The 54,812-nt window shown below is 68.5% G+C and carries 56 protein-coding genes and 1 pseudogene (2 of these 57 only partly in view); 33 read left to right on the top strand and 24 right to left on the bottom strand.

Features of this window, described 5'->3' with window-relative positions:
* The 4 genes in view from WKR98_RS16635 to WKR98_RS16620 are tightly spaced (at most 4 nt apart) and all read left to right on the top strand, a layout consistent with a single transcriptional unit that may run on beyond the window.
* On the top strand, positions 1-1,738 hold the 3' portion of the coding sequence (locus WKR98_RS16635) for an FUSC family protein (RefSeq protein WP_341434159.1). It extends 314 nt beyond the left edge of the window; the window shows 1,738 of its 2,052 coding nt (coding positions 315-2,052); the start codon falls outside the window, past its left edge; its stop codon occupies positions 1,736-1,738.
* Positions 1,728-1,934, top strand: coding sequence for a DUF1656 domain-containing protein (locus WKR98_RS16630; protein WP_124689583.1), 207 nt, complete (start codon positions 1,728-1,730; stop codon positions 1,932-1,934). Before WKR98_RS16635 ends, WKR98_RS16630 begins: the two co-directional genes overlap by 11 nt.
* Positions 1,935-1,938: 4 nt before the next feature.
* The gene (locus WKR98_RS16625; RefSeq protein ID WP_341434483.1) at positions 1,939-2,841 is read left to right on the top strand and encodes an HlyD family secretion protein; all 903 of its coding nucleotides are present in this window, start codon (positions 1,939-1,941) and stop codon (positions 2,839-2,841) included.
* A complete protein-coding gene (locus WKR98_RS16620) occupies positions 2,838-4,259 on the top strand; it encodes an efflux transporter outer membrane subunit (protein ID WP_341434158.1) in 1,422 nt (473 codons plus the stop codon). The genes WKR98_RS16625 and WKR98_RS16620 overlap by 4 nt, the downstream gene beginning before the upstream one ends.
* Positions 4,260-4,266: 7 nt before the next feature.
* On the opposite strand, the gene WKR98_RS16615 is transcribed toward WKR98_RS16620, so the two are convergent.
* From WKR98_RS16615 to WKR98_RS16605, 3 genes are all read right to left on the bottom strand, one after another.
* Positions 4,267-5,919, bottom strand: a complete 1,653-nt coding sequence (locus WKR98_RS16615; RefSeq protein ID WP_341434157.1) for a bifunctional aspartate transaminase/aspartate 4-decarboxylase — start codon at positions 5,917-5,919, stop codon at positions 4,267-4,269.
* Between the two features lie 36 nt (positions 5,920-5,955).
* Positions 5,956-7,647 carry an aspartate-alanine antiporter gene (aspT, locus tag WKR98_RS16610; RefSeq protein WP_341434156.1) on the bottom strand — a complete coding sequence of 564 codons (1,692 nt, stop codon included), beginning with the start codon at positions 7,645-7,647 and terminating at the stop codon, positions 5,956-5,958.
* Between the two features lie 175 nt (positions 7,648-7,822).
* The gene (locus tag WKR98_RS16605; protein ID WP_341434155.1) at positions 7,823-8,446 is read right to left on the bottom strand and encodes a DNA-3-methyladenine glycosylase I; all 624 of its coding nucleotides are present in this window, start codon (positions 8,444-8,446) and stop codon (positions 7,823-7,825) included.
* 84 nt (positions 8,447-8,530) lie between these two features.
* Between WKR98_RS16605 and WKR98_RS16600 the strand changes: the two genes are divergently transcribed.
* Positions 8,531-8,866 carry a thioredoxin family protein gene (locus WKR98_RS16600; RefSeq protein ID WP_087840277.1) on the top strand — a complete coding sequence of 112 codons (336 nt, stop codon included), beginning with the start codon at positions 8,531-8,533 and terminating at the stop codon, positions 8,864-8,866.
* An 11-nt stretch (positions 8,867-8,877) separates the two neighbouring features.
* Here the strand turns inward: WKR98_RS16600 and WKR98_RS16595 are convergent, their stop codons facing one another.
* The 4 genes from WKR98_RS16595 to WKR98_RS16580 are packed head-to-tail and all read right to left on the bottom strand — an operon-like array spanning position 8,878 to position 12,032.
* A complete protein-coding gene (locus tag WKR98_RS16595; RefSeq protein WP_124689588.1) occupies positions 8,878-9,606 on the bottom strand; it encodes an ROK family protein in 729 nt (242 codons plus the stop codon).
* Positions 9,603-10,931 (bottom strand): lytic murein transglycosylase, encoded by a 1,329-nt coding sequence (locus tag WKR98_RS16590; RefSeq protein WP_341434154.1) that lies wholly within the window; start codon positions 10,929-10,931, stop codon positions 9,603-9,605. Before WKR98_RS16590 ends, WKR98_RS16595 begins: the two co-directional genes overlap by 4 nt.
* The gene (locus tag WKR98_RS16585) at positions 10,928-11,677 is read right to left on the bottom strand and encodes a glutamine amidotransferase (RefSeq protein ID WP_238160412.1); all 750 of its coding nucleotides are present in this window, start codon (positions 11,675-11,677) and stop codon (positions 10,928-10,930) included. Before WKR98_RS16585 ends, WKR98_RS16590 begins: the two co-directional genes overlap by 4 nt.
* Positions 11,678-11,720: 43 nt before the next feature.
* A complete protein-coding gene (locus tag WKR98_RS16580) occupies positions 11,721-12,032 on the bottom strand; it encodes a hypothetical protein (protein ID WP_341434153.1) in 312 nt (103 codons plus the stop codon).
* A 203-nt stretch (positions 12,033-12,235) separates the two neighbouring features.
* Here WKR98_RS16580 and WKR98_RS16575 point away from each other — a divergent pair, with 203 nt between their 5' ends.
* A complete protein-coding gene (locus WKR98_RS16575) occupies positions 12,236-12,610 on the top strand; it encodes a COG4315 family predicted lipoprotein (RefSeq protein ID WP_124689591.1) in 375 nt (124 codons plus the stop codon).
* Positions 12,611-12,620: 10 nt separating this feature from the next.
* On the opposite strand, the gene WKR98_RS16570 is transcribed toward WKR98_RS16575, so the two are convergent.
* Positions 12,621-13,700 carry a sterol desaturase family protein gene (locus WKR98_RS16570; protein ID WP_341434152.1) on the bottom strand — a complete coding sequence of 360 codons (1,080 nt, stop codon included), beginning with the start codon at positions 13,698-13,700 and terminating at the stop codon, positions 12,621-12,623.
* A gap of 119 nt (positions 13,701-13,819) precedes the next feature.
* Here WKR98_RS16570 and WKR98_RS16565 point away from each other — a divergent pair, with 119 nt between their 5' ends.
* From WKR98_RS16565 to WKR98_RS16545, 5 genes are all read left to right on the top strand, one after another.
* Positions 13,820-14,224 carry a group III truncated hemoglobin gene (locus WKR98_RS16565; protein WP_124689593.1) on the top strand — a complete coding sequence of 135 codons (405 nt, stop codon included), beginning with the start codon at positions 13,820-13,822 and terminating at the stop codon, positions 14,222-14,224.
* Positions 14,215-14,658, top strand: coding sequence for an RrF2 family transcriptional regulator (locus tag WKR98_RS16560; RefSeq protein ID WP_341434151.1), 444 nt, complete (start codon positions 14,215-14,217; stop codon positions 14,656-14,658). The genes WKR98_RS16565 and WKR98_RS16560 overlap by 10 nt, the downstream gene beginning before the upstream one ends.
* The gene (locus WKR98_RS16555) at positions 14,655-15,692 is read left to right on the top strand and encodes an NAD(P)H-dependent flavin oxidoreductase (protein WP_341434150.1); all 1,038 of its coding nucleotides are present in this window, start codon (positions 14,655-14,657) and stop codon (positions 15,690-15,692) included. The genes WKR98_RS16560 and WKR98_RS16555 overlap by 4 nt, the downstream gene beginning before the upstream one ends.
* A gap of 125 nt (positions 15,693-15,817) precedes the next feature.
* On the top strand, positions 15,818-16,174 hold the full coding sequence (locus WKR98_RS16550) for an SRPBCC domain-containing protein (protein WP_124689596.1): 357 nt from the start codon (positions 15,818-15,820) through the stop codon (positions 16,172-16,174).
* 83 nt (positions 16,175-16,257) lie between these two features.
* A complete protein-coding gene (locus WKR98_RS16545) occupies positions 16,258-17,430 on the top strand; it encodes a putative sulfate/molybdate transporter (protein WP_341434149.1) in 1,173 nt (390 codons plus the stop codon).
* Here the strand turns inward: WKR98_RS16545 and WKR98_RS16540 are convergent.
* Both WKR98_RS16540 and WKR98_RS16535 read right to left on the bottom strand, forming a co-directional pair.
* The gene (locus WKR98_RS16540) at positions 17,420-18,475 is read right to left on the bottom strand and encodes an ornithine cyclodeaminase (protein WP_341434148.1); all 1,056 of its coding nucleotides are present in this window, start codon (positions 18,473-18,475) and stop codon (positions 17,420-17,422) included. The two genes, WKR98_RS16545 and WKR98_RS16540, sit on opposite strands and share 11 nt — an antisense overlap.
* A 9-nt stretch (positions 18,476-18,484) precedes the next feature.
* The gene (locus WKR98_RS16535) at positions 18,485-19,360 is read right to left on the bottom strand and encodes a dimethylarginine dimethylaminohydrolase family protein (RefSeq protein ID WP_341434482.1); all 876 of its coding nucleotides are present in this window, start codon (positions 19,358-19,360) and stop codon (positions 18,485-18,487) included.
* A 188-nt stretch (positions 19,361-19,548) separates the two neighbouring features.
* Between WKR98_RS16535 and WKR98_RS16530 the strand changes: the two genes are divergently transcribed.
* Positions 19,549-19,968, top strand: a complete 420-nt coding sequence (locus tag WKR98_RS16530; protein ID WP_341434147.1) for an Lrp/AsnC family transcriptional regulator — start codon at positions 19,549-19,551, stop codon at positions 19,966-19,968.
* Positions 19,969-19,978: 10 nt separating this feature from the next.
* On the top strand, positions 19,979-20,836 hold the full coding sequence (locus tag WKR98_RS16525; RefSeq protein WP_124689600.1) for a PhzF family phenazine biosynthesis protein: 858 nt from the start codon (positions 19,979-19,981) through the stop codon (positions 20,834-20,836).
* Between the two features lie 50 nt (positions 20,837-20,886).
* On the opposite strand, the pseudogene arsC reads toward WKR98_RS16525, so the two are convergent.
* Positions 20,887-21,237, bottom strand: a pseudogene (gene arsC / locus WKR98_RS16520) (arsenate reductase (glutaredoxin)); the annotation flags it as partial.
* Between the two features lie 163 nt (positions 21,238-21,400).
* Between arsC and WKR98_RS16515 the strand changes: the two are divergent.
* The 9 genes from WKR98_RS16515 to cyoD all read left to right on the top strand — a co-directional run bounded on the left by WKR98_RS16515 (position 21,401) and on the right by cyoD (position 29,882).
* Positions 21,401-22,642: an MFS transporter gene (locus tag WKR98_RS16515; RefSeq protein ID WP_341434146.1), complete on the top strand. Its 1,242-nt coding sequence runs from the start codon at positions 21,401-21,403 to the stop codon at positions 22,640-22,642.
* The gene (locus tag WKR98_RS16510) at positions 22,639-23,136 is read left to right on the top strand and encodes an NUDIX domain-containing protein (protein ID WP_341434145.1); all 498 of its coding nucleotides are present in this window, start codon (positions 22,639-22,641) and stop codon (positions 23,134-23,136) included. Before WKR98_RS16515 ends, WKR98_RS16510 begins: the two co-directional genes overlap by 4 nt.
* Before the next feature lie 73 nt (positions 23,137-23,209).
* Positions 23,210-23,809, top strand: a complete 600-nt coding sequence (locus tag WKR98_RS16505) for an HdeD family acid-resistance protein (protein WP_124689604.1) — start codon at positions 23,210-23,212, stop codon at positions 23,807-23,809.
* A gap of 82 nt (positions 23,810-23,891) precedes the next feature.
* Positions 23,892-25,094 carry an ATP-binding protein gene (locus WKR98_RS16500; protein ID WP_192901833.1) on the top strand — a complete coding sequence of 401 codons (1,203 nt, stop codon included), beginning with the start codon at positions 23,892-23,894 and terminating at the stop codon, positions 25,092-25,094.
* On the top strand, positions 25,094-25,648 hold the full coding sequence (locus WKR98_RS16495) for a response regulator transcription factor (RefSeq protein ID WP_124692356.1): 555 nt from the start codon (positions 25,094-25,096) through the stop codon (positions 25,646-25,648). Before WKR98_RS16500 ends, WKR98_RS16495 begins: the two co-directional genes overlap by 1 nt.
* A gap of 234 nt (positions 25,649-25,882) precedes the next feature.
* Positions 25,883-26,791 carry a ubiquinol oxidase subunit II gene (gene cyoA, locus WKR98_RS16490; RefSeq protein ID WP_370283013.1) on the top strand — a complete coding sequence of 303 codons (909 nt, stop codon included), beginning with the start codon at positions 25,883-25,885 and terminating at the stop codon, positions 26,789-26,791.
* Positions 26,792-26,795: 4 nt separating this feature from the next.
* Complete coding sequence (gene cyoB / locus WKR98_RS16485; RefSeq protein ID WP_124689607.1) at positions 26,796-28,772, top strand: cytochrome o ubiquinol oxidase subunit I; 1,977 nt, start codon at positions 26,796-26,798, stop codon at positions 28,770-28,772.
* A gap of 130 nt (positions 28,773-28,902) precedes the next feature.
* Complete coding sequence (gene cyoC, locus WKR98_RS16480) at positions 28,903-29,538, top strand: cytochrome o ubiquinol oxidase subunit III (RefSeq protein ID WP_124689608.1); 636 nt, start codon at positions 28,903-28,905, stop codon at positions 29,536-29,538.
* The gene (gene cyoD, locus WKR98_RS16475; RefSeq protein WP_124689609.1) at positions 29,538-29,882 is read left to right on the top strand and encodes a cytochrome o ubiquinol oxidase subunit IV; all 345 of its coding nucleotides are present in this window, start codon (positions 29,538-29,540) and stop codon (positions 29,880-29,882) included. Before cyoC ends, cyoD begins: the two co-directional genes overlap by 1 nt.
* Positions 29,883-30,140: 258 nt before the next feature.
* On the opposite strand, the gene WKR98_RS16470 is transcribed toward cyoD, so the two are convergent.
* The 8 genes from WKR98_RS16470 to WKR98_RS16435 form a co-directional block, all read right to left on the bottom strand.
* Entirely contained in the window at positions 30,141-31,055 is a 915-nt protein-coding gene (locus WKR98_RS16470) for an SRPBCC domain-containing protein (RefSeq protein WP_341434144.1), read from the bottom strand.
* Positions 31,052-31,435: an ArsR/SmtB family transcription factor gene (locus WKR98_RS16465; protein WP_341434143.1), complete on the bottom strand. Its 384-nt coding sequence runs from the start codon at positions 31,433-31,435 to the stop codon at positions 31,052-31,054. The genes WKR98_RS16470 and WKR98_RS16465 overlap by 4 nt, the downstream gene beginning before the upstream one ends.
* A gap of 105 nt (positions 31,436-31,540) precedes the next feature.
* On the bottom strand, positions 31,541-32,281 hold the full coding sequence (locus WKR98_RS16460; RefSeq protein ID WP_238159977.1) for a hypothetical protein: 741 nt from the start codon (positions 32,279-32,281) through the stop codon (positions 31,541-31,543).
* A 336-nt stretch (positions 32,282-32,617) separates the two neighbouring features.
* A complete protein-coding gene (locus WKR98_RS16455; protein ID WP_341434142.1) occupies positions 32,618-33,592 on the bottom strand; it encodes a Bug family tripartite tricarboxylate transporter substrate binding protein in 975 nt (324 codons plus the stop codon).
* A 73-nt stretch (positions 33,593-33,665) separates the two neighbouring features.
* Positions 33,666-35,150, bottom strand: coding sequence for an aldehyde dehydrogenase family protein (locus WKR98_RS16450; RefSeq protein ID WP_341434141.1), 1,485 nt, complete (start codon positions 35,148-35,150; stop codon positions 33,666-33,668).
* A gap of 162 nt (positions 35,151-35,312) precedes the next feature.
* A complete protein-coding gene (locus WKR98_RS16445) occupies positions 35,313-36,254 on the bottom strand; it encodes a LysR family transcriptional regulator (protein ID WP_161567822.1) in 942 nt (313 codons plus the stop codon).
* 69 nt (positions 36,255-36,323) lie between these two features.
* Complete coding sequence (locus tag WKR98_RS16440; RefSeq protein ID WP_124689615.1) at positions 36,324-37,625, bottom strand: sulfatase family protein; 1,302 nt, start codon at positions 37,623-37,625, stop codon at positions 36,324-36,326.
* 22 nt (positions 37,626-37,647) lie between these two features.
* On the bottom strand, positions 37,648-38,616 hold the full coding sequence (locus WKR98_RS16435) for a Bug family tripartite tricarboxylate transporter substrate binding protein (RefSeq protein WP_124689616.1): 969 nt from the start codon (positions 38,614-38,616) through the stop codon (positions 37,648-37,650).
* A 123-nt stretch (positions 38,617-38,739) separates the two neighbouring features.
* Here WKR98_RS16435 and WKR98_RS16430 point away from each other — a divergent pair, with 123 nt between their 5' ends.
* The 3 genes from WKR98_RS16430 (at position 38,740) to otsA (ending at position 41,996) form a co-directional block, all read left to right on the top strand.
* A complete protein-coding gene (locus tag WKR98_RS16430; RefSeq protein ID WP_124689617.1) occupies positions 38,740-39,696 on the top strand; it encodes a LysR substrate-binding domain-containing protein in 957 nt (318 codons plus the stop codon).
* 138 nt (positions 39,697-39,834) lie between these two features.
* The gene (gene otsB / locus WKR98_RS16425) at positions 39,835-40,602 is read left to right on the top strand and encodes a trehalose-phosphatase (protein WP_341434140.1); all 768 of its coding nucleotides are present in this window, start codon (positions 39,835-39,837) and stop codon (positions 40,600-40,602) included.
* 11 nt (positions 40,603-40,613) lie between these two features.
* Entirely contained in the window at positions 40,614-41,996 is a 1,383-nt protein-coding gene (otsA, locus tag WKR98_RS16420; RefSeq protein WP_341434139.1) for an alpha,alpha-trehalose-phosphate synthase (UDP-forming), read from the top strand.
* 13 nt (positions 41,997-42,009) lie between these two features.
* Here otsA and WKR98_RS16415 read toward each other — a convergent pair whose 3' ends face one another.
* Positions 42,010-42,735: a GntR family transcriptional regulator gene (locus WKR98_RS16415; protein ID WP_341434138.1), complete on the bottom strand. Its 726-nt coding sequence runs from the start codon at positions 42,733-42,735 to the stop codon at positions 42,010-42,012.
* 268 nt (positions 42,736-43,003) lie between these two features.
* Between WKR98_RS16415 and WKR98_RS16410 the strand changes: the two genes are divergently transcribed.
* Genes WKR98_RS16410 through WKR98_RS16390 form a run of 5 tightly spaced genes read left to right on the top strand, consistent with a single transcriptional unit; the run spans position 43,004 to position 48,166 of the window.
* Complete coding sequence (locus WKR98_RS16410; RefSeq protein WP_341434137.1) at positions 43,004-44,380, top strand: FAD-binding oxidoreductase; 1,377 nt, start codon at positions 43,004-43,006, stop codon at positions 44,378-44,380.
* Between the two features lie 33 nt (positions 44,381-44,413).
* A complete protein-coding gene (locus WKR98_RS16405; protein ID WP_124689622.1) occupies positions 44,414-45,391 on the top strand; it encodes an ABC transporter substrate-binding protein in 978 nt (325 codons plus the stop codon).
* A gap of 16 nt (positions 45,392-45,407) precedes the next feature.
* Entirely contained in the window at positions 45,408-46,193 is a 786-nt protein-coding gene (locus WKR98_RS16400; protein WP_341434136.1) for an ABC transporter ATP-binding protein, read from the top strand.
* 34 nt (positions 46,194-46,227) lie between these two features.
* Positions 46,228-47,127, top strand: a complete 900-nt coding sequence (locus tag WKR98_RS16395; RefSeq protein ID WP_124689624.1) for an ABC transporter permease — start codon at positions 46,228-46,230, stop codon at positions 47,125-47,127.
* A gap of 31 nt (positions 47,128-47,158) precedes the next feature.
* Positions 47,159-48,166, top strand: coding sequence for a TauD/TfdA family dioxygenase (locus WKR98_RS16390; protein WP_124689625.1), 1,008 nt, complete (start codon positions 47,159-47,161; stop codon positions 48,164-48,166).
* A 15-nt stretch (positions 48,167-48,181) separates the two neighbouring features.
* Here the strand turns inward: WKR98_RS16390 and WKR98_RS16385 are convergent, their stop codons facing one another.
* From WKR98_RS16385 to WKR98_RS16375, 3 genes are all read right to left on the bottom strand, one after another.
* Positions 48,182-49,072 carry an ion transporter gene (locus WKR98_RS16385; RefSeq protein ID WP_341434135.1) on the bottom strand — a complete coding sequence of 297 codons (891 nt, stop codon included), beginning with the start codon at positions 49,070-49,072 and terminating at the stop codon, positions 48,182-48,184.
* A gap of 106 nt (positions 49,073-49,178) precedes the next feature.
* A complete protein-coding gene (locus tag WKR98_RS16380) occupies positions 49,179-49,511 on the bottom strand; it encodes a four-helix bundle copper-binding protein (protein WP_124689627.1) in 333 nt (110 codons plus the stop codon).
* 69 nt (positions 49,512-49,580) lie between these two features.
* Entirely contained in the window at positions 49,581-50,474 is an 894-nt protein-coding gene (locus tag WKR98_RS16375) for a ketopantoate reductase family protein (protein WP_341434134.1), read from the bottom strand.
* A 365-nt stretch (positions 50,475-50,839) separates the two neighbouring features.
* Here WKR98_RS16375 and WKR98_RS16370 point away from each other — a divergent pair, with 365 nt between their 5' ends.
* A complete protein-coding gene (locus WKR98_RS16370) occupies positions 50,840-52,744 on the top strand; it encodes an ABC transporter ATP-binding protein (protein ID WP_341434133.1) in 1,905 nt (634 codons plus the stop codon).
* Positions 52,745-52,764: 20 nt separating this feature from the next.
* Here the strand turns inward: WKR98_RS16370 and WKR98_RS16365 are convergent, their stop codons facing one another.
* Positions 52,765-53,397: a LysE family translocator gene (locus WKR98_RS16365; protein ID WP_124689630.1), complete on the bottom strand. Its 633-nt coding sequence runs from the start codon at positions 53,395-53,397 to the stop codon at positions 52,765-52,767.
* Between the two features lie 155 nt (positions 53,398-53,552).
* Between WKR98_RS16365 and WKR98_RS16360 the strand changes: the two genes are divergently transcribed.
* Positions 53,553-54,755: a low temperature requirement protein A gene (locus WKR98_RS16360; RefSeq protein WP_124689631.1), complete on the top strand. Its 1,203-nt coding sequence runs from the start codon at positions 53,553-53,555 to the stop codon at positions 54,753-54,755.
* Positions 54,756-54,793: 38 nt separating this feature from the next.
* A protein-coding gene (gene nhaA, locus WKR98_RS16355) for a Na+/H+ antiporter NhaA (protein WP_341434132.1) crosses the window boundary here: on the top strand, positions 54,794-54,812 show its 5' portion. Its footprint extends 1,811 nt past the window's final position; only the first 19 of its 1,830 coding nucleotides appear in the window; the start codon lies at positions 54,794-54,796; its stop codon lies off the right edge, out of view.

The following is a 54,812-nucleotide window of genomic DNA, read 5'->3' as shown; positions in this document are numbered from 1 at the left end:
CAGGTCCTATCTTTTCATGCTGGCGGGCTACACCGCCGCGCTGATCGGCTTTCCCGCCGTCACGCAGCCCGAACAGATCTTCGACATCTCGCTGGCCCGCGTCGAGGAGATCCTGCTGGGCATCACCTGCGCCACGCTCATCCACAGCCTGGTCATGCCGCAGGGCATCGGTCCCGTCCTCGTCTCCCGCGTGCAGCGCGCCTACGACGACGCCCAGCGCTGGATCGCCGACACGCTGGGCGGCAAGTCAGACGCCGGCCAGCTGGACCGCCGCAAGCTGGCCGCCGACGTCACCGACCTGCGGCTGATGGCGACCCACCTGCCCTTCGACACCTCGCACCTGCGCTGGACCTCGAATGCCATCCACGCCGTGCAGGACCGCATCTCGCTGATGATGCCGCTGATGTCCGCCATCGAAGACCGCCTGGCCGTGCTGCGCGAGATGCCCGCCGGCCTGGCGCGCCGCTGGGAAACGGTGATGCGGGACGTGGCCGCGTGGACCGGGGATCCCCAGCCCCGGGACCCGGCGCGGCTGGCCGGACTGGTGCGGGCCATCGACGCGAACCACCCCGCGGTCTCGCCGGACATGGGCTGGCGCGACATGGTCGAACTCAGCCTGGGCTCGCGCCTGAAGGCCCTGATCCATGCCTACGCCGATTCCAGCGCGCTGCGCACCCATATCGAGGCGGGCCTGCACGACGCGCGTTCCGAATCCATCCGCGAACAGCCCAGCTCGCCGCGCGTGCTGCATACCGACCGCGGACTGGCCCTGCTGTCGGCCTTCGCGGCCACCGTGGCCATCCTGGCCTGCTGCCTGTTCTGGATCGCCACCGCCTGGCAGGCGGGATCGGGCGCGGCGCTGATGGCCGCCATCTTCTGCTGCCTGTTCGCCACCCTGGACAACCCGGTGCCGGCGATACGGGTGTTCCTGAAGTTCACGCTGCTGTCCATCCCGTGCTCGGCCTTCTACCTGCTGGTCGTGCTGCCGGCCGTGCACAGCTTCGAGATGCTGGTGCTGACCACCGCGCCGCTGTTCCTCCTGCTGGGCGTCCTGATCGCGCGTCCCCCCACCACCGGCCGCGCGATGGCCTTCCTGTTCGGCGTCGCGTCGGCGCTGGCCATGCACGACACCCAGACCGCCGATCTCGTTTCCTTCGCCAACAGCATGCTGGCACAGGTGGCGGGCATCGTGGCCGCCGCCGTCTGCACGCGGCTGTTCCGCACCATCAGCGTCGACCACAGCGCGCTCAGGCTGCTGCGCGCGAACTGGCGGGAACTGGCCGAACTGGGCCGCGCCGACTCGGCCCGCAACATCGTTGTGACCGAGATCTCGGCCCGCATGCTGGACCGCCTGGCGCTGCTTGCGCCCCGCATGGCGGCCGCCCGCGCCAATGCCGACCTGCAAGGCGCCGACGTGCTGGCGGACTTGCGCGTGGGCCTGAACATGACGCAGTTGCTGCGCCTGCAGCCCGAACTGGACCGCGAACAGGTCCGCGTGCGGCCGCTGCTGACCGCGCTGTCCTCGTTCTTCGCCGGCCGGCGCCTGCCCACCCAGCGCCCCGCCCCCGATTTGCTCGCGCGGATCGACGCCCTGCTGCGCGCCGTGTGCGCGTTGCCGGCTTCAACCGCGCAGCGCGACGCCGTGGCCGCGCTGTGCGGCATCCGCCGCGACCTGCATCCCGATGCCGACGATTACCAGCCGGCGTCCCTGTTACCGGAGCCCCGCCATGTTCGCTGAAGTCAATGTCTATGGCCTGTACGTGCCCGCCCTGCTGCTGCTGACTTTCGCGGCCATCGTCGTGGCACGGCTGCTCGGACACGGGCTGGCCCGCCTCGGGTTCTACCGCCTGGTCTGGCACCCCCCGCTGTTCGACGCCTGCCTGTTCGTCATCGTGCTGGCCTGCCTGTCGCTCCTGTTCACCCGCGAGTTCTAACGTGATACCCAAGCTTTCATTGCCGGCGCTGGGCCGGTTCGCATTGACCCTGCTGGTCCTGGCCATCGCCATCGCCGCCGGCTGGACCCTGTGGCAGCGCTACGAGGTGCGCCCCTGGACGCGCGACGGCCGCGTGAAGGCCTACGTGGTGCAGGTCGCGCCCGACGTCACCGGCCCCGTCACCCAGGTGATGGTGCGCGACAACCAGGCCGTCCGCGCCGGACAGATCCTGTTCGAGATCGACAAGGCCCGCTACGAGCTGGCCGTGCGCCAGGCCGAAGCCGCCGTGCAGTCGCAGCGCGCGGCACTGGCCCAGGCCACGCGCGAAGTCCGCCGCAACGGCGAACTGGGCGAGCTGGTGGCCCAGGAAAGCCGCGAACAGGCCCAGGCGCACGCCGAGCAACTGCGCGCCGCGCTGACCCAGGCGCAGGCCAACCTGGACCTGACCCGGCTGAACCTGGCCCGCAGCACGGTGGTCTCGCCCGTGAACGGCTACGTGACCAACCTGGACCTGCAAGGCGGCGCCTACGTCACCGCCGGCCGTGCCGTCATGGCGCTGATCGATCGCGACTCGTTCTACGTCGAAGGCTATTTCGAGGAAAACAAGCTGCCGCGCATCCACGTCGGCGACCCGGCGTCGGTGCTGCTGATGGGCGCGGGTGAAGCGCTGGAAGGCCACGTCGAGAGCTTCTCCGAAGGCATCGCCGACCGCGATCGCAGCACCGCCGCCAACCTGCTGCCCAACGTCAACCCGACCTTCAACTGGGTGCGGCTGGCCCAGCGCATTCCGGTGCGCGTGGCCATCGACCGCGTTCCGGATTCGGTCAGGCTGGTGGCGGGCCAGACGGCCACGGTGGAAGTGCGCGAGCCGGCCGCGCCCCGCCGCTCCGCAGGAGCGGCCTCATGAAGATCCATGCCTTGCGCTGCCTGGCCGCCGCGCTGCTGGGGGCGATGGCCGCCTGCTCGACCGTCGGCCCCGACTACCAGGTTCCCGGCCAGGCCGCGGTCAGGCTCGATGCCGCCAACGGTCCGCTGGCTGGCCTCGCGGCCTCGTCCGCCCGGTCGGCGCCATTGCCTGCCCACTGGTGGCGCTTGTACGACGACCCGGTGCTGGACGATCTGGTCGGGCAGGCCTTCGCCGCCAACACCGACCTGCGCGTGGCCGCCGCCAACCTGCAACGCGCCGCCGCCATCGTCGATGAAGCCGGTGCCGGCCGTCGTCCGAACGTCTCGGTCAGCGGGGCCCCGGCCTATGGACGCGCCTCCGGCGCGGCCAAGGGCGTGCCCTATCCGCTGCCCGACATCGGCACCTACGACACGGGCGCCGCCGTGTCCTATCAGGTCGACCTGTTCGGCAAGCTCTCGCGCGGCATGGAGGCCGCCCATGCCGACGCCGATGCCGCCCAGGCCGCCTACGACCTGGCTCGCGTCAACGTCGCCGCAGGCACGGTGCGTGCCTATGCCGACACCTGCGCCGCCGGGCAGCAACTGGACGTGGCCCGCCATTCCATCGTGCTGCAGGAACAGTTCGCCGATCTCACCCGCAAGCGCGCCGGCATGGGCCGGGGGACCTCGCTGGACGTCAGTCGCGCCCAGGGCCAGCTCGAACAGTTGCGGGCGGCCGTGCCGCCGCTGGAAGCGCAACGCGCCACCGCGCTCTACCGGCTGGCCGTCCTGGTGGGCAAGGTGCCGGGTTCGATGCCCGCTTCCCTGGCCACGTGTCACGCGCCGCCCACCCTGCGCGATCCCGTCCCCGTGGGCGATGGCGCGGCGCTGCTGCGCCGGCGGCCCGACATCCGCCAGGCCGAGCGTTCGCTGGCCGCCGCCACCGCCCGCATAGGCGTGGCCACGGCCGAGCTGTATCCCAGCATCTCGCTGGGCCTGTCGGCCGGCAGCACCGGCACGCTCTCGCGCTTGGGCGCCGACAACAGCTTCCGCTGGAGCCTGGGGCCGCTCATCTCCTGGAGCCTGCCCAACACCGGCCTGGCGCGCAGCCATATCGAACAAGCCGAGGCAGGCAGCGCGGCGGCGCTGGCCCGCTTCGACGCCGCGGTGCTGAACGCGCTGCGCGAGACCTCCAGCGCGCTGACCGTCTATGCCCGGGACCTGGACCGGACCGACGCGCTGCGCGCCGCCCGCGACCGCAACCGCGAGGCCGCCGAACAGGCGCGCACGCTGTACCGCCTGGGGCGTACCGATTTCCTGACGGCGCTGGACGCCGACCGCACCCTGGCCGGTTCGGAAAGCGCGCTGACCGCCGCGCAAGGACAACTGGCCGCCGACCAGGCGGCGCTGTTCCTGGCGCTGGGCGGCGGCTGGGAATAACGGCCAGCTACTTCTTGCCGCTCTTCTTCGCCTTGCCCTTGCCCGCGCCGCGCTTGGCGGCGGGTCCGGGCCGGCCCTTGCGGTAGTCCTCGTAGAACTGTTCGGCCATCTGCCGCAAGGCCTGGCCGATCGCGGCGTATTCGTATTCGTTCAGATTGGCCAGCGATACGCGTCCGGCGGGCCGCAGCGTGCCGAAGCCGCTGCCCGGCAGCATCACGATACCGGTCTCGTCCGCGATGCGGAACAAGAGATCGGTGGGCGCCACGTTCTTCTGTATCCAGGCGGCGAAATCCGGGCCGTGCAGGTCCTTCGCGATCGCGCCCAGGTCGAGCAGCGTGTAGTAGTCGACCGCGTTCTCGTCGTGATGCCGGGCGATGCCCAGCTCGCGGTACAGCGCCGCCTGCCGCCGGCGTATCAGCTTCTTGAGTTCGGCCTTGTAGCCGTCCTGCTCGTCCATCAGCGCGAACAGCGAGAACAAGGCCATCTGCACCTGCTGCGGCGTGGACAGCCCGGCCGTGTGGTTCAACGCCACGGACCGGCTGTCGGCCACCAGCCGGTCGATGAACTTCAACCCTGGCACGTCCGGCGTGAGCGAGGCATAGCGTTCGTTCAAGGCCTTCTTCGTCGAAGCCGGCAGCCCGCGCAGGAGCTCGTCCATGACGTTGTCCTGGTGCACGGCGATGGCTCCCAGCCGCCAGCCCGTCGCGCCGAAGTATTTCGAATACGAATAGACCAGGATGGTGTTGCGCGGGCACGTGGCGAACAGCGACTGGAAGCCGTCGGCGAACGTCCCGTAGACGTCGTCGGTCAGCACGATCAGGTCGCGCCGCCGGCTCTCGATGATGCCGCGTATGCGCTCCAGCCCATGGCCGTTGATCTTGCAGGACGGCGGATTGCTGGGATTGATGCAGAAGAAGACCTTCACCGCCGGATCGAGCAGCTTGTCGATCTCGGCGTCGGGATACTGCCAGCCCTGGTCGGGGTCGGCGTTGATGTAGACCGGCTCCAGCCGGTAGTCGTTCAGGCGCGGGATCTCCATGTAGGGCGTGAAGGCCGGCATGCCGATCGCCACCTTGTCCCCCGCCTTGATCAGCCCGTTCTCCTTCATCGTGTCGAAGACGTAGGTCATCGCGGCGGTGCCGCCCTCGGTGGCGAAGACATCGATGTTCTGGTTGCTCAGCAAGCCGCCTACCATCTCCTTGACCAGATAGGTCCGGACGATTTCCTCGGTGATCCGCAGCATGCGCGGCGGCACCGGGTAGTTGTCGCCCAGCACGCCCTCGACCATCTCGTGCAGGAACCCGGAGGCGGACAGCCCCATCTGGTCGCGCACGTAGCTCAGCGCGCGCCCCAGGAACACCACGCCCTCCTGGTCGCGGTTCTCGGCGATGTAGGCGTTGAAACGGTTCTCGATGCCCTCGATCCGTGGCAGGCCGCCTATGCCGTGCGGCATGTACGAGAAGGACAATTCCGACTCCAGCGCCGCGAACAGCCCCAGCCGGAAGAACGCGCGCCGCGGCACGATGGCCAGGAAGTTGGGATTGCCCCGCCCCGCGTTGAGCATGAGCCGGTTCTGCTGGCTGGAGGCCAGTTCGATGAGCGCGTCCTTCAGTTCGAAAGGACTCAGTTTCGCGTACCGGCTGTAATCCGCTGTCGACATGATGGCCTCCGTGCGTGGATGGCTTGCGATGGGACCCTAGGCGAAGGCGACGACCAGTGGACCGAGCAGGGTCAGGAAGACGTTTGCCAGGGCATAGGTCACGGCGAAAGGCACCGTGGGTACCGAGTTGCCGGCCTTGTCCAGCACCTCGCCGAAGGCCGGATTGGCGCTGCGCGATCCGGACAGCGCGCCGGCGAACACCGCCGTGTTGTCGTAGCGCAGCACATAGCGGCCGAACACCATGGTGATGAGCAGCGGCACGATGGTGACCGCCACGCCGATCAGGAAGATGGACAGGCCGCTGGTGCGTATGGTGTCGACCGCCTGCAGTCCGGATTGCAGCCCGACCACGGCGACGAACCCCGCCAGGCCCAGGTCCCGCAGCAGCGTCGAGGCGCCGGAGGGCATGTTGCCCAGGCTCATCCGCCGCGTGCGGTACCAGCCGAACAGCAGTCCGGACAGAAGCGCCCCGCCGCCGCTGCCCAGCGTGAGCGGAATCGATCCGATGCGCAGCACCGCCAGCCCGATGATCAGTCCCACCGCCAGGCCCAGGCCGTGATAGATCCAGTCGGTCTTGTCGCTGGGCACGATCACGGTGCCCACGCTGTGCGCCGCGCGCTGGATGTCGTTGCCGGTGCCGAACAGCACCGCCACGTCGCCGGCCCGGATCACCGTGCCCGGCTCCATCGGCAGCGGCCGGCCGTCGCGCTTCAGGCCCAGCACCACGATGCCGTGGCGGATGTCGGCGGCGATGCCCGTCCGTATCTGCGCGACGGTCTTGCCCAGGTAGCCGGCACCGGTGATCAGCACGTCGCGCGTGACCATGACCATGTCCATGCCGCTGGACGACAACACCTCGTCCCCCAGCGCCTGGCGCGCCGCCATCACGGCCGCCCGCCTGCCGGCCAGCAGCACGATGTCGGTGGCGTGCAGCTTCAGGTCGGCCTGCGCGGGAATGATCTGGCCGTCGCGCTTGATGCGCTCGACCGTCACCGCCATGCCGTCGGGCGCCAGCGCCTCGATCTCGGCCACGGTGCTGCCTGCCCCCGGGCCGGCGCGATAAAGCCGCCCCACCACCTCGGGCGCCGCGAGCTGCTCGCCCGCGCCGGGCACGATCATGCCGGCGCTCATGGCGGTCTCGGCCTTCACCGCGTCCTCGCGGATGTCGCGGCCCATGAACTTCGGCAGCACGTTGACGCAGATGATGATGGCGCCGAACGAACCGAAGATGTAGGTCACGGCGTAGCCGATGGCCACGTTGGCCTGCAGGCGCTGGAGTTCGTCGGGCGGCAGGCCCAGCTTGGCCAGCGCCGAGCCGGCGGTGCCGATAATGGCCGACTGCGTCAGCCCCCCCGCCGCCACGCCGGCGGCCAGGCCCTTGTCCAGGCCGAACAGGCGCGCCAGCACCACCACGGTCACGAGGCCCGTGACGGCCAGCACCGCCGCCATGGCGATTTCCTTCAGGGATTGGCGTCCAAGGGACTTGAAGAACTGGGGGCCGCTCTCGAAACCGACCGCATAGATGAACAGCGCGAAGAGCACCGCCTTGACGCCGTTGTCGATGGAGACGCCGAGCTGGCTGAACAGCACGGCCACCAGCAGCGACCCGGCCACGCCCCCGAGCTGGAACCTGCCGAACTGGAATCTGCCTATCCAGAAACCGATCGCCAGCGAAAGAAACAGCAGGATCTCCGGCGACTGCCTGATGGCCTCGAGTACCCACGTCATGACCTGCCCCCGTACGAATGCTTCGGTCCGTTACCCGCGGCATTCGTGACACCGGGGATCGGACAGGGAAACCAACCGGTAACGCGACAAGGCACTGCATCCAGCCCGGATACTCTATCCGAAGTCATCACAACGTGCTACCTGTGCACGCTGCTTCATAGGAGGCGGGGCTTACTCAGGCCCGCTTGCGCCGGCCCGCGGCACCCGGCCGCGAAAAGGCGGCGCGCAGGGCGTCGACCGTCTTCCGGCAGGCGCAATCCGGCCCGTGGTCGTTGACCATGCCCACGGCCTGCATCAGCGAATACATCGTGGTCGGGCCCACGAAGCGCCAGCCGCGCCGCTTGAGTTCCTTGGACAGGGCCCTGGATTCCGGCGACTCGGCGCGCGGCGGTCCCTCGTAGGCACCGGCGGGTTCGTAGCGCCACAGGAAGGCCGCGAGCGAGCCTTCCTCGGCGCGCAGCTCGCGCGCCCGGGATGCGTTGTTGATCACCGCCTCGATCTTGCCCCGGTGCCGCACGATGCCCGTGTCGGCCAGCAGGCGTTCGATGTCGCGGGCGCCGAAAGCGGCCACCTCGTCGATCTCGAAACCGGCGAAGGCCCGCCGGAAAGCCGGCCGCTTGCGCAGGATGGTGAGCCAGCTCAGGCCGGCCTGGAACCCCTCCAGGCTGATGCGCTCGAACAGCGCCGCCTCGCCGTCCAGGGGGCGCCCCCACTCCTCGTCGTGATAGGAGACATACAGGGCATCATTGCCGGCCCACGCGCAGCGGCGCGGCGGTTCATCATGGTCGTTGGCTTGCATGGACACGGGCCCGAAAAGAGAAATCCGATATATTCTCGCGCATGAACATAGCGCGGCGCCCACCGGCCGCCGCTTTTTTTCGCCATGGAACAGATCGACATCGACGACGGCACGGCCGACCGCTTCCTGCTGGACGCACCCGGCACCTCGCTGCTGGTCTTCACCAGCGACACCTGCCCCAATTGCCGGCTGGCGCGCGCCCAGCTTCCCGACATGAGCCTGCCGGTGGCCCGCATCTGCTGGATCGACGCGGGCCGCAACCGGGGGCTGGTCGAACGCTACGAGGTGTTCCACCTGCCCTCGATGTTCGTGGTCAAGAACGGGGTCTACTACGGCGCGGTGCAGGCGACCCTGGCCGATTGGGACATCCGCCGCCAGGTCTCGCTGGCGCTGGACAGCTACCCGGCCGAACTGCCCTAGCCCGGCGCCTCTCAGGCGTGGGCCGGGTCCCAGCTTCTCCACAGCGCCGCCCCGCCGGTCAGCCCGGCATCGTTCGAGCCCACACGGACATGGGGCGGCAGGCAGGCCGCATCCACTTCGCGCGCATTGCCTCCACCCAGGTGGATGCGATCCGGCTTGAGCAGGATGTCGACCAGCGCCAGCGCGCGCGCCAGGCGCCGGTTCCAGCGCTCCTTGCCCTCGGCCCGCAGCGCCGCGTCGCCCAGGCATTCCTCGTAGGTCTTGCCGTCCTCCATGGGATGGTGCGCAAGCTCCAGGTGCGGCATCAACCCGCCGTCGCGGAACAGCGCCGTGCCCACGCCGGTGCCCAGCGTCATGACGAACTCCAGGCCGTCGCCCTGCTCGAGGCCGTAGCCCTGCATGTCGGCATCGTTCACCATCCGCGCCGGACGGCCCAGCCGGTCGCCCAGTACCTGCGCCAACGGAAAGCCCACCCAGGCCGGCGAATCGAGATTGACGGCGGTCAGCACGCGCTGCCGCCTGACGACTCCGGGGAAACCGATGGAGATCCGGTCGTAGCCGCCTAGCGGAGCAGCCAGCCGCGCCACCTCGTCCACCAGCCGGTCCGGCGGACACGGCCGGGGCGTGGGCACCCGCAGGTGCTGGCCCAGCAGCCGGCCCGCATCGTCGATGACGGCGGCTTTCAGCCCCGTACCGCCGATGTCGACGGCCAGGATGCCCGGCGCGGGCGCGGCTTTCATGCACCGCCCCGCTGCTCCGGCGGCGGCCCGGTACGCGGCAACGGATCCCGCCGCAGCGTCTGCAGGATGCGCTGGCCCACCCGGCCGTCGACGGTCAGGCCCGCCCGCAACTGCTCGGCGGCCACGGCGTCGCGCGTGCGGCTGCCCGGGATGCCGTCCGGCGTGCCGATGTCGTGGCCCCTTGCCAGCAGCAAGGCCTGCAATTCGCGGATCTCGGCGCGCGACAGGCCCGGGTCGTCGGTCGGCCAGGGCGTGGCGATGGGCGGCTCGCCGCGCAGCCGGTCGATCAGCAGACTGACCGCCAGCGCGTATTTGTGCGAACCGTTGTAGCTCAGGATGGCGTCGAAGTTGCGCGTGGCCAGGAAGACCGGACCGCCCGCGCCGGTCGGCGCGAACAGATAGGCCGGCGACTGCGGGGCCGGCTCGCCGCCGCGCAGTTGGTCCGGCCGGCCGCCGTCCACGCGGGTCACGCCGCGGGCCGTCCATTCGGCCAGCGTGCGGCGCTCCGAGCCCGCGAACTCCTGGTCGGCGGGCACGCCCGCCGCCACGCCCGCGGGCAGCTTGACCTCGATGACCGGCAGCAGGCCCCGCGTCCATTGCGCGCGCCGCTTGCGCAAATGGCTGGCCGTGGACGCCAGCGCGTCGGGCAGCGATCCATACAGGTCTATCCTGCCGTCCCCATCGCCGTCGGCCGCGAGTTCATAGTACGAAGTCGGAATGAACTGGGTCATGCCGAAGGCGCCGCTCCACGATCCCACGAAGCTGTCCGGCTGCACGAGCCCGTCGCGCAGCAACCGTATCGAGGCATAGACGTTCTTGGTCCACAGCGGCTTGTTCTCGGTGCACGCGCGGGTCAGCCACGCATCCAGCACCCGGGTCTTGCCCAGCACCCGGCCGAAGTTGGTCTCGATGCCGAAGATGGCCACCATCACCTCCCCGTCCACCTCGTAGCGCGCGGCAATCTGCGACAGCGGCGCGGCTTCGGCCTCCATCAGCTTGCGCCCATCGGCCACCCGTTCCTCGTCCACGGTCTTGGCCAGATAGTCCCACCAGGTTTCCTTGCCCTCGGGCTGGGCGCGGGCCGAGGCTACCGTGGAAGCCAGCAGCGTCGCGCCCTGCGTGTAGGTATCGAAATCGGCCACCTGGATGCCGTTGGCGGGAGCCGCCGGCCGCAGCCTGGCCAGGCAGGCGCCGGTGTCGAGTTGGGCATGGGCCTGGGCGGCGGCCAGCATCGCCAGGCTTGCGGCCAGCAGCCTGGTCCGGGAAAGAACCTGCGTGGAAATGGCGGTCTCCTTGGTCGAATCGCGGATAGGGATAGCGGTCATCCGGCATCCGCGGATGCCGGGGCCAGGCGCTCGAAGAAACGCCGCATGATGGCATGGGACACGGGCGTCTCGGCCACGCCCGCGCGCAGCGCCGGCACGTCCAGTCCTTCGTCGGCCAGCCCGGCCTGCATCACGTCGAAATACGCCCGCATGACGGGCACGGTGAATTCGGGGTGGAACTGCACCGAGACCGCGTTCGGGCCATAGCGCAGCATCTGGTGGCTGTCCTTGCCGTTGCGGGCCAGTACGGCCGCGCCGGCGGGCGGCTCGGCCACGGTCTGTTCGTGGATGAAGTGGGCGGCGAAGAGGGACGGCATGCCGTCCAGCAGCGCGTCGCCAGCGGCCTCGGCCGTCAGCTCGACCTGCTGGGTGCCGATCTCCCGGCCTCCGTCCAGGTAGTCCACCCGTCCGCCCAGCGCATGGCTCATCAACTGGTGGCCATAGCAGATGCCGAACACGGGCAGCGACACGTCCATGGCATCGCGCACCCAGCCCGCACAGGCCTCGCTCCACGGCGCATGGTCGGTCACGTTGGCGCGCGAGCCGGTGATCAGCGCCGCGGCGTAGCGTGACGGCGCCTCCGGCGTCTCGCCCTTGTAGGCGGCCACGCGGGCCAGGCGCGCGGGGTTCAGGCCGGCCACCTCGCCCACCATGCGATCGAAGCCGCCGTAGGCCGCGCCGACCGCCTGCGGCGGACCGCCGGTCTGAAGGATGAGGATGGGAAGCATCTGGGGCACCTCTGCCATGGACATCCTTCCATGACACCTTATTTCCCGCGCCGCGGCAACCTCAGGCGGGCGTGCCGGCTTCGCCGATCAGTCCGCCCAGCAGCAGCACCGCCAGCAGGAACCAGAAGATGGCGCCCAGCACCGAGCGGTTCATCAGCGAACGTATGCCGGCGTAGAGCAGCAGCAGCCCCAGGACCAGCAGCGCGAAATTGAACAGGGTCGGGCTCATGCCCAGCGCCTCGGCCAGGCCCGAGGAAAACGCGCCGACGGCTTCGCCGAAACCGCCGAACACCGTCTTCAGCGCGGCGACGATGGTGCGGATGGCTTCGCCCAGCATGACCCCCAGCCATTCGAAAGTGGATTCGCTTTTCATGTGCGGCGACGTGATTGGAACGCGGCCATTATGGCGCATGCGCCGCAACGCCATGATGGCCGACATCGTTGGAAACATCGCGCCGGCGCCGGTTGCAAAACCTTACAACCCATGCCGGCGGCGGACATATGGCGACGCGCCGAAAGCCACCATACTGGCCGGTGATCCTTTCCCTGGAATACCGACCCACTCAAGGAGGCATCATGGTTCGAGCTTTCGTCCACGCCACTTGCGCCGCCGCCGTCCTCGCGGCGGGCTGCTCATCGCTGATGGTGAGCGAACCCGCGAAGATCAGCGACGGCGCGATGGTGGCCCCCAACGGCATGAGCCTGTACACCTTCGATCGCGATCCCGTGGGCCAGAGCGCCTGCAACGGCGTCTGCGCGCAGAACTGGCCGCCCTTGACCGCCCCCTCGGGCGCCACCCGCACCGGGGACTGGATGGTCATCACCCGCCAGGACGGCGTCCGGCAGTGGGCCTACCGCGGCAAGCCGCTGTATTTCTGGACCAAGGACCGGACGCCCGGCGACCGCACCGGCGACGGGGTCAACGGCATCTGGCACCTGGCCCGGCCCTGAGGGGCCGGCTTCAGGCCGCAGGCGCCCCGCCCGCCGGCCCCGTGTCGGCGCGGACGGGCAGGTGCTCGGCCTGGTCGCTCGGGATGGGGGCATAGTCCGGGCCGAACGACACCTCGCCCAGCTTCCATCCCGCCGGCCGCCGCACGGCTCCCCAGAAGCGCCGGGCGGCCTGCCACTGCTGACCGACCAGGCCATGGTCGTTGTCGGCGTCGACCATGGGATCGCTGACGCCCGTCGGGCGGATCTTCTCGCCATACAGGGCCGTGCCGAATAGCATGTCCCAGAAGGGCAGGACCTGCCCGAAGTTGCAGTTGTGCAGCGAGGGACGCTCGGGGTCCCGCACCATGTGGTGCAGGCGATGGAACTTGGGGTCGACCAGCACGCGTTCGCCGATGCGGCCGAAGCCGAAGCGCACGTTGGTGTGCGACAGGTTCTGCACCAGTTCGCTCAATAGACTCAACAGCGCGAACTCGGAAGGCTCCACGCCCATCGCCAGGCCGACGGTGGCCAGGATGAAGGATTGCAGCACGCCGTCGATGTAGCTGCCGCGGTCGTTGGTCCAGCAGCTCATCTGGCGCTGGCTGTGGTGCATGCTGTGCAGCGCCCACCACCACGGGATGGCGTGCTGGGCGCGGTGCATCCAGTAGTAGACGCAGTCGTAGACCAGGTAATAGACCAGGAACAGCAGATAGGGATGGTCCTCGAACCAGGGCACCCAGTGCTTGAGCCCGGAAGACACGGCGGGCCCGGCGTCGGCCTCGCCCCCCAGCCCGCCCAGCATGTTGGCGAACGGCGTCAGGATCAGGTAGCTGAACAGCGGGAACAGGCCCAGCAGCATCAGCAGCGTGTACAGCCGGTCGATGCGCGTGAGCCCTCGTTCCTCCCAGCGCTCGGCCGGCGCGAGGGTTTCCAGCGGACGGAAGATGAAACCGATGATGAAGAGCTGCAACAGCGCGATCAACAGCGCCTCGGAGATCTCCAGCGGATTGCCCGCGCTATCGGCGATGTGCAGGAAGACGACGGCCGGTTCGACGAGATGAGTGCTGACCCAGGCGATCAACTGGGTCCAGAGCGATGCCAGGAGGGACATGGAAATCGGTATGGGGTTCGAGGCTGCGCATACTGTAGCACCGGGCTGGCCGGGACTGGCCCGGCCTCGGGGGCGTCTGATAAGATGTATTCAATATATATGTTTATCGGCGGCCCCCCATGCTCGACCTCAATCTATGCACCGACGAGGAAATCGCGCGCCTCGTCTCGGCCTTCTACGCGCGGGTGCGGCGGGACGACAAGCTGGGCCCCATCTTCGAAGCCCATGTGGACGACTGGGACAGCCATCTGTCCAAGCTCACCGATTTCTGGTCTTCCATCCTGCGCGGCACGCGGCGCTACGGCGGTACGCCCATGACGCGGCATGCCGCCCTGCCCGGCCTGGACGAGACCTTGTTCGCGCGCTGGCTGGAGCTGTTCGACCTGACAGCCGGGGAACAGGAAAACCAGGCCATGGCCGCGCGTGCGCGGGTCATGGCCCGCCGCATCGCGCAAAGCCTGTGGCTGGGCTACCAGATGCAGCGCCATCCCGACCGCCTGGCGCGCGAGCTGCCATGCGCCTGACGGTCCAGAGCGACTACGCGCTGCGGCTGCTGATGCATGTGGGCGCGCATGCCGACAGGCTGTGCACGATCGCCGAGATCGCGCAGGCCCACGGCATTTCCGCGGCCCACCTGATGAAAGTCACGCACCGCCTGGGGCAGCTGGGCTACCTCGAGACGGTGCGCGGCAAGGGCGGCGGCATGCGGCTGGCCCGCCCGCCCGAGCGCATAGGGCTGGGCGACGTGCTGCGCGACCTGGAACCGGACTTCCATCTGGTCGAATGCCACGGCACCGGCAGCACCTGCGTGCTGACCGGCCACTGCCGGCTGACGGGCATCCTGGATGCCGCCCTGCAGCGCTTCCTGCACCATCTGGACCACTACACGCTGGCCGATCTCCTGCCGGCGGGCGAACTCCCCCTTCTTCCTTCGTTTCCGATCAAGGCCGCCTCATGAATCTGCAAGAACTGCTGGGCATCGCCCTTCCCGTCATCCAGGCACCCATGGCCGGCTCGCAGGCCAGCGCGCTGGCGATCGCCGTGTCGAACGCGGGCGGACTGGGCTCCCTGCCCTGCGCGATGCTGGGGCCCGACGCGCTTCGCGCCGAACTCGACAAGCTGCGGGCGGGCACCGACCGGCCCTACAACGTCAACTTCTTCTGCCATACGCCGCCCGTGCCCGATGCCGCGCGCGAAGCGCAATGGCGCCAGGCACTCGGCCCATACTACGCCGAGTTCGGCATCGATCCGTCCGGCATCCAGCCCGGTCCCGGACGTGCGCCGTTCACGGCCGAGATCGCCGACCTGGTCGAGCCCTATCGGCCTCCCGTGATCAGCTTCCATTTCGGCCTGCCCTCGGCCGAACTGCTGGCCCGCGTGAAGTCCTGGGGGTCCAGGGTGCTGTCGTCCGCCACGACCGTCGACGAGGCGCGCTGGCTGGAAGACCACGGCGCCGACGTCATCATCGCGCAGGGCAACGAGGCCGGCGGCCACCGGGGCATCTTCCTGTCCGACGACCTGGACACCCAGTCGGGCACCTTCGCGCTGCTGCCGCAAATCGTGGCGGCCGTGCGCGTGCCGGTGGTCGCGGCCGGCGGCATCGCCGACGCGCGCACGGTCGCGGCGGCGCGGGCGCTGGGCGCGGCCGGCGTGCAGGCCGGCACGGCCTACCTGCTCTGCCCCGAATCGACGATCAGCGCCATCCATCGCGCCGCGCTCAAGCATCCCGCCGCCCACACCGCGCTCACCAACGTGTTCTCCGGGCGCCCGGCGCGTGGCATCGTGAACCGGGTGATGCGCGAACTCGGCCCCATGTCGCCGGCAGCGCCGGCCTTCCCGCTCGCGACCTCGGCGATCGCGCCCCTGCGCGCCAAGGCCGAGGCGCAGGGCTCGGGCGATTTCTCTCCGCTGTGGTGCGGACAGAACCCCGGTGCGTGCCGCGAACTGCCGGCGGCCCAGGTCACGCGCGAACTGGGGGCCGCCTGGGGCTGATGCCGCAAGCCTTTCCCGACACCTCGTCCGGGGTATTGTGGACACTGTACACAAAATTCGCTACGCTGCGCGTCTCCCTCTCCGGCGGCCCCCGCCGGAGGTCCCGCTTGTCAGGAAACGCCAGCATGAGCCGAACGATAGACGTCTGCACAGTCCGGCATCTCCCCGTGCCCACCGAGTCGGTCTTCGATGCCTGCATCGCCGCCCTGGCCCAACGGCGGACCGACGGCGAAGCCGGGTGCCAGGACAACTACCTGATCATGGACCGGCCCTATTGCGTGGCCTTCGAATGGCACGCGGCGGACGCCCCCCGGGCCGAGCTGGTCACCGTGGCGCTGATCGACGCCGAACCCGGCTGCAAGATCAAGGTCACGCAGCAACTGGACGCCGGCCGGGCTGCCGAGGCCGAGCGTGTCCGCCAGGACTGGGCACGCATGCTGGAGGCCATGTCCCGGGCGCTGCGCGCGCGGGCCTGCGCCTAGGCCACCGCGGCCCCCGTGTTTACATGCCTGGCGGGGTGGCCGACAATCGCCTTTTCTTTCGTCCGCATAGCAAGGGGGTCCGGGTGCAAGAACCCGCCAGCCACTCCGTGCCGCAACCAACCGCCACGGGCAATCGCTACGACCGCATGGAATGGGCGGGCGCCTTCGGCGATCTCGGCACCCTGATTCCCTTCGTCGCCGCCTACATCGGCGTGCTCAAGCTCGATCCGTTCGGCGTGCTGTTCGCCTTCGGCCTGTGCATGCTGGCCTGCGGCCTCCACTACAAGACCCCCATCCCCGTGCAGCCCATGAAGGCCATAGGCGCGGTAGCGGTCACGCAGGCCGCTCAGACCGCTGTCGTGACCCCGGGGGCCGTCTACGGCGCCGCGCTCGCGACCGGGGTGGCATGGCTGTTCCTGGGACTGAGCGGCATGGCCGCGCGCGTCACGCGCCTGGTCCCGCCCGCCGTGGTGCTGGGCATCATGCTGGGGCTGGGCTTCGGCTTCATGCTGGAAGGCGTGAAGATGATGCAGACCGATTGGCCCATCGCGGCGGTGGCGGGCGTGGGCACGCTGCTGCTGATGGGCAACCGCACCCTGCCCGCGATGTTCGTGCTGCTGGTCTTCGGCGCGGCGGTGGGGGCCTGGCGCCAGCCCGCGCTGCTGCATGAACTGGCGCAGGTTCCGTTCGGGCTGCCCACGCCCTCGTTCGCGCTGTCGGACGTCGGCCTGCACGAACTGGCGATAGGCGCGGTGCTGCTGGCCCTGCCCCAGCTCCCGCTCACGCTGGGCAACGCCGTCATCGCGGTCAAGGAAGAAAACAACCGCCTGTTCCCCCAGCGCCCCGTGACCGAGAACGGCCTGGCGACCTCGACCGGCGTCATGAACGTGTTCAGCTCGGTGGTCGGCGGAGTGCCCATGTGCCACGGCGCGGGCGGCATGGCCGGCCACGTGGCCTTCGGTGCCCGCACGGGCGGCGCGCTGGTCATCCTGGGTGTCATCCTGCTGGTGCTCGCGCTGTTCTTCAGCGCCGGCGTTTCGCTGCTGTTCAAGCTCTTCCCGCTGTCCATCCTGGGCGTGATCCTGTTCCTGACCGGCGCCCAGCTGGCGCTGGGCAGCAGCATCCTGCCGGCGGACAAGAACCAGCGCCTGGTGGCGCTGGCCACCGCCGCCCTGTGCATGTGGAACGTCGCCGCGGGCTTCCTGCTGGGCCTGGCCCTGCACGTGATGGTCGCGCGCGGCTGGGTCAGGATGTAGCGGCCGCCGGCTCGGCGGCCCGGGTCCGGACGGCCAGCAGCGCATACAGGTTGCGCGGGTCCGCCAGCTCGGGCACCAGTTGCACGTCCTGTCCGGACCCGGTGGCCAGGGCCAGGTCCAGCAGGCAGCGCAGAGCCGAGAAATCCTCCAGCGCGAAGCCCACCGAATCGAACACCGTTGTCTGTTCCGGCGTTTCCCGTCCCGGCCGCGCACCGGACAGCACCTGCCACAGCGGCACCACCGGCGCGCTGGCCGGCAGTTGCTGGATCTCGCCCTCGATGCGGGTCTGGGCCTCGTACTCCACCACGATGCGGGCCTGCCGCAGGATGGCCGGATGCAGCTCGGTCTTGCCGGGACTGTCGCCCCCCACCGCGTTCACGTGCGTGCCCGGTGCCAGCCACTGCGGCCGCAGCACCGAGGCGCGGCGCTTGTCGGCGGTCGCGGTGGTCACGATGTCCGCGCTCCGCACGGCCGCCTCGGCCGTGCCCGCGGCCGTCACGCGCAGCCCCTCGACCCCGGCCAGGTTGGCCATGAGCTTGTCGGTGGCGTGGCGGTCGATGTCGTAGGCGCGGATCTCGGTAATGCCCACCAGCGTATGGAATGCCAGCGCCTGGAACTCGCTCTGCGCGCCGTTGCCGATCAACGCCATGACGCGAGCGCCTGGACGCGCCATGGCGCGGGCCGCCAGCGCCGAGGTCGCCGCGGTGCGCAGCGCCGTCGCCAGGGTCAGGTCCGCCAGCAGCAGGGGATATCCGGTCGCCACGTCGGCCAGGACGCCGAACGCCAGCACGGTGGGCAGGCCGCTCAGCGCGTTGCCGGGGTGGCCGTTGACGTACTTGAAGGCATAGCGCCTGCCGTCGGACACGGGCATCAGCTCGATCACCCCCATGCTGGAATGATGCGCCATCCTGGCGCACTTCTCGAACTCCGGCCAGCGCAGGTAGTCGTCGCGGATGTCGCGCGCCAGCAGTTCGAGCACGCGCACCGTTCCGTATTCGCCGATCATGCGGGCCACCGTGCCCGCATCCAGATAGCGCGTCTTCATATGCCCTCCTCAGGCCGTCGCGGCCTCCCTGGCGAGTGCGGGCCGGGCGCCATCGGCCTGGCTCGCGCGATCCAGGCGCAAGGTCATGCAATAAGCGCCCCCGCCGGACATCATGAAGGGCGCGAGATCCACCGGCGTCACGCGATAGCCACGCTCGGCCAGCACGGCCCGCAGGCGGTCGGCGGGCGTGGCCATGACGACTTCCCGGCCCACGCTGACCGCGTTCACGCTGAAGCGCGCCAGGTCGTCCTCCGTGGCCTCGATCAGCAGGTCCGCCGGCACGCGTTCGCGCAGGTTGCGCAAGGCCTGGGGAGTCAACGCCGGCGGGAAATACAGGATCTCGCCGCCCGCCAGCGGGCAGAAGCACACGTCCAGGTGATAGCAGCGGTCGGACACCAGTTCCATCGCCACCGTTTCCTTGCCGAAGAACTCGCCGATGCGGGCCAGCGACTCGCGCGAAGACCGGGGGCCGTAGGCAGCCCAGAACCAGTTCCGGCGGACATCCCAGATGGCGTCGCCCGCCCCTTCCTGGAAGCATCCTTGGGGAAACTGCCCCACCTCCGCCAGCAGGCCTTCATCGCGCAGCGCGCGGAACATCGCCAGAAAGGCGGCTTCCTCGCCCTGGCGCTGCGGATAGCGGAAGCGGGCCAGCAGGGCCCGTTCGTCGAGCACGATGGCGGCATTGGCGGGAAAGACCATGTCGGGAAGGCCCGGGCTGCCCGCGCGCATGACCACCTCGCAGCCGGCGCGCTCCAGCGCGCGGCGCAGGGCCCGCGACGCTGCGTTCGCGGCGGCCGCGCACCCCTTGGGGTCGCGCGCCCACGCATCGGGCTGCATCCACGGATTGATGCGATAGCTGACGTCGAAATACCGGGGCTCGACCATCAGGATCCTGGCTTCGGTCTTCACGTGCGCTCCTTTCCACCTGCTGCGGCCGGGCTGGCCTTTCCCTCATTCTGCTCGTCCGTGCCGTCAAGAAGGAGTGCAAGAAATTGGGCATTTCTGCCCATGGATTGCCATAACGCCAGACTCTGCTATCGTTTTGGCATCCTCTTACGCACCGGGGATACGCCATGGACGACGTCGACCATCGCCTGATCGCCCTGCTGCGCGACAACGCGCGCACGCCGGTCTCCACCCTTGCCCAGAAACTGCGCGTCTCGCGCGGCACGGTCCAGAATCGCCTTGCCCGCCTGGAGGAACAGGGGATCATCCTGGGCTACACCGTGCGCCTGCGGCCCGACGCCGAGCCCCGCGGCATACGCGCGTGGACGAGCATAGAAATCGAGGGCAACACGGCCCGCCGCGTCCTGCAGTCCCTGCGCGGCGAACCGGCCATCCAGGCCTTGCACACCACCAACGGCAGGTGGGATATCGTGGCCGAACTGCGGGCCGAGAACCTCGAGGACTTCGATCGCGCGCTCGAACGCATCCGGCTGATTCCCGGCATCGCCAACACCGAAACCAATATCCTGCTGTCCAGCTACGTTTGATTCGATACCCATGACGACACCGGCCCCCTCTTCCCACGACTTCAGCCAGGTGGACGTGTTCACCGCCGTCCCGCTGCGAGGCAACCCGCTGGCCGTCGTGCACGGCGCCGACGATCTCGACGAAGCACGCATGGCCGCGCTCGCCCGCTGGACCGGACTGAGCGAGACCACCTTCCTGCTGCGCCCCACCCAGGCTGGCGCCGACTATCGGGTACGCATCTTCACGCCCGGCGGCGAACTGCCCTTCGCCGGCCACCCCACGCTGGGCAGTTGCCATGCCTGGCTGCGGGCGGGCGGCCAGCCGCAAGGGCCGGACATCGTTCAGGAATGCGGCGTGGGGCTGGTCCGGATACGGCGCGCGCGGGGCCGCCTGGCATTCGCGGCGCCGCCGCTGCGCCGGGCCGGCGACGTCGATCCCGCCACGCTCGCGCAGGCCGCGCGGGGCCTGGGCATTCCACCGGCAGCCATACGCGCCGCCAACTGGGTGGACAACGGGCCCGCCTGGATGGCGGTCATGCTCGCCTCGCGCGCGCAGGTCCTGGCCGTGCAGCCGGACCACGCCGCCCTGGGCATGCTCAAGCTCGGCGTCGTCGCGCCCTGGGATTCCGCCGTGGACGGCACCGAGGCCCAGTTCGAAGTACGCGCCTTCGCCCCGGGCTTGGGCGTGCCCGAAGACCCCGTGACCGGCAGCCTGAACGCCGGCATCGCGCAGTGGCTGATCGGCGCGGGGCTTGCGCCCGACCGCTACATTGCCAGCCAGGGCACCGCCCTGGGCCGGGCCGGACGGGTGCACGTCAGCCGCGAAGCGGACGACATCTGGGTGGGCGGCGACGTGGCCGACTGCATCGAAGGCCGGATCCTGCTCTGATCCGCGTCGAACGCCGACAGCCTCGGTACGGGAACCGCGGCCGGTTGCTAGGGCAGGAGTTCCAGCACCGTCTCCATCGGCCGGCACAGCCGCGTGCCGCGCGGCGTCACGACGATGGGACGGTTGATCAGGATGGGGTGCTGCATCATGAAGTCGAGCAATTCGTCGTCGCTCCACTTCGGGTCGCCCAGTCCCAGTTCCTCGTAGGGACTGCCCTTGACCCGCATCGCTTCGCGTATCGGCAAGCCCATCGCGGCGATCAGGCCCTTGAGCGTATCGCGGCTGGGCGGCGTCTTCAGGTACTCGACGACGGTGGGTTCGAGGCCGCGCTCCTCCAGCAGGGCCAGGACCTTGCGCGAGGTGCCGCACGCGGGGTTGTGATAGATGGTGATGTCGCTCATGGGGCCTCCGTCATGGTTCCGGCGTCGCGGTCCGGGCAAGGGCCGCGTTCTCGCCCGCATCATAGCCCGCGGCCGACGGCCACGTTTTTGTGCACTGCAACCTGCACCTGCTAAGCTATCGGACTTGCCTTTCCCGCGCTCGCGCGGCCACATCGTCCCCGCCATGCACGCCCCCTCCTCCCCGCCTTCCGCCCTTCCCGATTCGCCCCCCGGAGCCACGCCGCCGCCCTCCTTCGGCCGCGCCCTGCTCGCGCTCGGACTGGGCGGATTCGGCATCGGCACCGGCGAATTCGTCATCATGGGGCTGCTGCCCGACGCGGCCCAGGATCTCGGCATCTCCATCCCCGCCGCCGGACACCTGATCAGCGCCTATGCGCTGGGCGTCGTCGTGGGCGCGCCGGTGCTGGCGGTGCTGGGCGCCCGCATGCCGCGCCGCGCGCTGCTCGTGGCGCTGATGGTCTTCTTCGCGCTGGGCAATTTCGCCAGCGCGGCGGCACCGGGCTACCTGTCCATGATCCTGATGCGGCTGATGACAGGGCTACCCCATGGCACCTATTTCGGCGTGGCCGCCCTGGTCGCCGCGCACCTGGCGCCGGCTGGCCAGCGCGCGCGAGCCGTGGGCTACGTCATGCTGGGCCTGACCGTGGCCACGCTGGTCGGCGTGCCGCTGGCCACGGGCCTGGGCCAATGGCTGGGATGGCGCGCCGCCTTCGCCCTGGTGGGCGTGATCGGCGTCCTGGCCTCGCTGCTGGTCTGGCGCTGGATTCCCGACATCCCGGCCAGCGAAGGCGCCAGCCCCTGGCGCGAACTCGGCGCGCTGCGCCGCAAGCAGGTCTGGCTGACGCTGGGCATAGGCGCGATCGGCTTCGGCGGCATGTTCGCGGTGTTCAGCTACATCAAGCCCACGTTGATGGAACTCGCCGGCCTGCCGGTGCACGGGGTTCCCTTCGTCCTGGCGCTGTTCGGCGTGGGCATGGTGACCGGCAACCTGGTCGGCTCGCGGCTCGCGGACAAGGCGCTGATGCCGACCATAGGTGGACTGCTGGTCTGGTCGGGACTGGTGCTGGGCCTGTTCTGCCTGACCGCCTCCAACATCTGGCTGGGCGCCTTCAACGTGTTCCTGATCGGCACCGTCGTGGCCATCGGCCCGGCCTTGCAGATCCGCCTGATGGACGTCGCCGGCGACGCGCAGACGCTGGCCGCGGCCCTGAACCATTCCGCCTTCAACCTCGCCAACGCGCTGGGCGCGTGGCTGGGCGGCCTGACGATCTCGGCCGGCCTGGGCTGGGCCTCGACCGGCTGGGTCGGTTTGCTGCTGGCCGTGGGCGGCCTGGCCATCTTCGGCCTGGCCTATGCCGACATGCGCCGCGCCGCTCCACCCGCCACCCAGGGCAGCCGGCCATGACCCCCGCCCAGCGGTCCGCCACGCCCGCCCGGGCGTCCAGCGCCGGCCTGCTGCTGTATCGCCAGGGGGCGCGCGGCTGGGAAGTCCTGCTGGTCCACCCGGGCGGCCCCTTCTGGCGCAAGCGCGATGCCGGCGCCTGGTCCATCCCCAAGGGCGCGCCCGAGCCCGGCGAGGACGACGCCGCCGCCGCGCTGCGCGAATTCCGCGAAGAAACGGGCAGCCTGCCCGCGGGCACGCCGGTGCCCCTGGGCCGCGTCCGGCAGAAGGTCGGCAAGGAAGTCGTGGCCTTCGCCCTGCATGGCGATTTCGATCCCGCCACGCTGCGCAGCAACACCTTCGAACTGGAATGGCCTCCGCGCAGCGGCCGCCTCCAGGCCTTCCCCGAGGTCGACCGCGCCGAATGGTTCGACCTGGATGCCGCGCGCGAAAAGCTGATCGAGGGGCAGCGTCCCCTGATCCAGCGGTTACAAGATTGGCTGCGCGCCGCCGGCTAGACGCTGGTACCGTATGCGGTGGATACACCGCGTATGGGGACGCCCGGCGTCCCCGACCACGGAGGGAACAGACATGGCAGATGCTCCGAATCCCACGCCCGTGCCGGGTGGCGTCGACTTGACCGGAACCTTGAAGACATTGGGCGCCCGATGGGGCTGGTTCGTCGCGCTGGGCGTGCTGATGCTGGTCCTCGGGTTCGTGGCCGGGGCCTACGTCCTGGCCGCCACCGTCGCCAGCGTCCTGTTCGTCGGCGCCATGATGCTGGTGGCCGGCATTGGACAACTGGTGCAGGCCTGGCGCGTCAAGGACTGGCGCGGCTTCCTGTTCTGGACCCTGGGCGGCCTGCTCTACGCCATCGCCGGCGGCGTCGCCCTGTACAACCCGCTGGCCGGCGCGGCGATGCTCACGCTATTGCTGGGCGCCTTCCTGATCGCCTCGGGCGCCCTGCGCCTGTGGATCTGGTTCCAGCACCGCGGCCAGCAGGGCTGGGGCTGGCTGGCTCTGTCGGGCGCCGTCACGCTGCTGGCCGGATTGCTGGTGGCCATGGGCTGGCCCGAGAACAGCCTGTGGATACTGGGCCTGCTGCTGTCGCTGGACCTGCTGTTCCAGGGCATCACGCTCGTCATGCTGGGCCTGGCCTTGCGCCGGGGCCCGCCCGCCTCCCGCGCCTGAGCGCACGCCGCCGCCCGGCGGCGCCCATGCCGCGTGCGTCATAATGGAGCCTGCCGGCGCGCCCGCCGCCGGCCATCGCCCCATCATGAGCCGCACAGAAATCTCCTTCCTCCGCACGCTGTCCAGCCTGCGCTGGCTAGCCATAGGCGGCCAGGCCGCCACCATCTTCATCGCCAGCGGACCGCTGGGCGTGGACCTGCCCCTGGGCATGCTGTGGAGCGGCGTCGCCACCCTGGTGCTGTTCAACCTCTACGCCGGCTGGCGCCTGCGCACCGGCGACGAACCCTCGCACGCCACCGCCTTCCTGCACATGCTGGTGGACATCGTCGTGCTGGCCTGGATGGTGGCCTGGAGCGGCGGCATCAGCAATCCCTTCGGCCTGCTGTTCCTGGTCCTGATCGCCCTGGCCGCCATGGCCCTGCCCAACCGCTGGGCCTACGCCACCGCCGGCGCGGGCGTGGTCGGCTACGCCGCGGCGGCCATCTTCGGCCATCCGCTGCATGCCCCGGGCGACGCCTACGAACTGCTTCTATGGGGCATCGCCGCCAGCTTCCTGATCTCGGTCAGCGTGATCCTGATCTTCTCGACCCGGCTGGCCGCCGACCTGCGCAACCGCGAGCGCGAACTGGCCGACCTGCGCGAACGCTTCGCCCGCAACGAGGGCATCGTGGCGCTGGCCACCCACGCCGCCTCGATGGCGCACGAACTGAACACCCCGTTGGCCACCATGACGCTGCTGGCCGACGAAATCGCCGCGCAGGCCGATACCGACGACCTGCGCGCCGACACCGAGATGCTGACCGAGCTGCTGGCCCTGTGCCGGGAACGCGTGCGCAATCTGGCTGTCCCAACCGAAGTGGAACTGGAACGCGTGGTGGAACAGTGGAAACTGGTCCGCCCCACGGTCGAAATGCACCGCACCGGCGTCCTGCCGCGCGGCCTGCGCGTCGAACCCTCGGTCGCCCACCTGCTCCAGGCGCTGCTGAACAATGCCGCCGATGCCGGCGTCCAGGCCGGCGCCCCCTACGTGGACCTGCACCTGGAATGCAAGGGCGGCATGGTGCGCGGCGTGGTGCGCGACTACGGACGCGGCCTGAACCCCGACCAGCCGCTCCTGCCCGCCACGCTGTTCCGCAGCGGCAAGCCCGGCGGCCTGGGAGTGGGCCTGGCGCTGTCGCACGCCACCGTCGAACGCCTGGGCGGGGACATGACCATGACCGCCGCCGAAGGCGGCGGCGTGCGCATCCAGTTCCAACTGCCCGTGGAAACCACTGTGACCTCATGATGACTGACCTGGATATCGGCCTGCTGGTCGACGACGACGAACTCTACCTGCGCACCTTGCAGCGCAGCCTGGCCCGGCGCGGCCTCGAAACCCGCACCGCCACCACCATCGCCGAGGCCTTGCGCATCGCCGACGAGATCCGCCCCGGCTTCGCGCTGGTCGATCTCAAGCTCAGCAGCGACGACTCCGGCCTGACGCTGATCAAGCCGCTGCGCGCCCTGCGCGCCGACATGCGCATCCTGCTCGTGACCGGCTACGCCAGCGTGGCCACCGCCGTCGACGCCATCAAGCGCGGCGCCGACGACTACCTGCCCAAGCCGGCCACCGCCGACATGATCCTGCGCGCGCTGGGGCGGGAAAAAGCCGAGGCCGTCGCGGTGGAATCGACCATGATTCCCCTGCATCGCCTGGAGTGGGAACACATCCAGCAGGCGCTGCACGAAACCGGCGGCAACGTCTCGGCCGCCGCCCGCCTGCTCAACATGCACCGGCGCTCGTTGCAGCGCAAGCTGGCCAAGCGGCCCGGGCCCGAACGCGGTCCGGAACCCGAATAAGCGCCCGCCTGGCGTACATCGCTGCGACATATTGTCGCAGGGCTAGTCCCTAGGGCGGCCGGTCACAATTCGCCACAAATGGTGCGATGCAAGGCGCGACCGGCCACGCCACCCCGGAGGGCCGTGCCCGGCCCCCACCGCGCGCGACTATTTGTCGCAGGCTCCCTCTAGACACGTTCAGTAGGATGCAGAACTGGCGGATTTCGCCAACGTTTCTACACACCAAGGCTGGACGTGAGTAAATCCTTCTTCGCGAACGCGGGACGCACATTGTGTGTCGGCGCCATGATGTTGCTGCTGGCTGGCTGCAACATGGACATCCTCGATCCCAAGGGCGACATCGGCGCCCAGGAAAAAACCCTGCTGCTGACGGCAACCGGGCTGATGCTGCTGGTGGTCGTGCCGGTCATCATCCTGACCCTGTGGTTCGCCTGGAAATACCGCGCCTCCAACACGAAGGCCAAATACGATCCCACGTGGTCGCACTCCACCGCCATCGAAGTCGTGGTCTGGACCATCCCCTGCATCATCGTCGGCATCCTGGCGGTGCTGACCTGGAAAAGCTCGCACGCGCTGGACCCCTACCGCCCCCTGCAATCCGAGGTCAAGCCCATCGAGATCGATGTCGTGTCGCTGGACTGGAAGTGGCTGTTCATCTATCCCGAGTACAAGATCGCCACCGTCAACGAGATCCAGTTCCCGGTCGATACGCCCGTCAACTTCCGCATCACCTCCGCCTCGGTCATGAACTCGTTCTTCATCCCGCGCCTGGGTAGCCAGATCTACTCCATGGCGGGCATGGAGACCAAGCTCCATCTCATCGCGCGCGAAGCCGGCACCTATGCGGGCATCTCCGCCAACTACAGCGGCGCGGGTTTCTCGGGCATGCGCTTCAAGGCCATCGCCAGCAGCCAGGCGGACTTCGAAGAGTGGGTCCGCAATGCCCAGGCCTCGACCAGCAAGATGACCCCCGAAACCTACCAGGCCCTGGTCTCGCCCAGCGAGCACGAGCCCGTCGCCTACTACTCGGGCGCCGAACCCACCATGTTCGACGGCATCATTTACCAGTACATGGCCTCCGCAGGCATGGATACCGGAATGTGCACGCCTGCCAACACCCCCAAGATAGCCTTGTCGGAGTAAATCGATGTTCGGGAAACTGACCCTGGATGCCATCCCGTACCATGAACCCATCGTCATGGTCACGCTGGCAGCGGTCGTCATTCTGGGTGCCGCCATGCTTGGCGTCGTCACCTATTACGGCAAGTGGACCTACCTGTGGAAAGAATGGCTGACCACGGTGGACCACAAGCGCATCGGCATCATGTACATCATCGTGGCGCTGATCATGCTGCTGCGCGGATTCGCCGATGCCATCATGATGCGCACGCAGCTGGCCATCGCCTCGAGCGACTCGGCCGGCTACCTGCCGCCGCACCACTACGACCAGATCTTCACCGCCCACGGCGTGATCATGATCTTCTTCATGGCCATGCCTTTCATCACGGGCCTGATGAACATCGTCGTGCCGCTGCAGATCGGCGCCCGCGACGTGGCCTACCCGTTCCTGAACTCGCTCAGCTTCTGGCTGTTCGGCGGCGGCATCGTGCTGATCATGATGTCGCTGTTCGTGGGTGAATTCGCCGCCACCGGCTGGCTGGCCTATCCGCCGCTGTCGGGACTGGACTACAGCCCGGGCGTGGGGGTCGACTACTACATCTGGGCCTTGCAGCTGTCAGGGCTGGGGACCACGCTCAGCGGCATCAACTTCATCGTTACGATCCTGCGCATGCGCGCGCCCGGCATGACGATGATGAAGATGCCGGTGTTCACGTGGACCGCCCTGGTCACCAACATCCTGATCGTCGCCGCCTTCCCGGTGCTGACGGCCACGCTGGCGCTGCTGACCGCCGACCGCTACCTGGGCATGCACTTCTTCACGAACGAGCTCGGCGGCAACGTGATGATGTACGTGAACCTGATCTGGATCTGGGGCCACCCCGAGGTCTACATCCTGATCCTGCCCTGCTTCGGCGCGTTCTCGGAAATCATCGCCACCTTCTCGCGCAAGTCGCTGTTCGGCTACAAGTCCATGGTCTACGCCACGGCCGCGATCGGCGTGCTGTCGTTCCTGGTCTGGCTGCACCACTTCTTCACCATGGGCTCGGGGGCCAACGTCAATGCCTTCTTCGGCATCGCGACGATGATCATCTCGGTGCCCACGGGCGTGAAGATCTTCAACTGGCTGTTCACGATGTACCGCGGCCGGGTCGAGATCACCACCCCCGTGCTGTGGACGCTGGGCTTCATGATCACCTTCGTGATCGGCGGCATGACCGGCGTGCTGATGGCGATTCCCGCGGTCTCGTTCGTGCTGCACAACAGCCTGTTCCTGATCGCCCACTTCCACAACACCATCATCGGCGGTGTCGTGTTCGGGTGTATCGCCGCCATGGTGTACTGGTTCCCCAAGGCCTTCGGCTTCAAGCTGAACGAGCGCCTGGGCAAGTATTCGTTCTGGTGCTGGTTCATCGGCTTCTTCATGGCCTTCATGCCGCTGTACATCCTTGGCTTCATGGGCATGACGCGCCGCCTGAACCACTACGACAACCCGGCCTGGCAGCCGTACCTGATCGTCGCCTGGGTGGGCGCGGTCATCATCGCGCTGGGCATCTTCTTCCTGCTGCTGCAGATCTTCGTCAGCATCCGCGACCGCAAGAAGAACGTCGACTTCGACGGCGACCCCTGGGGTGGCCGTACGTTGGAATGGTCCATTCCCTCTCCTCCGCCGTTCTACAACTTCGCAAAGGTGCCCCAAGTGTCCCACCTCGATCAGTTCTGGCATGACAAGGAAACCGGCGTCGCCTACCAGCGTCCCGCCCACTACGAAGACATCCACATGCCGCGCAACACCGGCGCCGGCGTCTACATCGGCGTGGCGGGCACCCTGCTCGGCTTCGCCCTGGTCTGGCACATCTGGTGGCTGGCCGGCCTGGGCCTGGCCGGCATGATCGGCGCCTTCATCGCCCGCGCCTACGACCGCGACGTTGACTACTACGTCAAGGCCGACGAGGTGACGCGCATCGAGAACGCCCACTACGAGTCGCTGAAGCAGGCCGCGTAGAAAATCCCCCCTACGCGCTTACGCGCGCCCCCCAGGGGGCGATGCGGGTGGACCGGCAAAGCCGGATCCACCGCATCCTGGGTCGTGTGGCAGTGTATCGGTGCGAAGCGCCGGTTTTTTAAAGATCAATATGAGTAGCGCAGCAATTCTTCATACGCATCGCCAGGACGGTGGCGATCATCATGCCCATGGGGGGCATGAGCATCACGACGATGGGTCCAAGACCGTACTGGGGTTCTGGATCTATCTGATGAGCGACTTGCTCATTTTCTCGGTGCTGTTCGCGACCTTCGCCGTGCTGTCGGGAGCGACCGCGGGCGGGCCGCATGGCAGCGAGCTGTTCGACCTGTCGTTCGTGCTGACCGAGACCATGCTGCTGCTGGTCAGCAGCGTGACCTTCGGCATGGCGATGCTGGCCCTGCATGCCGGTCAGCGAAGCAAGGTGCTGGCCTGGATGGCGGTCACCTTCCTGTTCGGCGCCGGCTTCATCGGCATGGAAATCTATGAATTCCATCACCTGATCGCCGAGGGCGCCGGTCCCCAGCGCAGCGCCTACCTGTCGGCCTTCTTCACCCTGGTCGGCACCCACGGCCTGCACGTGACCTCGGGCCTGATCTGGATGGCCGTGATGATGCACATGATCAGCCGCCACGGCCTGGATCCGATCGTGCGCCGGCGCATGGCCTGCCTGAGCCTGTTCTGGCACTTCCTGGACCTGGTCTGGATCTGCGTGTTCACCTTCGTCTACCTGATGGGAGCCCTGTAATGGCGCAACACTCCTCCACCGCCGAAGGCCACGATTCCCACGCCAGCCATGGTTCGGTCAAGTCCTATGTGGTCGGCTTCGTCCTCTGCATCGTACTGACCGCGCTGTCCTTCGGCGTGGTGATGACCGGCGCGCTGACGGGCTTTGCCGCCGTATCGGCCATCGTCGTGCTGTGCGTGCTGCAACTGCTGGTCCAGCTGGTGTTCTTCCTGCACATGGGCACCTCGCCCGAGCAGCGCGAGAACCTGTCGTCCTTCGTCTTCACCGTGCTCATCATCGCGATCATCGTGGGCGGCTCCGCCTGGGTGCTGCACAACATGAATGCGAACATGATGCCGATGTAGGGGTCCCCCCTACGCCCTTCGGGCGCCCCGAATGGTGGGCCCCCAGCCGCTACGCGGCAGCCCCCAAAAGGGGGCCGGGACCCGCCTTGGGGCGGCCCGGCGCCGGGTCCCGGGGGCGATGCGGGTGGACCGGCGGAGCCGGATCCACCGCATCCTGGGGGACTACCAGGCTGGCGGGGGGGGCGAATCTGCGGTTCGCCTTTCCTGTTGCCGTCTTGGGGTGTTTTTTGGCCGGAGCTTGCTCCGGCTTTTGTTTTTCTACGGATGCCGGGGCTCGCGCTGAGCGTAGTCGTCTTCGATGGTGGCGACCATGGCCAGGAAGGCGGGAGGGGTGCGGCCGGCCAGGCGTTCGGTCAGGACGGCCAGGTGGGCGTGCCAGCCGCCGGAGACGTCCAGGCGGGTGGCCTGGTCCTTCAGGCGGGTGTGGGTGATGGTCAGGCGGGTCCGGTCGCCTTCCGGGGTCAGTTCGAACACGACCTCGGACGGCGGTTCCTTGCCCCCGCCCCAGGTCATCGCCAGCAGGCGCGGCGGGTCCAGGCGCAGCACTTCGTGGCGGCTGTGGAAGATGCCTTCGTACTTCCTGAGCCGCTCGGGAATCGGCGCGGTGTGCGGCGACAGCCGGGCATTGTCGAACACCAGTTCGAACGACTGTCCCGGCATCGTGGGCAGTTCGCCCGGCGCCAGCCACTGCGCCCGTTTGTCCGAATCGGCAATCCAACGCCAGACGCGCTCTATCGGCCCGGGCAACAGGCGTTCGAAGCGCACCGTGCCCTCGGCCTCCTCCCTGCCGTGGCCGCCCTGGCTCGCCAGCACGCCGGCCAGGTTGTCGAACATGCCGCGCCAGCCCGCCGCCGACTCGCTGTCCTGCCCGGCGGGCGCCTTCGCCAGTTCCCGGGCGATGCCGGGGCCGGACTGGGCGAAGCGCATCAGGCTGCCGCCTTCGCCGTCGGCCACGATTTCCACGGTCAGCACGTCGCTGTCCTGCGCAAGCCCGGGCATCGCGAAGCGCATGGACAAGCGGCGCGGCGGGTCGAGCTCCAGGAACTCGCCGTGGGCGGCCGTGGACCGCCAGCGGCGTGCCAGCGCCGGATCGGTCCAGGCGGCGAACACCCGCTCCGCGGGCGCGTCGTAGCGGCGTTCCAGCCGCAGTTCGGTATCGGGATGCTTGCTCATTTCCGGGTTCCTTTGCGGGTCTGTTTTCGGGAAGAAGATGCCGGCGTCCCTGCTTCTTCGGCTTCCAGCAGCGCCTGCAAGGCGTCGAGCCGCGTGTTCCAGAAGCGTTCATAGACACTCAGCCACGCCTGCGCATCGGCCAGGGGCCCGGGCTCGAGCTGGCAGAAATGCAGGCGTCCCTGCACGCGACGGCGTACCAGGCCGGCGCCCTCCAGCACCTTCAGATGCTTGGACGCGGCGGCCAGCGACATCGTGAAGGGCGCGGCCAGGTCCCCCACCTTGCGCTCGCCTTGCGCCAGGTGCCGCAGCATCTCGCGGCGGGTGGGATCGGCAAGCGCGTGAAAGACGCGATCCAGCGATGAAGTTTGATATTCAACCATAGAGTTGAATATATATCGGGCCGGAAAAATATTCAACCTTTCAGTTGAGTATCTTTCGACCCGCCCAGGCCCGCGGGATCTCCGGCAGGAACGAGAAAAAGTGCGTCAGGGCAGGAAGGCCGGCGACAACAGGCGCAGGCCGAGCGAGATCCATCGCTCTTCCCTGCCCATGCCCATGCGGTTGCCATAGGTCACGTCGACCTGGACCCGGTCGGGCACCAGCCAATGGCGCACGCCGAACTGGTAGGACGCCCGGCGTCTATCCTGTCCGAAAGCCTCGGCGATCAGCCACGTGCGCTCGGCCAACCGGGTCTCGGATCCCAGGCCCCAGGTCGCGTGGCGGCCGCCCGTGTCGGCGGCGTCCATCCAGCCCAGGTTGCCATGCACGACCAGCCGGTCGCCGGCAAAGGAAACGCTGGCCGGCACGTAGGCGTACCAGTCGCGCGACGCCCCCGCCGCATGGGGATGGCGCACCGTCCCGGCCGCCACGCCCACGCCCCAGCCGTCCGTTTCCAGCGGCTTGAGCAGCGTCTTGACCTGGAACTGCACGTCCGTCGTGCGCACGTGCCCGTCCACCCGGCCGCGCGCGCCGCCCAGCGTCAGCTCCAGGTTGCCGGTGGGATTGCAGGCCGGCATCGCCCAGTACTCGGTGCTGTCGTCATTGCGCCGGACCCAGCTTTCCACCTGGCAGGACTTGGCATCGACGATGCGGGCATCGTCGGTGATCATGGGACGCGCCGCCTGGGCGGAACTGGCGCCGCAGCAGGCCGCAAGCGCCAGCGCCAGCCGCCACGGCGGCGGGCCGGCGGCACGGCGGCCACGGGACGGGAAACGATCGATGCGCACGGATCCTCTTCGGAAATCGAGGTGGAGGCATGACATGGACGTGGCAGGGCCGCCGCGCCTGGCGACAGACAGCATCAGGGGGGATGGGCCACGCGCGGACGCCGCGGCCGGAACCGCCTTCCGCCTTGTGGCGAAACGGCGGCAGAGGAAACCTGCGCTATCTCGCCGAGAGTCCACCGATCACGGGAACCGGCCGGCTCCCGCCTCTCGAACAAGTACCCACGTCAGGGCGTCCACGGTTGCTGAACGGCGCGATTCTATCCGCGGGGCGGTTACAGGTCCATGACCATTCGGCCATGTGCCGTCTGCCGGGCGGCGCACCGGTTCCCCCCGTACTTACTCCTCCTTGATGCCGAACTCTGCCACGACCCTGCCATAGCGGTCGTACTCGGCCCTTACGTCCCGAACGGCGTCCTCCACGGATCCCCCCAACGTCTCGACCCCCGAGGCACGCATCTTTTCCTTGACCTCGGGGGCCTGCATGATCGCGGTGATCTCGCGGTTCAGGCGCCGGATCGCCGTGGCCGGCGTGCCGGCCGGCGCCAGCACGGGGAAGAACACGTTCAGTTCCACGCCGTCTATCCCCGCCTCGGTCAGGGTCGACACGTTGGGCAGCAGGCTGGTTCGCTGCTTCTCGGCCACCGCCACGGCCACCAGTTGGCCGCCGTCGATGAACCCGCCCACTCCTCCCAGCGCGCCGAAAGCCAGCTTGATCTGTCCACTGACCGTATCGGTCACGGCGGGCATCACGCCCTTGTACGGGACGTGGATCATGGTGGTCCCGGTCGCCTTCATGAACAGCTGGCCCGCGATGTGCTGCGGCGACCCATTGCCCGAGGATGCATACGGCAGGCCGGGATGCTTCTTCAGGTAGGCCACCAGTTCCCGCGGCGTCTTCACTCCAAGCTGTGGATTGGCCAGGATGACCAGCGGCGAGGAAGCGGTCTTGACCACGGGCGTCAGATCGCGGACCACGTCGACGCCGCCGCCCGCCCCCTTGGGCAGCACATGGGGCGCGCCGAACAGCGTGCTGGCGGTCAGGAGCAGCGTATGTCCGTCCGGTTCGGCCCGCGCCACGGCCGCCGCGCCGATCAGGCCGCTCGCGCCTGGCCGGTTGGTGACGACCACGGTCTGCCCGAGTACCGCTGGCAGCCGTTCCGCCAGGATCCGGGCGAGGATGTCGGTGCTCGATCCCGGCGGCACCGGCACGACGATGGTGACCGGCCTGGAAGGACTCCAAGCCTGTGCTTGCGCGGCCACCGGCGCGATCATGCCCAATGCGGCGCACAGGCCGCCCAGAAGGTGTCTCATATCGTTATCCTTGTCTGCCGGCTGGGCCGGCGCATGAGTTGGAAAGCCGGCCGCGGCGCCGGCCATGAAGAGGTCAGTACACGATGTTGATGTTTTTCCCCTGCGTATAGGAAAGCAGTTCCTCGATGGACTCGTCGCGGCCGATACCCGACTGCTTGTAGCCGCCGTAGCTGGTGCCCAGGAAATGCGGCCCGGCGTGGTTGACCCAGACGAAACCCGACTGGATGCGTCCGGCGGCTCGGTGCGCCTGCGCCAGGTCGCGGGTGAACACCGCGCCGGTCAGCCCGTACTCGACGGCGTTGACCTGCTCGAACATGCTTTCCTCGTCGGACCACTTCAGCACCGACAGGACCGGTCCGAAGATCTCCTCGTTGGCGATACGCATGCCGGCCGTCACGCCCGTGAAAACGGTGGGCTCGACGAAGAAGCCCCTGGCCAGTTCAGGATCCTGCGGCCGCCTGCCGCCGTAGGCCAGGGTGGCGCCTTCACCGATGCCTAGGTCGATGTAGCGCATGATCTTGTCCAACTGGGCTTGGGAAACGATGGCTCCCATGGTCGTGGCCGGATCGGTCGGCATGCCCGGCCGGTAGTGACGGATTTTCTCCAGTACCCGCGCGACCACCTCGTCGTGGACGGACTCGTGCACGAACAGCCGCGAGGTTGACCCGCAGGACTGGCCGCTCCATGTGAAGTTCATGCCGGCCACGGCGCCGGAGCTGGCACGTTCCAGGTCCGCATCGGGATAGACGATGCAGGCGTTCTTGCCTCCCAGCTCGAGGGTGATGCGCTTGAGACGTTCGGCACCGGCCCTGGCCACAGCTCGTCCGGTTCCCACGCTACCGATCAGCGAAACGAAGGGAACATCGGGATGCGCCGCCAGCGCCGCGCCGCACTCGGTTCCCCCGGTGACGACGTTGAGCACGCCCGGAGGCAGAATGCCGTCGATCAGTTCCATCCATCGATAGGCCGACAGCGGCGCCTGCACCGGCGGCTTCATCACCACCGTATTGCCCGCCGCCAGCGGGGCCGCGCTCTTGGCCGCCGTGAACATCAAGGGATGGTTGTAGGCCACGATGCGCCCCACCACGCCATAGGGTTCGCGCACCGACATGTTCACCATGCCCTCGCCCATGGGAATGGTGTCGCCTTTGATCTCGGTCACGAGGCCGGCGAAGAAGTCGAACTGCGCGGCAGCCAGCATCGCGTCGCGCACCATCTCGGCCACGGGGCTGCCGCAGTTGGCGGCATCCAGCATCGCGAGCTCGCCGGCGTGTTCGCGCAACACGCCGGCCACGCGCCGCATCCGCGCGGCGCGCTCGATCGGCTTCATGCGGCTCCACGCGGGAAAGGCCGCCCGCGCCGCCTGCACGGCGGCATCCACGTCCTCGGCATTGGCTTGGGCGCAATCGCCCAGCGACTCCCCCGTCGCGGGATTCCAGGTGGGCGCGTAGCCGCCCCGCGGACGCTGCCACTGGCCGCCGTAGTAAAGCTCGCGATGAACCGGCAACGCCGGCGAAGAGGGAATGACGATTTCTGGAGCAAGCTGGGGTCCCGACATGTTTCTTCCTTGTATCGATGCTCGATCGGGCGGCAATACCGCCACAGCCGGCCATCTTAGGAAGCAGCCCCAACCCGGTCCAATGGAAAGTCTGAATGGTGGAAATGGACGGCGCGGATATCGAGGGATATCCCTGAACCGCCGCCGCGCGCATGGCGGCGCTCAGCGCTCGGCGCAGTAATTGGCGGCGAACATCTGGCGGAACCAGGCATTGCCCGGGTCGCGGTGCATGCGATCATGCCACTGCATGTTGAGATCGATGGGCGGCAGTTCGACGGGCAGCGGCACGATGCGCAGTTCCTGTTGGCGCGACAGAGACAGCGCGGGCCCGTGGGGCACGGTCAGGACCAGGTCCGACTGCGCGATGGTCGCGGCCAGTCCGCTGAAGTACGGCACCGACAGCACGACCCTCCGGCGTACCCCCTGCCCCGAGAACTGGCTCTCCAGCAGCGCGTCGAGCGACGCGTGTATGGAGGCCGAGGGGCGATAGCTCAGGTGCGGCGCGTCCAGGTACTGGTCGCGTGTCATGGACGTGCCTATGAAGGGATGGCGGGCACTGACCAGACACACCCAGCGTTCCGTGAACAAGGCCTGCCGGTGGAAATCCGCTCCCAGGTCCGGCAGAAAGCCCACCGCCAGGTCCAGTTCGCCATCGGCCATGGCCTGGCGCGCCTCCCGCAGCGGCAGCGACAGGCTGATCAGGTCCACCCCCGGCGCCTGGCCGCGCATCATGGCAACGAAGGCCGGCAGATGCGAGTGCTGGGCGATATCGCTCAACAGCAGCCGGAAGGTACGGCGCGAGGCGGCCGGATCGAACTGGCGGTCGCGCTCGACGGCGAAGCGCAGCCGATCCAGCGCTGCGCGGATATCGGCTTCCATGTCCAGCGCGAGCGCCGTGGGCTGCATGCCCGCGGGCGTTCGCACGAACAGCGGATCGCCAAAGGCCTGGCGCAGGCGCTGCAGGGAATTGCTGGTGGCCGACTGCGACAGCCCCACCCGCTCTCCGGTCTGCGTGACGCTGCGAGTACGCATCATCGCATCGAAGATCAGGAGCAAATTCAGGTCGAGCTGATTCAGGTTCAAGGTGGCCCCCCCAAGCGCCATGCGCCCTTCTAGGGGCGGGCCTGCTGCCCGCATTGTGACATGGCCCGTGCGCCGGGCGCACGGAGCGGATCACCGGCTGGGCATGTCCTTGTCCGTATAGACCAGTTCGCTGCGGGCATCGGCCGGGATGGCGCCGAAAACGGCATCCCAGTCGTCGCAGCGACCGCGCATCCTGGCCAGGCGTTCGGGCTGACGGTGCGCCTGGTTGGCCCGCTCGCGCTCGTCCGCGGACAGGTCGAACAGATACTCGTTGCCTTCGATGGCCAGGTATTTCCATGGCCCGTCGCGCAGGGCGCGTTGGCCACGGTAGTTCATGCGCCAGAACAGCTCGCGCGGGAACTCCTGCGCCGGGTCGCGCAGCACCGGCAGCATGGACACGCCGTCGAACGGATAATCGGGATGGGCGGGCACGCCGGCGATGTCCAGCATGGTCGCCGTCCAGTCCATCGTCATGCAGTGCTGCGCCGAGACCGAGCCGGGCGCGATCCGGTCGCCCCACTGCACGATGTAGGGGACGCGTATGCCGCCTTCGGTCAGGTCCATCTTGCCCCCCACCAGCGGCCAGGTGTCCGAGAAGCGCTCGCCGCCGTTGTCGCTGGTGAAGATGACCACCGTATCGTCGGCCAGGCCCAGGTCGTCCAGCGCCTTCAGCACGCGTCCGCAGCCCTCGTCCAGCGCCTTGATCATCTCGCCGTAGACGTGGACCGAACCGCCGTCCAGGTGGCGGATGTCCTGGTCGGTCTCGGGATTGGAACTGCCCTGCTCGCGCGTCTCCCAGGGCCAGTGCGGCGCGGTGTAGTGCAGGCTCAGCAGGAAGGGCTGGCGGTCGCCGGCGCGCGCGCGCAGATAGGTCTCGGCCTCGTCGGTCAGGAGGTCCGTCAGATAGTGGCCGTCGTAGTTGACGGGCTCGCCGTCGCGCACGAGGTCGTGCTTGCCCATGCGGTCCACGTGGCTGAAATAGCTCACGCCCCCCGACAAGGGGCCGATGTGGTACTCGTACCCGCTTTTCTCCGGACCGAAGTGCGGCGGATAGCCCAGGTGCCACTTGCCGATCAACGCGGTTCGATATCCCCGCTCGCGCAGCAGCGACGGCAGCGTCGGATGCGCCGGCGGCAGGCCGATCTCGGTGCTGCCGCGGAACCTGCCGGTCATGGGTTCCTCGGCCGCGCCGCGCAGGCGGTACTGGTAGCGCCCGGTGATCAGGCCGAAGCGCGTGGGCGAGCACACGGGCGAATTGGAATAGCCCTGCGTGAAGCGGATGCCTCGCGCGGCCATCCGGTCCAGGTTGGGCGAGACGGGCTTGCGGCCGCCGTAGCAGCCCAAGTCGGCGTAGCCCAGGTCGTCGGCCAGGATGAAGATGAAATTGGTCATGCGAACTGTACCGGCTCCGTTGTCAGTCGACCTTCATGCCGGCCGACTTGATGATCTTTGCATAGCGTTCCCGCACGCTCACCAATTCCTTGGCGGCGGCTTCGCCGTCCAGCGTGCCCAGCGTGAAGTCCATCGCGCGCAGGCGCTGCTGCACGTCAGGCTGCGCCAGCACTTGCTCCATCGCCTTGCGCAGGGTCTGGACGACGGCGTCCGGCGTCTGCGCCGGCACCATCGCAAGATACAACACATCCTGGCGCACCCCGGGGTAGCCCAGTTCGGCCGTGGTCGGCACCGACGGCAGCAGCGGCGAACGCTGGCTGCCGGTCACGGCCAATGCCTTCAGCGTTCCGGCGTTGACGTGCTGCAAGAGGCCCGGCGTGGCCAGCGCGGCCGCCTGGACCTCGCCCGACACCAGCGCCAGCACCGCCGGCGCATTGCCGCGGTACGGGATGTGGTTGATCTTCATGCCGGTGGCCTGTTGCAGCATGCTCAGGCTCAGGTGGCCGGGCGAACCGTTGCCCGCCGAACTGAACGTGACCGGGTCCTTGTGGCCCCGCTCGACCAGAGTCTTGAGCGTATCGGCCTTGGCGGACGGGTGGGCGGCGATCAGCATCCCCGAGGACGCCAGGCGCATCACCGGCTTCAGCTGGTCCAGGCTGAACCCCTGCGACGCATACAGGCTGGGGTTGACCGTGAAGGTCGAATCCAGGCCGATCAGCACCGTGTAGCCGTCGGGCGCGGCGTTGGCCACCGCGGCGGCACCGATGTTGCCGCCGCTGCCGGTCTTGTTCTCGACCACGAAGGGCTGCTTGAAGATGGCGTTGAGGCGCTCGCCCATCATGCGCGCCATGATGTCCAGGGGACCTCCGGCCGTGAAGTTGACGACGAACCGGACGGGCTTGTCCGGATAGCTGCCCTGCGCCGACGCAGCGCCCGTCGCGGCCGACAATGCAAGTGCCAGTCCCAGCGCGCGGACCACGGATTTCGACATTTCCCACTCCTCCTGATTGTGCGGACGTCCAGCCATCGGACACCCTTCTGTCCGCGCCATCATAGAAGCGTGAGCCATAATATTGGTTGATCTTTTTGAAAATTGATTGAGTGGAAGGAAATCATGCTGCGCCCTCTCGACCCCCGCCTGCGCCTGCGCCACCTGCAATGCCTGGTCGCCCTGGCCAGCCATCGCAGCGTGCTCAAGGCCGCCGATGCCCTGGCACAGACGCCGTCGGCGGTGTCCAAGAGCCTGGCCGAACTGGAGGCGATCGCCGGCGAGACGCTGGCGCTGCGGCACCGCAAGGGACTGGAACTGACGCCCGCCGGCCACACCCTGCTGCGCCATGCCGCGCAAGCCATCGGCGCGCTGCGCGACGGCTTCGAGCTGCTGGGCGCGGGGGAAAAGGCGCCCGAGCACGTGCGCATCGGCATTCTGCCCACCGCGGCCGCCACCCTGGTACCGAACGCGATCGGCCAGATGCAGGCGCGCTACTCCCACCTGGTCGTCACGGCGCATGGCGGCACCAACGCCGACCTGCTGGTGCGCTTGAAGCTGCGGGAGCTGGATCTGGTCATCGGCCGCATCAGCCATCCGTCGGAAATGGTGGGCATCTCTTTCGAGCACCTGTACATGGAACCGCTGGTCATGGCCGTTCGCCCCGGCCATCCGCTGCTGGATGCTGCCGCGCTCCAGCCGGCCGACGTGCGAGCCTATCCCATGGTGCTGCCCATGAAGGGCACCTACATCCGCCCCGCGGCCGAGACCTTCCTGCAATCGAGCGGCATAGGGATGCCGCAACAGTTGGTGGAGACCCTGTCGTCCACCATGGCGCGCAGCCTGATGCGTACCGGCGACGCGATCTGGTTCGTGCCCTACGGCGTGATCGAGACCGACCTGGACGATGGCCAGGCCAGGACCCTGCCGGTGGACACCAGCCCCACGTCCGCGGCGGTGGGACTGACCACGCTGGGCACGGATGAGCTGCCCGAGGGCGTGCGGCTCTTCATCGATGTGATGCGCGAGGTGGCCGGCGAGATGCGCAACCGCAACCGGCGCTCGTTGATGCAGCAGGGGTGAGGCGCGCGGGGGCGAGGAGATAACTGGAAACAAAAATGCGCAAAATGAACACCCTCCCCGAGGCCCCCTTCCCTACCATTCCATCTGTGGCTGTTGTCAAAACGATACGCGGATGACGCGTCAACGGACGATGTCCAGATGGAAGCACGCACACCTCGCCCGCCGGACCTGGCGCGATGCGCTTTGTTCCTCGACCTGGACGGCACGCTGGCCCCCATCGCACCCAGCCCCGACGCGGCCCGGGTGCCCGGCGCCACCGTGGCGCTGCTGCGGCGCCTGGTCTGCGCGACGGGCGGCGCGCTGGCCGTGGTCTCGGGCCGCTCGATCGAAGTCATTGATCGCCTGCTGCAGCCGCTGCGGCTGCCCGTGGCGGGCCTGCACGGCGCCCAGTGGCGCGGCCCCGGCAGCCAGGCATGGGAACTGCCCGTGGACCGCGACCGGGCGGCCCGGCTGCTGGCGCGGCTGCGGGACATCGCCGCCGGACAGGCGGGCATATACGTGGAGGACAAGGATATTTCATTCGCCATCCACTACCGGCATGCGCCCCGGGAGGAAGCGCGGATCCGCGCCGAAGTCGCCGCGGCGGCCGCGGACTTCGCATCGGACTACGCGCTGCAGTTCGGCAAGATGGTGGCCGAGGTCAAGCCGCGCGGCGTGGACAAGGGAAGCGCCGTCGAGCGCTTCATGGCCGTCGCGCCCTTCGCGTCCCGCCTGCCCGTCATGGCGGGAGACGACCTGACCGACGAGGCGGCCTTCGCCGTCGTGGCGCGCCTGGGCGGAATCGCGATCAAGATCGGCGACGGCGACACCTCGGCGCCATGGCGGCTGCCCGATCCCGACGCCCTTGCCCGCTGGCTGGACGACCTCTCCGCGCGGGGGCCGTCCGGTCCCCCACGCCACGAATAAAGGATCAGGACATGAGCAGACTCGTGATCGTTTCCAATCGCGTGGCCTCCGCGGCCGAGGGCAAGCGAAGCGCCGGGGGCCTGGCAGTGGGCGTACTGGACGCGCTGAAGCGGCAGGACGGACTCTGGTTCGGCTGGAACGGCAAGATCGAGGACACGGCCGGCACCGAGCTCGCCTTCCACCGCATCGGCCGCATCGATTGCGCGACCACCGGCCTGTCGCGCAGCGAGTACGACCTCTACTATCGGGGATTCTCCAACGGCACGCTGTGGCCCACCTTCCACTACCGCATCGACCTGAGCCGCTACGACGCGCGCGAATACGCGGGCTACCTGGCCGTCAACGAGCGGCTGGCCGGCATGCTGCGGGAACTCGTCGGCGAGGACGACCGGCTCTGGATACACGACTATCATCTTCTTCCCTTCGCCCGCGCCTGCCGCCGCCTCGGGCTGCGCAACCGCATCGGTTTCTTCCTGCATACGCCCTTTCCTCCCGAGGGCATCCTGCGCACCGTCCCGCCTCACCGCGACCTGGTCGAGGCGATGTGCGAATACGACCTGGTCGGTTTCCAGACCCGGGGCGACGCGCAGGCCTTCCTGGACTATGCACAGCGACGTCTCGGCCTGGCCCGGGACGGCGACATGCTGCGCGGGCCGTCCGGGCCGGTGCGCGTGGACCACTATCCCATCGGCATCCTGACCGACGACGTCCAGAGCAAGTCCAAGGCGCGCAGCCGCTCCAAGCTGGTCGCCACGCTCAAACAGGGGTTGCAGGAGCGCAAGCTCATCATCAGCGTCGACCGCCTGGACTACAGCAAGGGCATGGTCGAACGCTTCAACGCCTTCGAGCGGCTGCTGGAATCGCGGCCGGCGTACCGCGGCCACGTCAGCTTCGTGCAGATCGCGCCGCCCTCGCGTTCGGACGTCGAAGGCTATCGCCACATCCGTCGGCAGCTCGAAAGCACGGCGGGCCACATCAACGGCCGCTGGACCGAACTGGCCTGGACCCCCATCCGCTACATGAACCGCGCCTACGAGCGCGCCGCGCTGCTGTCGTTCTTCCGCGCCTCGCAAGTGGGCTTCGTCACGCCGCTGCGCGACGGGATGAATCTGGTGGCCAAGGAATACGTGGCGGCCCAGGACCCCGAGGATCCCGGCGTGCTGGTCCTGTCGGAATTCGCGGGCGCCGCCGACGAACTGGCCGATGGCGCGATCATCGTCAATCCCTACGACGTCGATGCCATGGCCTGCGCCCTGGACCGCGCCCTGGACATGCCGCTGGCGCAACGGCGCGAGCGCCACGAACACATGATGCAAGTGCTCAGGAGCAACGGCATCAAGGAATGGCGCGACCACTTCCTGACGGACCTGGAGCCGCCCGCCGCCGCGGCCTGAGGGCGCCCGCCGTTCAGCGCTGGCGCGCTTCCTCCAACAGCCGTTCGGCGATCTCGATCGCGATGTCGACCATCCGGTGCATGTGCTGGCGGGCGAAATGCTCGGCCGCGACCGAATCGCCGTGCAGCACCGCGCGGGCGATGTCGACGTGGTCCGACAAATTCAGCAGCCAGTTCTCGCGGTTCAGGTCGCGGAAATAGATCGTGTGCAGGATCGGGTAGTTGTACTGATCCAGCAGTTCGCCCACGTCCGGGATGCCCGACATGTTGTTGATGGCGCGATGGAAGCGGCCGTTCTCGGCGCGGTGGTTGCCCGGGTCGTCGGCGCGCCGCTGGGCCTCGATGTCGTCCAGCAGTTCCTGGATGATTTCCCGGTTGCCCGGCTCGTGCGCGTGCTCCGCGGCGGCGCGCGCCCCCAGGCCGGAGATCACCTCGCGGATGCGGAACTGGGCAACGATGTCCTCGCGCCGGGGCGTGGCCACCGTGGCGCCGCGATTGGGCTCGATGCGCACGAAGCGATTGGTCTCCAGACGCCGGAAGGCTTCCCGGACCGAACTGCGGCTGACGCCCAGATCGCGGGTGACATCCGCCTCGACGATGCGCTGGCCCGGCTTGTAGATCCCGTCGACGATGCGGCGCGCAATCTCGTTCAGAACGAAATCCGACACGCTGCCGGAGCGGGCCGGCTCGGCCTGCGGCGGCTGATAGAAGGGAACGAAGGAAGTCGGATCTTTCGGCATGGTCGGAAGGGACGAACCGCGGGGGATACCGGAGATTGTAGGACAGGACGCATCTTCCTCCAGCCATTCCGATCAGGCAAGCAGGCATTTTCCTCTCGAACCGGGTAGTTTTCCCGATATGGAAGAGCCCACTTCCTGTCCGACAATGTTTTCAATCAAACGGGAAATTCCTGGTTAATTCGGAATGAAATCGGAAATGTTGTCCGACAATAAATCCAACCCATCCGCCTCGGAAAGCCCCTCTTCGGGCATCAGTCAGGATCGGCGGGTGTCCGAGTTGTTCGCCGACTTGTCGGACAGCGTCAGCTTCATGTCCTCCGACGACGCCGGTCCCCGCTACCAGGAAGACTGGACGGGCGCCTTCGGCGCTCCCGCGCCGGTCCTGCGGCCCCGTACCGTCGCGGCCCTGGCCGAGACGGTACGCCGCCTGCATGGCGCGGGGCTGCGCATCGTCGCCCAGGGCGGCATGAGCGGGCTGGTGGGCGGCGGCGCGCCGATGCGCGGCGAAGTGGTCGTGTCGCTGGAATTGCTCAATCGCATCGAGTCCTGCGACCTGTACGGCGCGACCATGACGGTCCAGGCGGGCGCGACGCTGCAGGCGGTACAGGAAGAAGCCGAACGCCAGGGCCTGTTCTACCCTGTCGACCTGGGCAGCCGGGGCAGTTGCACGGTGGGCGGCAACATCGCCACCAACGCCGGCGGCAACCGCGTCCTGCAATACGGCATGACGCGCGCCTCGGTACTGGGCCTGGAAGTCGTGCTGCCAGACGGCACGCTGGTCTCCCGCATGGGCCGGGTGGCCAAGGACAACGCCGGCTACGATCTCAAGCAATTGTTCATCGGCTCCGAAGGCACGCTGGGCATCGTCGCGCGCGCGGTACTGCGGCTGCATCCGCTGCCGCGCCAGCGCTACACCGTGGCGCTCGGCCTCCAGGACCTGGACCAGGTGCTGCGCGCGCTGGCCGCCTGCCGCGCCGACTTCGGTCCCATGCTGACCTCGTTCGAGGTCATGTGGCGCGACTTCGTGGATTTCGTCGCGCGCGGACTGGGCATCGGCCGCGACCCGTTCGCCGGCGCCTGCGGCCACGTCGTGCTGCTGGAACTCTCCTGCTACGACCGCCAGCCCGAACGCGACGAGGCACGGATCATGGAGGCGCTGCAAGCCTTGTCCGAGAACCTGGACACGCCTCACGTCGTCGTCGCCAAGTCACTGTCCGAGGCGGCCGAACTCTGGCGCATGCGCGATGCCTCCGGCGAAGCGGCCCGCCACCTGGGCGCCTACCTGTCCTTCGACGTCAGCATCCCGGCCGGCGAACTCCAGGACTGCCTGCCGCGCATCTACGCAGGGCTGGACGCCATCGATCCGGCGCTGCGGCGCCTGACCTACGGCCACCTGGGCGACGGCAACGTGCACCTGCTGGTCGGCTGCGCGGGCCCCGCCGCCGAGCGCGTCGAACATCTGGTCTATCACGAGGTGATGCGTTGCGGCGGCTCGATCTCGGCCGAACACGGCATCGGACTCGAGAAGAACCAGGCCTTCCAGCGGCTTTATCCGGCCGCGGAACTCGACGCCATGCGCCGCATCAAGCTTGCCTTCGATCCCGGCGCCCTGCTCGGCCGGGATCGCGTCTTCGGCCTGTCCTGACCTCTCCTCCACCCGTCCTGCCCCGGAGCTGCCATGAAGCCTGCCCTGATTCTCCAAGCCGCGCGACTCGCCGCCTGCGTGCCGCTGGCCTGTGCCGCCTCGCTCGCCCACGCCCAACAGACCTACAAGGTCGCGATCGCGCAGTTCGGTCCCGACCATACGCTGGACACGCTGGTGTCGAGCTTCAAGCAGGAACTGGCCAGGCAGGGGCTGAAGGTGACCTACGACGAAGGCCACGTGAACTTCGACCGCTCGCTCGCGCCCCAGTTGCTGAATCGCGAGGCCGCCGGCAAGCCCGACCTCATGCTCACCATCACCACGCCGCTCACGCAGACCGCCAAGCAGGTGCTGGCCAACCGCAGCTTCCCCATCGTGTTCGGCGCCGTCGCCAATCCCGTCGCGGCCAAGCTGGTGCCGTCCTGGGACCGGGGCGACACGCTGATGACCGGCGGCTCCAACCTTCCCAACATGGATGCGTCGGTCGGCTTCATCAAGCAGCTCACCCCCGGGGTCAAGCGGCTGGGCTTCATCTACAACCCCGGCGACGATGCCGACCTGGGCTACCTGAACGCGCTGGAAAAAGTCGTCGGCAAGTACGGCCTCACCCTGGTCAAGGTGGGCGTGGACAACGCCAACGACATTCCCACCCGGGTCGCGTCGCTGCAAGGGCGCGCCGACGCGCTGATGGTGCCGGCTTCCAGCATGCTGATACCCGCCGCCGCGGCCATCGCCTCGGTCACCAACCGCATCAAGCTGCCCACCTACAGCCCCAACGTCGACAACGTGGCCCAGCACCACTTCCTGGCCGCGATGACGGTCGAATACACCAGCCTGGGCACCAACGTCGGCCGCATCGCCGCCGATGTGCTGCGCGGCAAGAAGCCGGCCGACATTCCCGTGTCGGTACCCGCGGTGCAGGACCACGCGGTCAAGATCAGCGGGCGCAGGCTGAAGGACCTGGGCATCGCGCTGCCCGAATCGCTGAAGAACTGCAACTGCGTCGTCGACTGACGCGCCGGAGCCCCGCATGATCGAGCTTGCAGCCGTCGACGTCGTGTTCTATCCGGGCACCCCGGACGAACGCATCGCGCTCGACCGACTGGACCTGAACCTGGAGAACGGCAGTTTCTGCGTCGTCGTGGGCACCAACGGCGCCGGCAAGAGCACCCTGCTGAACGTGCTGGCCGGCGCCGTCCGGCCGCGCACGGGCCGTACCGTCATCGACGGCACCGACGTCTCGTCCTGGCCGGTGCACCGGCGCGCGCAATGGGTCTCGCGCGTGTTCCAGGACCCGATGGTCGGCACGGCGCCCGCGCTGTCCATCGAAGAAAACCTGGCTTTCGCCGCCATGCGCGGCCGCCGGCGCGGACTGCGCATGGCGCTCAACCCCCGCAACCGGGCCCATTTCCGCGATGAACTGGCGCGCTTCGGCCTGGGGCTGGAGAACCGCATGGGCGCCGCCGCCGGCCTGCTGTCGGGCGGACAGCGGCAGGTGCTCGCGCTGCTGATGGCGGCGCTGAACCGCCCCCGCATCCTGCTGCTGGACGAGCACACCGCCGCGCTGGATCCGCGCACGGCGCAGCTCGTCATGGAGGCGACGCGCCGCATCGTGGCCGAGCAGCGGCTGACCACCCTGATGATCACGCACAACATGGCGCATGCGCTGGAATACGGCGACCGCCTGCTGATGATGGAATGCGGGCGCATCAAGCTGGACATCGGCCGCGACGAGAAACCGCGCCTGACGATCAACGACCTGGTCCAGCGCTTCGGCCAGGCCGACGACCAGATCCTGCTGCAGGCCAGCGCATGAACGCGTCCTCGCGCATGCCCCTACGGAGCCGAAAGTGGAAGTCCTGAACACCTTCTATCACCTCGTCCCCATCACGGCCGTCCAGGGACTGCTGTACGCCTTCGTCGCCATGGGGGTGATGATTCCCTTCCGCCTGCTGAACGTGCCCGACCTGACCGCCGAGGGCGCCTTTCCGCTGGGCGGCTGCCTGGTCGCGGCATTGATCACGGCCGGGCTCCATCCCTTCCTCGGCACCCTGGCGGCGGCCGGCGCGGGCTTCCTGGCCGGCGCCGTCACCGCGCTGATCCACCTGAAGTTCCGCGTCCATTCGCTGCTGGCCGGCATCCTGACCATCACCATGCTGTGGAGCGTCGACCTGCGGGTGATGGGCAAGCCCAATACGCCGCTGTTCGGCCTGCCCAATCTGTACGACTGGATAGATCCGGCCATCATGCAAAGCCTCGCGCTGCAGGGTGGCCTGCTGCTGGCGGCGCTGGTGGTGCTGGTGCTGCTGCTGTGGTGGGGCCTGCACACCGACGTGGGCCTGGCCCTGCGCGGCGTCGGCGCCAACAGCCAGCTCGCACCCGCGCTCGCGGTCAACTCTACGCGCTACATCGTGGTCGGCCTGGGGCTGGCCAACGCCATCACCGCCGCGGCGGGCGCGCTGCTGGCCCAGAGCCAGGGCTACGGCGATGTCAACATGGGCTTCGGCATGCTGATCAACGGCCTGGCCGCGCTCATCATCGGCGAGGCCATCATCGGCCGCCGTACGCTGCTGCGCCAGCTGTGCGCGCCGGTGGTCGGCTCGCTGCTGTACTACCAGCTCAGTTCGCTGGTGCTGTCCTTCGGACTGATGCCCTCCGACCTCAAGCTGGTCACCGGCCTCTTCGTCCTCGTCACCATAGGCTGGCCCATTCTCAGGGGCCGCGCCCGCGCCGGCTCGATCGCCGGATAAGCCCTCCGTCCCCCCCACTCAGGAGCCACCCATGACGGAAATGCTGCAACAGCCCTATACCGGCCCCAGTGCCTGGACCCGCGCCCAGATGGAGGCCGACCAGAGCTGGATCTACACCCTGTCGCCGGCCGAGGTCGCCGAGATCCGCGCCGCGGTCGCCACCGCCCTGGCCACGGGCAAGCCGCTGGAATCCATTTCCCGCGCCGATTTCCCGCTTGCCGGCCTGGCGGGCCGGCTGGCGACGCTGGGAGAAGAACTGGAGAACGGCCGCGGCTTCGAGATGTGGCGCGGGCTGCCGGTCGAGGATTGGAGCCTGGAGGAACGCAGCATCGCCTACTGGGGACTGGGGCAGTACCTGGGCGATGCGGTCGTGCAGAACGCGCGCGGCGAGCTGTTCGGCCACGTACGCGACACCACCGCCGGCGCCGACCCGCAGACCAACGCCAACACCCGCTTCTATCACACCAACCGCGCGGCGCCCTTCCACGTGGACGGCGCCGACATCGTCGGCCTGATGTGCGTGCGCACCGCCAAGGCCGGCGGCGCCAGCCTGGTTGTCAGTTCCACCAGCATCTACAACGCGCTGCTGCGCGACCACCCCGACATGATCCCGCTGCTGTACGAGCCTCTGTGGTTCGACCACCGGGGCGAGCACAACGCGGTCACCGGCAAGCCCTATTGGGTCACGTCCATCTGCGGCTGGACCCACGGCAAGCTGTCGATGATGTACCTGCGCAATTTCATCGAGTCGGCGCAGCGCTACGAAGGCGCGCCCCCGCTGACCGAGCGCCACCGCAAGCTGCTGGACCTGATCGACCACTACGCGGAGTCGCCCGAGCTGTGCCTGTCCATGGCGTTCCTGCCCGGCGACATCCAGTGGCTGAACAATCACATGACGCTGCACTCGCGCACCGAGTTCCTGGACTGGGAAGAGGACGAGCGCAGGCGCTGGCTGATGCGCCTGTGGCTGAACCGGCGCGAGCGCAACCGCTATACCGACACCTACGGCTACTACGGCATCGCGCCCGACGCGAAATGACGGTCGGCGGGAGGCTCAGGCCTCCCGCTCCTGCCCCGCCAGCTCGGCGCCACAGTGCTTGCAGTAGTTCGCGTCGTGGTCCTGCCCAGGCGTCAGGCACACCTGGCAGGTGCGCGCCGCGGTCCGGCGCCGCGCGCTTTCGGCCAGCGTCATCTCCATGGTGACGATGCCCGTCGGCACGGCCAGGATGCCCCAGCCCAGCAGCATCATGACCGAGGCGATCAGCCGCCCCAGCGCGGTGTGCGGCGTGATGTCGCCGAAGCCCACCGTCGCGATGGTCGAGATCGCCCAGTAGACACCCACCGGAATGCTGGTGAAGCCGTACTGCGGGCCTTCGACCACGTACATGATCGTGCCCATGACCAGCACGATCAGCAGCACCACCGACAAGAAGACCATGATCTTGCGGGACGAGGCGCGCAGCGCCCGGGCCATCATCAGGTATTCCTCGGTGAACAGGCGCAGCTTGAACACGCGGAAGATGCGCAGCAGACGCAGCACGCGGATGCCGATCAGGAAGGCCAGGCTGGGCGTCAGCAGCGCCGCGTAGGTGGGCAGGAAGGCCAGCAGGTCCACCACGCCGTAGAAGCTCGTGGCATAGCGCAGCGGGCGCCGCACGCACAGCAGCCGCAGCACGTATTCGATCGTGAAGAGCACCGTGAAGGCCCACTCCAGCGGACCGAACAGGCCACCCATGCGCTGCGACAGGAAGGCCACGCTATCGGCCATCACGACCCCCAGGCTGGCCAGGATGAGCACGAACAGCAACTGGTCGAATCGCCGTCCGGCGGACGAACCGGTCTCGAACATCACCGCGTACAGCGACCGCCTCCATCCCCGCTCGGGCCTGCCGAAGGCCTCGGCGATGTCATGATCACGCTTCGTCGATGGAGTTTCCTGGACCACGCCCGCTCCCGCGCCAGCCACGGCCCGGCGGGCCCGCATCCTCTGGCATGCGGAATCATAGGGGAAGCGCCGGGCGCCCGCCAAGGCGCTCCGTCGGGCCGCGGGCTCAGGCGGCCATGCGCTCGCAGGCGTCGGCGCAGCTGCGGCAGTCGGCGGCGCACTGGTCCATGCCGTCCAGGCCGTCGCAGCTGTCGGCGCACTGGCGGCAGATCGAGGCGCAGTCGGCGCACACGTGGCGGTGCTGCGGAACGCTGGTCAGCATGAAGTGGGCCGCGGTGCGGCACATCTCGGCGCAGGCCATCATCAGGCGGAAATGGGGCGGTGCGACGTGCGCCCCGCCCCGCTCCAGGCAGTGGTTCATGGCGGATCCCAGGCAGGACTGGTAGCAACGCAGGCAGGCATCCACGCACAGCTGCATTTCCTTCGGCACGGCATTCATCATTGACCTCCGGATAACGTCGAACGGATGGCCCCGCCAGGCAGCACGTTCCGTTCCCGGCCCCCAGGCTCAGCCCTGGCGCGACTCCAGCAGCTTGACCAGGCTGTGCAGCACGCGGTTGGCCGGCGTCGGCACGCCCAGTTCGCTGCCCCGGCGGACGATGTAGCCGTTCAGATGGTCGATCTCGCTCGGCTTGCCGCGCGCCAGGTCCTGCGCCGTCGACGACAACTGGGTCGGCATGCTGCGGCTGATGCGCATTACCGCTTCCCAGGTGTCGCCGGGCACCGTCACGCCCGAGGCCGCCGCCACCGCCAGACACTCGTCCACCACGTTGCGCATGACATCCGGCACGCCCTGGCACTCGATCAGCCGGCCATAGGGCAACTGCGCCGCGGCCGACAGCGCGTTGTAGGCGCAGTTCAGGATGAGCTTGGCCCAGAGTTCGCCGATGGCGTTGCCGGACACCGTGGCCGGGATACCGGCTGCGCTCAGCACGCCCGCCGCTTCCTCGCTGCGGGGCGACGGCCCGAGCACGAGTTCGCCGCGCCCGTGATGGCGCACGTGGCCCGCGCCTGCCATCTCCACCGCCACGTAGACCACGGCCGGCACCACCGGCTGCGGCAGCAGCGCCTGCAGGCGCTCGGCATTGTCGACCCCGTTCTGCAGGCTGAGCACGACGGCATCGGCATCCAGGTGCGGCGCGATCTGCCTGCCCGCGTCCTCGGTGTCGGTGGATTTCACGCAGAACAGCACGAGCTTGGCGCCGGCGACGTCCCCGGGATGCTCGCTGGCCCGCGCCGGCACATGGCCGTGGAAGGACTTCGTCTCGAGCAACAGCCCCTGCCGCCGGACCGCCTCCACGTGCGCGGGACGCCCCACCAGCACCACGTCGTGGCCGGCGCGGGCCAGTATCGCGCCGTAGTAGCTGCCGACCGCGCCGGCTCCCATCACTGCAATCTTCATGTCCACCCCTGAAACTGGAATCCTTCATTCCGGCAGGCCGCGCCCGCAGCGGCAAGTGTATGCCGACGGCCACATCCTCCCTTCGCCGCCGTTGCCTCGCCCGGCGCGGGCTGATAGACTTCATTTTCGGCTTTTTGCCTTCACATCTACCCCCCATCCAAGGAGACGCAAAATGATCAACACGCGCATCGTCGTCTCCGGACCGGCTCCCCGGCACCTCTAGGTTGCCCCGCCGCGGGCGGTTTTCCTGCCCGCACATACTCCCGGACGGTTTTTGCCCCACGCACGCCACAAGCGCGCGATGGCCCGTCTGTTCTCTCCCGACTTTGGAGACCCCGCTCCACCGCGAGCCGGGGCTGTCGCAAATGGCATCGAAGAAACTCGACTTCCGTGGACAGTCCTACAAGGACGTCCTTGGCTTTACTTTCCGCCACTGGGCCGAACAGCCCTGGCGCATCCTGACCATCATCGTCGCCATCCTGCTCTCGACGCTGGCCAGCGTGGCGACTCCGTTGTACGCGGGCCGCCTGGTCGATGCCGTGGCGTCGGGCGCGGCCAGCGACCCGGCCGCGTGGCAAGCCGCCATCGCCGCCTTCTGGATACTGGCCGCGCTGGGCGTGGGCGCCACGGCGCTGCGCCAGGTCGTGTTCCTGAGCCTGACTTTCCTCACGCTCAAGATGATGAGCAAGATCGCCGCCAACGCCTTTCATCGCGTGCAGCGCTTCTCGACCGACTGGCATGCCAACAGCTTCGCCGGCTCGACCGTGCGCAAAGTCACGCGGGGCATGTGGGCGCTCGACCTGCTGAACGACACGCTGCTGGTGGCCCTGCTGCCGTCGCTGGTCATGCTGGCCGGCGCGACCATCCTGCTGGGCGCGACCTGGCCGCTCATGGGTGCCGTCATCGGCGTGGGATCCCTGCTGTACGTGATGCTGACCGTCATGCTGTCGCTGGGCTTCGTCGCGCCCGCCGCGCGCCTGGCCAACGCCTGGGATACCCGCATGGGCGGCGCCCTGGCCGACGCCATCACCTGCAACGCGGTGGTCAAGGCCTTCGGCGCCGAGGACCGCGAGGAAACGCGCCTGGCGCGCGTGATCGGCAAGTGGCGCCTGCGTACCCGGCGCACCTGGGTGCGCGGCACGATCAACGGCGGCGTCCAGGGCACCATGCTCGTGCTGATGCAGGCCGCCATCCTGGGCACCGCGCTGCTGCTGTGGTCGCGCGGGCAGGCCAGCGTGGGCGACATCACCTTCGCGCTGACGACCTTCTTCATGCTCCAGGGCTACCTGCGCGACGTGGGCATGGACATCCGCAACCTGCAACGCTCCATCAACGACATGGAGGAACTGGTCGCGCTGGAACGCCAGCCGCTGGGCATCGAGGACCGTCCGGGCGCTCCGGCCATCGCCATCGGCCCCGGCGAGATCCGCTTCGAGCACGTGGACTTCCGCTACGGCACCCACGACACGCCGCTCTACCGCGATTTCTCGATACGCATCGCGCCGGGCGAACGGGTCGGGCTGGTCGGCCACTCCGGTTCGGGCAAGACCACGTTCATCAAGCTGATCCAGCGCCTGTACGACGTCAGCGGCGGCCGCATCACCATCGACGGACAGGACATCTCCTGCGTCCGCCAGGCCTCGCTGCGCCAGCAGATCGCCATCGTCCAGCAGGAACCCATCCTGTTCCACCGCTCGCTGGCCGAGAACATCGCCTATGCCCGGCCGGACGCCACGCGGGCGCAGGTCGAGCGTGCGGCGCGCCTGGCCAGCGCCCATGACTTCATCATGGCCCTGCCCCACGGCTACGAGACCCTGGTGGGCGAGCGCGGCGTCAAGCTGTCGGGGGGCGAGCGCCAGCGCGTGGCGCTGGCTCGCGCCTTCCTCGCCGATGCGCCCATCCTGATCCTGGACGAGGCGACCTCCAGCCTGGACAGCGAAAGCGAGGTCCTGATCCAGCAAGCCATGGAGCGCCTGATGGAAGGCCGCACCACGCTGGTGGTCGCGCACCGGCTGTCCACCGTGCGCGCGCTCGACCGGCTGCTGGTAATGGACAAGGGCCGCGTCATCGAGGAAGGCACGCACGAGGCGCTGATCCGGATCAGGAATGGCGTCTATCGGCGGCTGTTCGAGAAGCAGGCCCTGGAATTGACCAAGGGCCTGTTGCTGGACGGCAACGCGCTGCGCCGCGCCGACGACGAGGACTGGCTGGCCGAACCGGATGCGCTGGTGGAGAACCCCGCCGACGCGCCGATGCCGCCCGGCAGGTAACCGCCGGCGGGGCTGCCCCGCTAGCGGCGCGCCTCGGTGGCCATGCGCACGGCCAGCCCCGCCAGCACCGTGCCCATCAGCCACCGCTGCGCGACCAGCCACAGCGGGCGGCGCGCCAGGAAGGCCGCGATCGAGCCGGCCATGATGGCCACCGTAGCGTTGACGCTCATGCTGATCGCGATCTGCGTCGCGCCCAGCATGAACGACTGCATCAGCACGCTGCCCTGCTCGGGCCGGATGAACTGCGGCAGCAGCGACAGGTACATCACCGCGATCTTGGGGTTCAGCAGGTTGGTCAGGAAGCCCATCGCGAACAGCTTGCCCGGGCCGTCGCGTGGCAATTCGCGCACCTGGAACGGCGAACGCCCGCCCGGCCTGACCGCCTGCCATGCCAGATAGAGCAGATAGATCGCGCCGCCCGCGCGCAGCGCATCGTAGGCATAGGGGACCGCCATGACCAGCGCGGTGATGCCCAATGCCGCGCACAGCATGTAGAACACGAAGCCCAGCGCCACGCCGCCCAGCGAGACGAGCCCGGCGCGCGGCCCCTGCGAGATCGAGCGCGAGACGAGGTAGATCATGTTGGGGCCTGGCGTCAGCGCCATTCCCAGCGCCACCAGGCCAAAGGCGAGCAGGCTGGACGTATCGGGCATGATTTTCTCCGGGCGCGGATACCCATGGAACATGTCGACCAGCATACGCCCTGGGGGTCCATCCTGCGACCCCGACAAGAACAGTAGGCGGCGCGGGAATTTCCGGCTATCTTAAGCCGCGTATTCGATCCCCGGCCGGCCAGGCCGCGTCCATCATGCCATCCGACACCCACCGCCATCCCCCGCTGCGGCACCGCGACGGGCATCACGCCCGCGTCACCTTCGAAGAACTGTTCTTCGACCTGATCTACGTCTTCGCCGTCACCCAGATCAGCCACCAGCTCCTGCATCACCTGACGCTTACCGGCGTGATCGAGTCGCTGATCCTCTGGCTGGCGGTGTGGCTGGGGTGGCAATACACCTGCTGGGTAACGAACTGGTTCGACCCGGAAACCCCGCGCATCCGGGGCCTGCTCTTCGCCACCATGCTGCTCGCGCTGTGCATGGCGGCCAGCCTGCCCGAGGCCTTCGGCGACCGGGCGCTGCTGTTCGCCGGGTCCTATGCCGCGATGCAGGTAGGCCGGACCGCCTACATCGTCTGCCAGTTGCCCGCCAGCCATCCGCTGGCGGCCAACTACCGCCGCATGCTGGGATGGCTGGCTATCGCGGCGGTCTTCTGGATCGCCGGGGCGATGGCCGAAGGGCATGAGCTGCGCGCGCTGCTGTGGCTGGTGGCGGTGCTGTGCGAATACGGCTCGCCCATGTTCGGCTTCGCCCTGCCCGGCATGGGCCGCTCCCATACCCGCGACTGGACCATCGAGGGCGGCCACCTGGCCGAACGCTGCCAGTTGTTCGTGATCGTGGCGCTGGGCGAGACGCTGCTCGCCACCGGCGTCATGCTGGCGGACACCCAGTCCTGGAACACCGCCATCGTCTCCGGCGTGCTGGCCACCTTCCTCGGCACCCTGGCGATGTGGTGGCTGTATTTCGGCACGTCCAGCAAGGATGCCACCGAAGCCATCACACGCTCGGCCGATCCCGGACGCATCGGCGCCTACTTCCACTATATCCACGCCATCCTGGTGGCCGGCATCATCGTCACCGCCGTCGGCAACGATCTCGTCATGGCCCACCCCCACGAGGCGCTCGGCACGGCGCAGGTCGTCGTGCTGGTGGCCGGCCCGGCCATCTACCTGCTGGGCAGCGCCATCTACAAGAAGGTCGTCTACGGCGCGGTCCCGGGTTCGCACCTGGCCGGCGCGGTGGCGCTGCTCGTGCTGGTGCCCATGGGCTATGCCGCCACGCTGCTCGTCATGGGCTGGCTGACGACCGCGGTCCTGACGGCCGTGGGCTTGTGGGAGACACGGCGGCTCAAGCAGCGGCGCGCCCGCCAGCCCGCGCCGCCGCTGGCTCATTGAACGGGCCGGGTGCCCCCGACAACACACAAGGGATTCACGTGTCGCAAGAAAGCTTGA

This window comes from Pigmentiphaga sp. YJ18 (assembly GCF_038066655.1).
Lineage (GTDB): Bacteria > Pseudomonadota > Gammaproteobacteria > Burkholderiales > Burkholderiaceae_B > Pigmentiphaga.
This window is presented reverse-complemented; position numbering and strand designations above follow the sequence as displayed.

Excerpts from the sequence above, each read along its gene's own strand:
- WKR98_RS16365 (WP_124689630.1), bottom strand. The coding sequence starts at position 53,397 with ATGCCCGATACGTCCAGCCTGCTCGCCTTTGGCCTGGTGGCGCTGGGA.
- WKR98_RS16415 (WP_341434138.1), bottom strand. The coding sequence starts at position 42,735 with ATGCCGAAAGATCCGACTTCCTTCGTTCCCTTCTATCAGCCGCCGCAG.
- WKR98_RS16405 (WP_124689622.1), top strand. The coding sequence starts at position 44,414 with ATGAAGCCTGCCCTGATTCTCCAAGCCGCGCGACTCGCCGCCTGCGTG.
- cyoC (WP_124689608.1), top strand. The coding sequence starts at position 28,903 with ATGAGTAGCGCAGCAATTCTTCATACGCATCGCCAGGACGGTGGCGAT.
- WKR98_RS16440 (WP_124689615.1), bottom strand. The coding sequence starts at position 37,625 with ATGACCAATTTCATCTTCATCCTGGCCGACGACCTGGGCTACGCCGAC.
- WKR98_RS16580 (WP_341434153.1), bottom strand. The coding sequence starts at position 12,032 with ATGAAAAGCGAATCCACTTTCGAATGGCTGGGGGTCATGCTGGGCGAA.
- WKR98_RS16550 (WP_124689596.1), top strand. The coding sequence starts at position 15,818 with ATGAGCCGAACGATAGACGTCTGCACAGTCCGGCATCTCCCCGTGCCC.
- WKR98_RS16560 (WP_341434151.1), top strand. The coding sequence starts at position 14,215 with ATGCGCCTGACGGTCCAGAGCGACTACGCGCTGCGGCTGCTGATGCAT.
- aspT (WP_341434156.1), bottom strand. The coding sequence starts at position 7,647 with ATGACGTGGGTACTCGAGGCCATCAGGCAGTCGCCGGAGATCCTGCTG.
- WKR98_RS16455 (WP_341434142.1), bottom strand. The coding sequence starts at position 33,592 with ATGAGACACCTTCTGGGCGGCCTGTGCGCCGCATTGGGCATGATCGCG.
- WKR98_RS16360 (WP_124689631.1), top strand. The coding sequence starts at position 53,553 with ATGCCATCCGACACCCACCGCCATCCCCCGCTGCGGCACCGCGACGGG.
- WKR98_RS16535 (WP_341434482.1), bottom strand. The coding sequence starts at position 19,360 with ATGGTCGAGCCCCGGTATTTCGACGTCAGCTATCGCATCAATCCGTGG.
- WKR98_RS16505 (WP_124689604.1), top strand. The coding sequence starts at position 23,210 with ATGGCAGATGCTCCGAATCCCACGCCCGTGCCGGGTGGCGTCGACTTG.
- cyoD (WP_124689609.1), top strand. The coding sequence starts at position 29,538 with ATGGCGCAACACTCCTCCACCGCCGAAGGCCACGATTCCCACGCCAGC.
- WKR98_RS16555 (WP_341434150.1), top strand. The coding sequence starts at position 14,655 with ATGAATCTGCAAGAACTGCTGGGCATCGCCCTTCCCGTCATCCAGGCA.
- WKR98_RS16470 (WP_341434144.1), bottom strand. The coding sequence starts at position 31,055 with ATGAGCAAGCATCCCGATACCGAACTGCGGCTGGAACGCCGCTACGAC.
- WKR98_RS16375 (WP_341434134.1), bottom strand. The coding sequence starts at position 50,474 with ATGAAGATTGCAGTGATGGGAGCCGGCGCGGTCGGCAGCTACTACGGC.
- WKR98_RS16540 (WP_341434148.1), bottom strand. The coding sequence starts at position 18,475 with ATGAAGACGCGCTATCTGGATGCGGGCACGGTGGCCCGCATGATCGGC.
- WKR98_RS16430 (WP_124689617.1), top strand. The coding sequence starts at position 38,740 with ATGCTGCGCCCTCTCGACCCCCGCCTGCGCCTGCGCCACCTGCAATGC.
- otsB (WP_341434140.1), top strand. The coding sequence starts at position 39,835 with ATGGAAGCACGCACACCTCGCCCGCCGGACCTGGCGCGATGCGCTTTG.
- WKR98_RS16525 (WP_124689600.1), top strand. The coding sequence starts at position 19,979 with ATGACGACACCGGCCCCCTCTTCCCACGACTTCAGCCAGGTGGACGTG.
- WKR98_RS16495 (WP_124692356.1), top strand. The coding sequence starts at position 25,094 with ATGACTGACCTGGATATCGGCCTGCTGGTCGACGACGACGAACTCTAC.
- WKR98_RS16585 (WP_238160412.1), bottom strand. The coding sequence starts at position 11,677 with ATGGCAGAGGTGCCCCAGATGCTTCCCATCCTCATCCTTCAGACCGGC.
- cyoB (WP_124689607.1), top strand. The coding sequence starts at position 26,796 with ATGTTCGGGAAACTGACCCTGGATGCCATCCCGTACCATGAACCCATC.
- WKR98_RS16570 (WP_341434152.1), bottom strand. The coding sequence starts at position 13,700 with ATGTCCCTCCTGGCATCGCTCTGGACCCAGTTGATCGCCTGGGTCAGC.
- WKR98_RS16575 (WP_124689591.1), top strand. The coding sequence starts at position 12,236 with ATGGTTCGAGCTTTCGTCCACGCCACTTGCGCCGCCGCCGTCCTCGCG.
- WKR98_RS16615 (WP_341434157.1), bottom strand. The coding sequence starts at position 5,919 with ATGTCGACAGCGGATTACAGCCGGTACGCGAAACTGAGTCCTTTCGAA.
- WKR98_RS16565 (WP_124689593.1), top strand. The coding sequence starts at position 13,820 with ATGCTCGACCTCAATCTATGCACCGACGAGGAAATCGCGCGCCTCGTC.
- WKR98_RS16510 (WP_341434145.1), top strand. The coding sequence starts at position 22,639 with ATGACCCCCGCCCAGCGGTCCGCCACGCCCGCCCGGGCGTCCAGCGCC.
- otsA (WP_341434139.1), top strand. The coding sequence starts at position 40,614 with ATGAGCAGACTCGTGATCGTTTCCAATCGCGTGGCCTCCGCGGCCGAG.
- WKR98_RS16435 (WP_124689616.1), bottom strand. The coding sequence starts at position 38,616 with ATGTCGAAATCCGTGGTCCGCGCGCTGGGACTGGCACTTGCATTGTCG.
- WKR98_RS16530 (WP_341434147.1), top strand. The coding sequence starts at position 19,549 with ATGGACGACGTCGACCATCGCCTGATCGCCCTGCTGCGCGACAACGCG.
- WKR98_RS16605 (WP_341434155.1), bottom strand. The coding sequence starts at position 8,446 with ATGCAAGCCAACGACCATGATGAACCGCCGCGCCGCTGCGCGTGGGCC.
- WKR98_RS16400 (WP_341434136.1), top strand. The coding sequence starts at position 45,408 with ATGATCGAGCTTGCAGCCGTCGACGTCGTGTTCTATCCGGGCACCCCG.
- WKR98_RS16620 (WP_341434158.1), top strand. The coding sequence starts at position 2,838 with ATGAAGATCCATGCCTTGCGCTGCCTGGCCGCCGCGCTGCTGGGGGCG.
- WKR98_RS16465 (WP_341434143.1), bottom strand. The coding sequence starts at position 31,435 with ATGGTTGAATATCAAACTTCATCGCTGGATCGCGTCTTTCACGCGCTT.
- WKR98_RS16630 (WP_124689583.1), top strand. The coding sequence starts at position 1,728 with ATGTTCGCTGAAGTCAATGTCTATGGCCTGTACGTGCCCGCCCTGCTG.
- WKR98_RS16450 (WP_341434141.1), bottom strand. The coding sequence starts at position 35,150 with ATGTCGGGACCCCAGCTTGCTCCAGAAATCGTCATTCCCTCTTCGCCG.
- WKR98_RS16590 (WP_341434154.1), bottom strand. The coding sequence starts at position 10,931 with ATGACCGCTATCCCTATCCGCGATTCGACCAAGGAGACCGCCATTTCC.
- WKR98_RS16595 (WP_124689588.1), bottom strand. The coding sequence starts at position 9,606 with ATGAAAGCCGCGCCCGCGCCGGGCATCCTGGCCGTCGACATCGGCGGT.
- WKR98_RS16390 (WP_124689625.1), top strand. The coding sequence starts at position 47,159 with ATGACGGAAATGCTGCAACAGCCCTATACCGGCCCCAGTGCCTGGACC.
- WKR98_RS16380 (WP_124689627.1), bottom strand. The coding sequence starts at position 49,511 with ATGAATGCCGTGCCGAAGGAAATGCAGCTGTGCGTGGATGCCTGCCTG.
- WKR98_RS16370 (WP_341434133.1), top strand. The coding sequence starts at position 50,840 with ATGGCATCGAAGAAACTCGACTTCCGTGGACAGTCCTACAAGGACGTC.
- WKR98_RS16515 (WP_341434146.1), top strand. The coding sequence starts at position 21,401 with ATGCACGCCCCCTCCTCCCCGCCTTCCGCCCTTCCCGATTCGCCCCCC.
- WKR98_RS16600 (WP_087840277.1), top strand. The coding sequence starts at position 8,531 with ATGGAACAGATCGACATCGACGACGGCACGGCCGACCGCTTCCTGCTG.
- WKR98_RS16445 (WP_161567822.1), bottom strand. The coding sequence starts at position 36,254 with ATGGCGCTTGGGGGGGCCACCTTGAACCTGAATCAGCTCGACCTGAAT.